Genomic DNA, 56425 nt, shown 5'->3' with positions numbered 1-56425 from the left:
AGCCTCGACAGCGACGGGCCGATCAGCAGCACCGTCACGCTGGAGATGCGCGTACCCCGCACTCTGCTCGGCATCCTGGTCGGCGCGGCGCTCGGGGTGGCCGGGGCGATCCTTCAGGGCGTCACCCGCAACCCGCTGGCGGACGCGGGGATCCTGGGCATCAACTCCGGCGCCGCCGCATTCGTGGTCTTCGCCATCACCGTGCTCGGTGTGCGCGGCGTCGGTGTCTACGTCTGGTTCGCCTTCGCGGGCGCGATCGCGGCGCTGGCCCTGGTGTACGCGATCGCCTCGCTCGGCCGGGAGGGCGCCACCCCGGTGAAGCTGGCCCTGGCGGGCGCGGCGGTCACCGCCGGCCTGACCTCGGTGACCAGCGGGATCGTGATGACGAACGTGGACGCCCTCAACGAGCTGCGGTTCTGGCAGGTGGGTTCACTCGCCGGCCGGTACACCCCGATCCTGACCGGGGTCGCGCCGTTCCTGCTGATCGGCCTCGCCGCGTCGCTGGGCTTCGGTCGGGCCATCAACGGTCTCGCGCTCGGCGAGGACGTCGCGCGTGGCCTCGGCCAGAACGTGACCCGTACCCGCGCGGCCGCCTTCGCCGTGGTCGCGATCCTCGCCGGCGCCGCCACCGCGGCCTGTGGACCGATCGTCTTCGTCGGGCTCGTCGTACCGCACCTGGCACGGTTCATCTGCGGCCCCGACTACCGCTGGATCCTGCCGTACTCGATGCTGCTGGCACCCATCGTCCTGCTCCTCGCCGACGTGCTCGGCCGGGTGGCCGCCGCGCCCGACGAGGTTCAGGTCGGCGTGATCCTCGGGCTGATCGGCGCGCCCGCGTTCATCGCGATCGTGCGCTACGGCCGGCTGTCGGAGGTGTGAGCATGGTGACGACAACGACAACGACAACGAGCGAGCGCCGCTCTGCTCCGTCCGGTACGGCAGCGGCGCTGCGCGCCAACCGCAGGCGTCGAGCCGGCCGGTCCGTCGTGGTGACCTGCGCCCTGGCCGCGACGGTCACCGCCCTGTTCGTACTCACCATGATGGTGGGCAGCTTCCGCATCGGCGCGGGCGAGGTCATCGCCTCGGTCCTGCACCTGTCCGACAATCCCAGCGTCGACTTCGTCGTCCGTGGCCTGCGGCTGCCGACCGCGGCCGCCGCCCTGACTGTCGGGCTCGCCCTCGGCGCGTCCGGCACGATCTTCCAACAGTTGCTGCGCAACCCCCTCGCGTCCCCGGACTTCATCGGGATCACCTCGGGGGCAGGGCTGGCTGCCGTCACCGGGATCGTGCTCCTGCAGGCCGGTGGGCTCGTCGTCAGCGGTCTCGCCCTCGGTGGCGCGGTCGCCGCCGCCCTGGCGATGTACCTGCTGGCCTGGCGCGACGGCGTCAGCGGCTACCGCTTCATCCTCATCGGCATCGGGGTGGCGGTCTTCTTCGAGGGCCTGATCGGCTACGTGCTCAGCCGGGCGCAGCTCTTCGAGGCCCGCCAGGCCATGCACTGGTTGATCGGGTCGGTCGGGCAGGCCAGCACCACGGAGCTGTGGGTGCTCACCGGCGCCCTGGTCGTCCTGCTGCCGGTCGCCACGTTGCTGCAACGGCCACTGAGCGCCCTCGCGCTCGGTGACGACGCCGCCCGGATGCTGGGCGTCCGGGCCGAGCTCAGCCGGGCCGGGCTGCTCGGCACCGCCGTCGTGCTGGTGGCCCTGGCGGTGTCGGTGGCGGGCCCGATCGCCTTCGTCGCCCTGGTGGCCGGGCCGATCGCCAACCGGCTCCTCGGCCCCGCGGCCCAGGGCGTCCTGCCCGCCGCCCTGGTCGGTGCCGCGCTGCTGCTCACCGCCGACCTCGTCGCCGTGCACCTGCTGCCCACACCGTTGCCCACCGGCGTGGTGACGGGTGCGGTCGGCGCGCCCTACCTGCTGTGGCTGCTGGCCACCACCAATCGACAAGGAGCGGGTGGATGACCCGACTACGCGCCGAGGGCCTCACCCTCGGCTACGACGACCGGACCATCGTCGACCACCTCGACGTCGCCGTGCTCGACGGCAAGGTCACCGCGATCGTCGGCGCCAACGCCTGCGGCAAGTCCACCCTGCTCCGCGGCCTGGCCCGACTGCTGACACCGCGCGACGGCGCCGTTCTTCTCGACGACAAGCCCCTCGCCGACCTGCGCAACGTCGACGTGGCAAAGGTGCTCGGGCTGCTCCCGCAGACTCCCGTCGCGCCCGACGGCATCACCGTCGCCGACCTCGTCGCCCGTGGTCGCTACCCCCACCAGGGGTGGTTTCGACGGTGGAGCAACGACGACCACGACGCCGTCGCCCGGGCCCTCGACGCCACCGGCACCGCGGATCTGATCGACCGTCCGATCCGGGAGCTGTCCGGTGGCCAACGCCAGCGGGTCTGGGTCGCCATGGCCCTGGCCCAGGACACCGACCTGCTGCTGCTCGACGAACCCACCACCTACCTGGACATCAACCACCAGGTCGAGTTGCTGCGGCTGCTGCGGAAACTGAACGCGGAGTCGGGCAAGACCATCGTCATCGTCATGCACGATCTCAACCTCGCCTGCCGCTACTGCGACCACCTCATCGCGATGTCCGGCGGTGCGATCGTCGCCGAGGGAGCGCCGGTGGACGTGGTCACCGGCGACCTCGTCGAGCAGGTATTCGGTCTCAGCTGCCTCGTCGTACCCGACCCGATCGCCGGCACGCCGATGGTCGTCCCCGCGTAGCCGGCCTCTGACGCGGATGAGGGACGGCCGCCACGGCCGTCCCTCATCCGCGTCGCGCCGGTATCAGCGCGGCTCGTACGTCTGACAGTCCGCGATGTCCTGACCCGGACCCACCCGGATGGACGGCGCGTGGCACTCCAGCTCGGCGTTGTGCTGGCAGTCGTCCCGCTTGCAGGCGCCGACCTGGGCGATGACGCGGTCCAGCCCGCCCTTCGCCGAGGTGTCGATGAACGTGGCGCAGCTGGCGTTCTGTTGCCCGATGGTGATGGCGAACGCGTGGCAGCCGTCGTGGTTGTAGCCGCAGTCGGTGACAGTGCACTCGTGTACCCGCGGCATCTCCAGCATGTCGGTCATGGCGATCTCGCTTCCGTCGGTGGTGCCGGGTCACCTTCATACCCGGCCTCGACGGGACAACTCCCTATCAGCCGCCCCTTTTAGGGGTATTTGCGTAGGCCAGCCTTGCCTAACCGCGGGCGAGGGCGGCGGTCGTCAGCGGGCGTGTCGGGCTCGGCAGCCGCCCGAGTGCCGAAGCAGTGCCTCGATCTGCGCGCCGAGTTCGGCCGGATGCCGCAGTGGCGTCCGGAAGTTCAGCCGGACGTCCCGGTCACCAGTGCTCAGCTCCAACCGGAGTACGACACCGTGGCGGTCCAGGCGTACCGGCCGGACCTGGCGAACACCCTGAAGGTGGCGGGCGGGTATCAGCCGGCTCAACCCCTCGACGGTGCGTGGGTGGTGGTGGTCGAGGTGGCACAACAGATCGGCCTCGACGGCGGCCAGCGGGTCGGGTTGGGCGGCCGCGAAGTCGTCCGCGTCGACGCAGGTGATGCGACCGTCGACGGTCAGTTCAGCGGTGGCGAGGTCGAGGACCGTCACCAGCTCCTGATCGATCCCGGTCGTGTCGGTCTCGGTCACCAACCAACCGGTGAGCGTGGCGCGCCCGCGCACCCGGTCGCGTACCGGGGTGGGCGCCAGGTCGGTCACCTCGACCATCGCGACGGTCTCCCGCTGGTGCGCGAGGTGTTCGGCCAGGTGGCAGCCGGCCGGTAGGTCGACCCGCAGCCGACCGTCGCTCGTCACGACGTGCCGTCCGACGACGTACGCCTCGACGCCCGGGATGTGCAGGGTGAGGGAGTCGGCGGCGACGATCATCGATCGGATTCGGACACCCGCGTCGTCCGTGGAGTCCGCCGTGCTGGTCGAGGGCTTGCTCAAGGCGATCATCTCCTACTAGGTTAGGTTAGCCTTACCTTACTTGAGAGGTGACTGATGAATCAGACCCGTCCCAAGGTCAAGCGCTCCCGTGCCCTCGGCATCGCGTTGACCCCGAAGTGCGTGCGCTACTTCGAACGCCGCCCGTTCCCGCCGGGGCAGCACGGCCGGGCCCGACGCACCACCAGCGACTACAAGGTCCGGCTGCTGGAGAAGCAGCGGCTCAAGGCGCAGTACGACCTGCACGAGGGGCAGCTCCGGCGCGCGTTCGACCGGGCCGTACGTCGGCCCGGCAAGACCGGTGAGGAGCTGATCGTCGAGCTGGAGAGTCGGCTGGACGCGCTGGTACTGCGAGCGGGTTTCGCCCGCACCATCTACCAGGCCCGCCAGGTCGTCACGCATCAGCACGTCACGGTGAACGGCCGTCGCGTGGACCGGCCGTCCGCGCGGCTGCAACCCGGTGACGTCATCGAGGTGGCGGAGCGCAGTCGGGGCAAGGCGCCGTTCGTCGTCGCGGCGGCCGGGGCGCACGCCCCGGAACGTCTCGCCCCCTACCTTGAGGTCAGCCTGCCCGGCCTGACCGCTCGGCTGATCCGGCTCCCGCTCCGCTCGGAGGTCCCGGTGGTCTGCGACGAGCAACTCGTCGTCGAGTACTACTCACGCTGACCGACGGTTGGAAGGGCCCCGAGTGCAGGCACCTGCGCCGGGGCCCTCCGCAGGTGGATCGTGGCCCGAAAACCGTTATCCGATCTCACTCCGCACGGTCGCCGTTGACCTGCGGAGATAACGCTCTCACGGATGGTGGGAGAGTGCTTGACGCGCCCGTGATCCGGACGCAACGATGCATTTACATGTCTCGTCCCACCACCGCCAGGCGTGATCGGCGCACGCCGTCCCTCGCACCGCGAAAGGACCCCACTGTGCGCAGATCCCTGAGATCGTGGCTCGGCCTCGCGCTGAGCGCGATCCTCGTGGCGGGCGGCATCGTCGCCTCGCCACCCACGGCCAGCGCCGCACCGTTCACCGTGCTGGTCTTCAGCAAGACCGCCGGGTTCCGGCACGGATCCATCACCCCGGGCATCGCCGCGATCCAGCAGCTCGGTGCGGCAAACGGCTTCACCGTCGAGGCCACCGAGGACGCCGCGCAGTTCACCGGCGCCAACCTGGACCGGTTCGCCGCGGTGATCTGGCTCTCCACCACCGGCGACGTGCTCAACGCCGCCCAGCAGGCCGCGTTCGAGCGCTACATCACCGGCGGCGGTGGGTACGTGGGCGTGCACTCCGCCTCGGACACCGAGTACGACTGGCCCTGGTACGGGGGACTGGTCGGGGCGTACTTCGCCTCGCACCCGGCCGAGCAGAACGTCACAGTGAAGGTCGCCGACCAGGTGCACCCGTCCACCGCGACGCTCCCGCAGCGGTGGAGCCGGTTCGACGAGCTGTACAACTACCGCACCAACCCCCGCGGCAACGCGCACGTGCTCGCCACCCTGGACGAGAGCACCTACACCGGGGGGAGCATGGGCGCCGACCACCCGATCTCCTGGTGCCAGAACTACTCCGGCGGCCGAGCCTGGTACACCGGCCTGGGGCACACCGACGCGTCGTACACCGAGGCGAACTTCCGTCAGCACCTGCTCGGCGGCATCCGGACGGCCGCCGGCGCGGTCGACGCCGACTGTGGCCCCACCGTCACCAGCAGCTTCCAGCAGGTGGAGCTGGCCAAGGGTGCGGCCGAGACCGGTGAGCCGATGAGCCTCACCGTCCTACCGGACCGGGGCGTGCTGCACACCTCCCGCAACGGCGTGATCCGGCACACCGACGCGGCCGGCAACACCAAGATCGCCGCCACCCTGCCGGTCTACACCGGCGACGAGGAGGGTTTGCAGGGCATCAAGGCCGACCCGAACTTCGCCACCAACCGCTGGGTGTACGCGTACTTCGCCCCACCACTGAGCACCCCCGGCGGCGGTGCGCCGGCCACCGGCACCCCGGCCGAATTCGCCGTCTGGGAGGGCGTCAACCGGCTGGCCCGGTTCACAGTGAACGCGGACAACACCATCAACCTGGCCAGTGAGACGTTGATCCTCAACGTGCCGACCAGCCGGGGCATGTGCTGCCACGTCGGCGGTGACATGGACTTCGACGCGGCCGGCAACCTCTACCTGTCCACCGGTGACGACACCAACCCGTTCGACTCGGCCGGCTTCACCCCGATCGACGAGCGGGCCGGGCGTAACCCGGCCTTCGACGCGCAGCGCACCTCGGCGAACAGCAACGACCTGCGCGGCAAGGTCCTCCGGATCAAGCCCAGCGCGGCCGGCGGCTACACCATCCCGGCCGGCAACATGTTCGCCCCGGGCACCGCGCGGACCCGCCCGGAGGTCTACGCGATGGGGTTCCGCAACCCGTTCCGGATGAGCGTGGACAAGGCCACCGGCATCGTCTACCTCGGTGACTACGGCCCCGATGCGGGCACCGCCGACCCGAACCGGGGGCCGGCGGGCAACGTCGAGTTCGCCCGCATCGACCGGCCCGGCTTCTACGGCTGGCCGTACTGCACCGCCCGCAACGACGCCTACAACGACTACACCTTCCCGTCCGGGCCGTCCGGGGCGAAGTTCAACTGCGCGGGTGGGCCGGTGAACAACTCGCCCAACAACACCGGCATCACCCAGCTGCCGCCGGCCATCTCGGCCTGGTTGCCGTACGGCGGCTCCGGCTCGCCGCCGGAGTTCACCGGCGGTGGCCTCTCGCCGATGGGCGGGCCGGTCTACCGGTACGACCCGAACAACACCTCGCCCGTGGCGTTCCCCGAGTACTACGACGGGACCTACTTCGCCGGTGAGTTCGGTCGCCGCTGGATCAAGAACATCAAGCTCGACGCGTCCGGCCAACCACTGAAGATCAACCCATTCCCGTGGACCGGCACCCAGGTCATGGACATGGAGTTCGGCCCGGACGGCGCGCTCTACGTGCTCGACTACGGCACCGGCTGGTTCAACGGCGACGCCAACTCGGCGCTCTACCGCATCGAGTACGCCCGCGAGGGCCGAGCACCCGTCGCCAAGGTCTCCGCCACCCCGACCAGTGGCACCGCGCCGCTGACGGTGGCCTTCTCCTCGGCCGGCACCCTCGACCCGGACGGCGACCCGTTCACCTACGCCTGGGACTTCGACAACAACGGCACCACCGACTCGACAGCGGCGAACCCGAGCTTCACGTACACCACCAACGGGACCCGCAGCCCGACGCTGACGGTCCGGGACACCACCGGCAAGACGGCCACCGCGAGCGTGGTCGTCACGGTCGGCAACAGCGCCCCGGTGGTCACCGTCAACACCCCGTTGAACGGGCAGACCTTCAACTTCGGGGACGCGGTGCCGTTCTCCGTCACCGTCACCGACGCCCAGGACGGCGCGATCAACTGCGCCCGGGTCAAGGTGAACTACGTCCTCGGCCACGACTCGCACGGCCACCAGCTCGGCAGCGTGCAGGGCTGCACGGGGGTCATCCAGACCTCGGCCGACGGCGAGCACGACACGGCGGCGAACATCTTCGGCATCATCGACGCCGAGTACACCGACCTGGGTGGGGGCGGCCAGCCGGCGCTGACCACGCACACCCAGGCGGTGCTGCAACCTCGGGTACGCCAGGCCGAGCACTTCGGTGACTCGTCCGGCATCCAGATCGTCGCCGGGGCGGCGGGGCACGGCGGCGCGGCGGTCGGCTACGTCGACAACAACGACTGGATCTCGTTCCGCCCGTACAACCTGACCGGCGTCCAGTCGTTCAGTGCCCGGGTCGGCGCCCCGGCCGGCGGTGGCGGCACGTTGGAGTTGCGGGTCGACTCGCCAACCGGGCAACTGGTCGGTTCGGCCACCGTCGTGCCCACCGGCGGGTACGCCAACTTCGCCACTGTCACCGGTGGGGTCACCGCCCCGACCGGCACCCGAACCCTGTTCCTGGTCTTCAAGGGCACCGGCCCGTACTTCGACATCGACGAGTTCACCCTCTCCACCAGCCCCGGTGGTCCCGGGCCGGATCCCGACCCGGACCCGGACCCGGATCCCGAGCCGGGTGCCAACCTGGCCCGGGGCAAGCCGGCGCGCGCGTCCAGCTTCGAGGGCGGGTTCGGCGCGGCCAACGCGTTCGACGGCGTGGCCGGTACCCGGTGGGGCAGCGCCTTCGGTGACCCACAGTGGATCGACGTGGACCTCGGCGCCACGTACGCCATCAACCGGGTCAAGCTGACCTGGGAGGCGGCGTACGGCAGCGGATACCAGATCCAGACCTCGCCGGACGGGGTCAACTTCACCACGATCCGTACGGTGACCGGTGGCGACGGCGGGGTGGACGACCTGACCGGGCTCAGCGGGTCCGGCCGGTACATCCGACTGCTCGGCACCACCCGGGGAACCGCCTGGGGCTACTCGCTGTTCGAGTTCGAGGTGTACGGCGGCACCGGAAGCCCGACCGGCGGCAACCTGCTGCTGAACAAGCCCACGTCGACGTCCAGCAACGAGGGGGCCGACGTGTCCGGCGCCCAGGCGGTCGACGGCAGCCTCACCACCCGCTGGTCGAGCACGTTCTCCGACCCGCAGTGGATTCGGGTGGACCTCGGCAGCGCCACCGCGATCGGCCGGGTCAAGCTGAGCTGGGAGGCGGCTTACAGCAGCGCGTACCAGATCCAGACCTCAAGTGACGGCACCACCTGGACCACAGTGAAGACGGTGACCGGGGCCGACGGTGGCGTGGACGAGCACACCGCCCTCGGTGCCAACGGCCGCTACCTGCGGATCTACGGCACGGCCCGGGGCACCGGGTATGGCCACTCGCTCTGGGAGTTGGAGGCGTACTCCAGCTGAACCACCACCGACGACGTGGCCGGCACGGTGATCCGTGCCGGCCACGTCCGTCGCTGTGCTCCCGCTGTCCTTGCATATACCGTCTGTCGGTATATGCTTCCTGGCATGACTGAGGCTCCGCTGCGGGAACCGACGTTCCTGGTGCTCACCGCGCTGGCGGAGGCGCCCATGCATGGGTACGCCGTCATCGAGGACGTGCTGCGCATCTCCGACGGCCGGGTGCGCCTGCGCGCCGGCACCCTCTACGCCGTCCTCGACCGGCTCCGCGCCGACGGTCTCATCGAGGTCGAGCGCGAAGAGGTGGTGCAGTCCCGGCTGCGCCGCTACTACCGCCTCACCGCCCTGGGCGCGCGGCGGCTCACCGAAGAGGCGTCCCGCCTGCGACACAACGCGGACGCCGCTCGGGTGCGGCTGCGCCGCAGCGGCCTACTGACCGACGGGGGTGCGGCGTGAGCAGCGACGGTCTGGAACGCCGCTACCGACGGCTGCTGGCCGTCTATCCGTGGGAACACCGTCGGGTGTACGAGGACGAGATGCTGGCCGTGCTCCTCGCCGGCGCGCGGCCGGGCCAGCGGCGACCCGGCGCCGCCGACGTGCGGAATCTGGTCGGCGCCGGGTTGCGGGCGCGGCTTCGGGTGGGCGCACGGGGGTTCACCGAGCCGAGCTGGGCGGACGCGGCAACGGTGACCGGCCTGCTGGTCGCGGCCGTCCTACTGGCCCTCGCCAGCAGGGCGCTGCTCGACCAGCTCGTCCGTGCGCCGAGCCTGCCACCAGGGTTCGCGCCGAGCGGCCCGGATCTCGTCGACTGGCTGCGCGTCGCCGGCTGGGCGGGCGTCTGCGCTGCGGTGCTGCTCGGGTGGCGTTGGCTCGCCGCCGCTCTGGCCTGGGCTGGCGTGCTCGGCTGGGGTGCGCTCGTCGCCCCGCAGACGAATGAGAACCCGACGTACGTGGTGGACACGTTGCCGCAGTTCGCCCTCGCCGTGGTGGCTGCCGCCGCGCTCACAGTGCCGGCGCCGCGTCGCCGGGCGATCGCGCTGCTGGGCGTACGCCGACTGCTGGCGCTGGTGCTCGCGCCGGCCGCGATGGTCGCGCTCCTGGTGACGAACCGGGTGACCAGTCCCACGTTCGACTTCGTCGGTGAGGTGTCCTTCCAGGTCTTCTATGGCCTTGAGGCGAGCAGTGGGCTGGTTCTCTGGCTCTACGTCGCGGGCCTGGCGGTCGCCGCGTCGGCCATGGTGATCACGGTTGCCACGCTCACTCCGGAGGTGCGCCGACGGATCGTCGTCATGCTCCTGCCGGTGGCAGCCCTCGACCTCCTGATCGACAGCGCCCTCGCCGGTTGGGCCACCTCGACCATGCACATGGGACACACCATCCCCCTGGTGCCAACGCAGTGGGCGATGCTGGTGCTGGTCGCGCCGGTGACCTTCCTGGCTGGGGCGCTGCTCGTGCGGCGTCGAGAGGAGACCCTGCGCATGGTTGCCCTCGGCCGGAACGCAGACCGCGAGCAGCCAATGGGTCAGTGAAGCGCGGACTGCTCACCCGACCGTGGGTCTCCCGTGACCGTCCCGGAACACCGCTCGGCTGAGATAGTGCCGGGACTGCCGATCGAAGCGCCGGAGCAGAGCACGGGCAGCGGGCGGGACAACGGAGGTTGACGGATCGCCGCCGGTGAAGGCCGACACCGCGGCGAAGTCGGTGAATGTCATAGCGGTGAGAAATTCGCTGCCCTTGGCGGGATCCAGCTCCTGCGGGGAACGACGCAGAACCCGAAGCTCCTGTAGCCCGTCCACGCCCCGGGCAAGGATCGCGGGCGCGATGTCCTGCGTCAACAACCGTTCGTAGGCGTCAGCGAGAGTGGGCTCCGTCCACCCGCTCCACAGTCGGAGAATCATGACAGCATGCTGTCATTTTGGTATTAGGCTGTCAATGTGCGGTAACGTGCTGCCGATGACGGAACGGAAGCAGGACCGGGTCGACGCCTATCGGCTGCTGATGGCAGACGTGTACGAGCTGGCAGGCGAATCTCGGCGCTCAAGTGAGGAGCTCGCCCGAGGAGAGGGACAAACTGCCGCCCGATGGCACGTGATGAGCGTGCTCTCCGACGGCTCCCGCACCGTCGCGAGCGCGGCGCGCAGACTTGGCCTCGCTCGACAGAGCGTGCAGCGAGTGGTCGACGACCTGGCCCGAGCCGGGATGGTGGAGTTGCACGACAATCCCGATCACCGCCGCGCGCCACTCGTGACTCTCACGGAAGCGGGTCTCGTCACGCTCACCGGTCTACTGGAACGCTCGGACGCTGACCGCCGGGACGCCGTGGACCGAGCCGGTCTCAGCCTTAGCGATCTTGAAAATGCTCGCGCGACACTCCGGAGGTTGGTGGACGCTCTACAGAGCCGGTGAACCCACCGCGACACTCACCGCACTTGATCCCGGATCGTCAGTCGTCGGCGACGGCCACCGGCTCCGAGCCGATGCAGCGCAGCTTCAACTCGTACTCCCGGGCCGCCCCCTGGAACGTGACCTCGACATCGTCGTCCGGGCCCCGGTCCACGTCGCGGACCCGGTAACCCTGCGCGGGCGCCCAGGAGACGAGGCGTACGCCGCCAACGCCGCACTCGGCGACGGCCGTGCCGCCGTCGGTGGCGAACCCCCGGCGGGCCCCGGAGCTGGCGCCCTGTGCGGGGCCTGTCGTGCCCGGCGCGGCCGAGGTGGTGGTGCCGGTGGGCGCCGGCTCCGGTGCGGCGAGCGCCCGCTCGATCTCGGCCTCGCTGCGCACCCCGCCCGGGGTGCCGGTGAGGCTCTCGCCCACCAACCGGATCGCGCCCAGGCCGATCAGGGTGGCGATGGCGGCGGTGGCCACCCACCCGGTGGCGACGAGGATCGAACGACGGCCCATCCCCTGACTATCCCCGATCCGTCCTTGTCGTTGGCACATCCGAACGCTAAGGCGTGGTTAACGTGCGCCGCACTGCCGGCGGCAGCGGTTAGCCTGCCAGCTGTGGCCCGCCTGTTGCTCATCGAGGACGACCTCACGATCCGTACCCCGCTGATCCGGGCCCTGCGCGAACGCGGCCACGCGGTGGCGGCGGCCTCGACCGCGATGGCCGGGCTCCGCGACGCGCTGGAGGACCGACCCGACCTCGTCGTGCTCGACCTGGGCCTGCCCGACCTGGACGGCCGCGAGCTGCTGCGGATGCTGCGCGCGGTCAGCTCGGTGCCGGTCATCGTGGCCACGGCGCGCGACGAAGAGACCGAGATCGTCCGGGTGCTCGACGCGGGCGCCGACGACTACGTGGTCAAACCGTTCACCGCGGCGCAGCTCGACGCCCGCGTCCGGGCGGTGCTGCGGCGGGGCCCCTCCGGCGCCGACGAGCAGGACCCGGCGCTCGTCGTCGGCGGGCTCCGCGTCGACCCCCGGGCCCGGCAGGTGACCCTCGACGGGGTCGCGGTCGAGCTGACACCCCGCGAGTTCGATCTGCTGCACCACCTCGCCGGCCGACCGGGTCAGGTGGTCACCAAACGTGAGCTGCTCACGGAGGTGTGGCAGATCCCCTACGGCGGTGCCGACAAGACCGTCGACGTGCACCTGTCCTGGTTGCGTCGCAAGTTGGGGGAGAACGCCCAACAGCCCCGCTACCTGCACACCGTGCGGGGTGTCGGGGTGCGTCTCGAAGCCCCGGCGGCGCAGTCGTGAGGGCGCGTCTTGCGCTGCTGGTCGCCGCGGTCAGCGTCCTCACCCTCATCGCGTTCCTGGTGCCGTTGGCGCTGCTGGTCCGCACTGTCGCCGAGGACCGGGCCACAGTTCGGGCCACCGCCGACGCGCAGAGCCTGGTCCCGGTTGTCGGCACCGCCGACGCGGCGACCATCCGGCTCACCGTCGAGCAACTCGCCGCGGAGTCCGGTCGACCGGTGAGCGTCTTCCTGCCGGACGGCACGGTGCTCGGCGCCCAGACACCGCGTACGCCCGCGGTGGCCCTCGCCGCGCGCGGACAGAGCCTCACCGGTGAGTCGGCGGCCGGCCGGGAGGTGGTCATCGCCGTGCAGGGTCGATCAGACGGCACCGGGGTGATCCGGATCGCGGTGCCGCAGCACGAGCTGACCGCCGGGGTCACCCGGGCCTGGCTGGTACTGGCGCTGCTCGGCGTGATCCTCGTGCTGATCGGGCTGCTGGTCGCCGACCGGCTGGCACGCACCCTGGTCCGGCCGATCAGCGACCTCTCGGCCGTCTCACACCGGCTGGCCAACGCCGAGTTGGACGCCCGGGTCACGCCGGCCGGCCCGCCCGAACTGCGCGAGGTGGCCGGCGCGCTCAACCATCTCGCCACCCGGATCCAGGTGCTCCTGGTGCAGGAGCGCGAACAGGTCGCCGACCTGTCCCACCAGCTGCGTACGCCGCTGACCGCGTTGCGGTTGGAAGCGGAGTCGTTGCGTGACCCGGACGACGCCGCCCGGATCACCGCCGCCGCCGACGGGCTCGAACGCGCGGTGACCGGGTTGATCCGGCAGGCCCGGTGGCGGCACGCACCGGCGCAGCCGACCTCCTCGGATGCGGCGGCGATAGTCTCCGACCGGGTCGCGTTCTGGTCGGTGCTGGCGGAGGACACCGGCCGGGTCGTCACCCTCGACCTGACGCCCGGCCCCCTTCCGGTCGGTGTCGCCGCCGACAACCTGACGGCGGCCGTGGACGCCCTGCTCGGCAACGTCTTCGCGCACACCCCCGACGGGACGCCGTTCGCCGTCCGGCTCGCCCGGGAGGCGGGCGAGGTGGTCCTCACGGTCGCCGACGAGGGGCCGGGAATGCCCGCCGGGGCGATCCGGCGGGGCGCCAGCGCGGCCGGTTCCACCGGCCTCGGCCTGGACATCGCCCGGCGTGCCGCGCAGGCCGCCGGCGGTCGACTGGAGTTGCGGGCCGGCCCGGGAGGCGGTGCGGAGGTGCTGCTCCGGCTCGGGCCTCCGACGTCACCGCAGGACGCATAGCCGCTGCGGTGCCGGGTAGCTGCCAGTCATGGCACGGTATACGAAACCCGAGCTCAGAGAGCAGATCAAGGAAGAGATCAAGGCTTCCGACAAGGGCGGCCGGCCCGGGCAGTGGTCGGCGCGCAAGTCACAGCTGGTCACTCAGGAGTACAAGAAGCGCGGTGGCGGATTCCTGGGCGAAAAGGACGAGCGGCAGAAGTCTCTCCAGCGCTGGGGCAACGAGAAATGGCAGACGAAGGAGGGCGACACCCGTGCGCGCAAGGGCGCCACGACGAGTCGTTACCTGCCCAAGAAGGCCTGGGAGGAGATGTCGGAGAGCCAGAAACGCGCGACCGATACGAAGAAGCGCGAAGCGTCCCGATCCGGCAAGCAGTACGTCGCCAACACCGGGCCGGCCAAACGGGCGCGTCGGGACGCCACCACGGCCGGACGGATGACGGAGATGTCGGTCGCGGAGGCGGCCAAGCTGGTCCGTGGCCTCGACACGCGACAGCTCAAGACCGCCCTGCGTAACGAGCGTGCCAGCAAGGACCGCAAGACCCTAGTCCAGCGGCTGGAAGCGGAGCTCAACCGGCGCGGCTGACCCAGCCCCCGACCGTCTTAACCCGCCCTTAGCCTCCGGACAGCGCGGTGCTATCCCGATCTGGCCGATCCTCGGAATCGACAACCGAGGAAAGGTGGACACCACGATGAAGCGCACCAATCTGCTGCTGGCGTCGGTCGGCGGGTCGGCGGTGCTGGCGGTGGCCGGGGTCGCGCTCGGCGTCAACGCCGCGAACGACTCGCGGACCGGCGGCACGGCACTCGCCGCGGCAACCGTCGCACCGACGGCCACCGACGCGCCGGCAATCACCGGTTCGCCGTCGGCCGGCACCCCGTCGGGTACGCCGTCGAGCGGCACGCCGTCCGGTACGCCGTCGACCGGCAGCGCGCCCGCGGGCAGCGCGGTCGACGAGAAGCGCGCCGGTGAGATCGCGCTCGCCAAGGCCGGTGGCGGTCAGATCGTCGAGGTCGAAGCCGAGCAGGAGAACGGCCGGCCGGTGTGGAGCGTCGAGATCGTCGCGGGCGACACCGAGCACGAGGTGGACGTCGACCGGGACAACGGCTCGGTGGTCAAGGCCGACCAGGAGCCGGTCGACGACGACGACGACGACGACGACGCCGACGACGACGCCGACGACAAGGACGACGACGACAAGGACGACGACGACAAGGACGACGACGACAACGACAACGACTGACCGCCGTCGCCGACCACCCCGGGTGATTCCATCGGGGTGGGCGGCGGCGCGTTGTGACGCGGTGGTCGACCGTCCTTCGCGGGCGGACCGACCACCGCGTGCGTTATATGGCGACGCGTTGCTCCTGGACCGTCGGCTGGTCCTGGGCGAACTGGGTGCGGTACAACTCGTGGTAGCGGCCACCAGCCGCGAGCAGGTCACTGTGTCGCCCGCGTTCGACGATGCGTCCCGCCTCCACGACGAGGATCTGGTCGGCCGCCCGGATGGTGGAGAGCCGGTGCGCGATAACCACGCTCGTCCGGCCGGTCAGCGCCTCGGCGAGGGCGTCCTGGACCGCCGCCTCCGAGGTGGAGTCGAGATGCGCTGTGGCTTCGTCGAGGATGACCACGCGCGGCCGAGCCAGCAGCAGTCGCGCGATGGTGAGCCGTTGCCGTTCCCCGCCGGACAGGCGGTATCCGCGCTCGCCGACGACGGTGTCCAGCCCATCGGGCAGTGAGCGGATCAGGTCGTCGAGGCGGGCTCGCCGGAGCACATCCCACATCTCGTCCTCGGTCGCGTCCGGCTGGGCGAACGCCAGGTTGGCGCGGATGCTCTCGTGGAAAAGGTGCCCGTCCTGGGTCACCACGCCCAACGCCGTCCGGATCGACTCGGCCGACAGCTCACGTACGTCGACGTCGGCCAGCTTCACCGTGCCGTCCTCGACGTCGTACAGGCGAGGCACGAGCTGAGCGATCGTCGACTTGCCCGCCCCGGAGGAGCCGACGAGCGCTACCATCTGCCCCGCTTCGGCGCGGAACGACACCCCGTGCAGCACTTCCTCGCCGCCGCGCGTATCGAGCTTCGCCACGTCCTCGAGGGACGCGAGCGACACCTTGTCCGCTGAGGGGTAGCCGAACCGGACCCCGTCGAACTCGACAGCGACCGGCCCTTCCGGAAGAGGCCGGGCGTCCGACCTGTCGAGGATCAGCGGCTTGAGGTCGAGGACCTCGAACACCCGCTCGAAGCTCACCAGCGCGCTCATCACCTCGACCCGAGCACTGGCCAGCGAGGTCAACGGTGCGTAGAGCCGCGACAGGAGCAGCGCGAGGGCGACCACCGTCCCGGCGTCGAGGCTGCCCCGTAGGGCGTAGAGACCACCGAGCCCGTAGACCAGGGCCAACGCCAGCGAGCCAACGACGGTGAGCGCGGTGATGAAGACCCACTGGAGCATCGCGGCGCGGATGCCGATGTCCCGGACTCGACGTGCCCGCGCCGCGAACTCGGCGGACTCCTCGGCCGGCCGCCCGTACAGCTTGACCAGCGTGGCACCGGGTGCGGAGAAGCGTTCCGTCATCCGGGTACTCATGGCCGCGTTGTGCTCGGCCGCTTCACGCTGCAACTGAGCGAGCCTCGAACCCATCCGGCGGGCCGGGAGAACGAAGATCGGCAACAGGACCAGCGCCAGCAGCGTGATCTGCCAGGAGAAGGTGAGCATCACGGCCAACGTCAGCATCAGCGTGACGGCGTTGCCGACCACACTCGACAGGGTGTCGCTGAAGGCCCGCTGCGCGCCGATCACGTCGTTGTTCAGGCGGCTGACCAGCGCACCCGTGCGGGTCCGCGTGAAGAACGCCACCGGCATGCGCTGAACGTGGTCGAAGACAGCCGTCCGCAGTTGGACGATCAGCCCCTCACCGATGCTGGCGGAGAGAAATCGCGTCACCAGACCCAGCCCGGCTTCGGCGAGGGCGATCACGGCGATCAGCACGGCCAACCGGATCACCACGCCGCTGTCGGCGCCGTCGACGATCGCGTCGACGACCCGACCGGCGAGAACGGGCGCCGCCACCGTGAGAACCGCCGTCACCACACTCAACAGCAGGAACCTGATGATCAAGGCGCGGTGCGGCCGTGCGAACTGTGCGATCCGCTTCAAGGTGGCGCGGGACAGCGGCCGCTCATCCTGCGCGTTCATCGCGTGGTGCAGGGACATCCACGCGGTAACTTCCATACTCATTCCGTACCTCCGATACCGGAGGTTAGGACCTCACCCGAGCTTGAGGTCAAGTCGCCACGCTGGGCGCTCCAGTTCGGCGCCCGATCGGCGGTGACGGTCAGAGGCCGGCGTGCATGGTCAGGCTCTGCCGCAGGTGGAGTTTCGGTCTGGACCCGACGACCGAGCCGACGACCTCGCCCCCACGGAACACCAGTAGCGTCGGCAGGGACATGACCCCGTAGCGTCGCGTGGCCTGCGGGTTGTCGTCGGAGTTGAGCTTGGCGATGACCATTTGGTCGCTGAACTCCTGTGCCAGCTCGACGAGGCTCTTCTCGATCATCTTGCACGGCGGGCACCACTCCGCCCAGAAGTCGACCACGACGGGGCGGTCGTTGGCCAGCACCAGCTCGGCGAACGTGCCGTCGGTGACGGTGATCAGGGAGCTGACGCTCGTTTCCTGGGGCATGTTTCCTCCCGGTGCGCGATGGCGTGGGTGAGCTGGGTGTGCAACTGCCGACGGACCGCTCCGAGCCGATCGAGGTAGTCGTCGACCTCGGCGAGCTTGCGTCGCAGCACCAGGACGGAAGCCGGACAGACGTCGCCGGACGAGTTGCCCGCTCGCAGACAGGCGACGAACGGACGGACGTCCTCGAGGCCGAAGCCGACGTCGAGCAGCGCCCGGATCTCCCGGACGACCCGCAGCTCCGCCTCGTCGTAGATGCGGTAGCCGTTCGCCGAGCGCTGCGGGTGTACCAACCCGTGGGCTTCGTAGTAGCGCAGCGTGCGGGTGCTCGTGCCGGCCCGTTCCGCCAGCTCGCCGATCAGCATCAGACCTCCTCGACCAGCCTGTCGCGACCAGGCTAAACCTTGTCGTCAGCGTCAAGGCAAGGCTGCTCCCGTGCCACGAGCACGGCTCAGGGCGCCGCGAGGCGGCGCCCTGAGCGTCTGCGGGCTGCCGGACTAGCCGATGCGGAACTGGTCGCCGTAGACGGCGAACACCAGTGGCGTGTTCAGGTTGAAGTTGCCGTTGTTGAGGAACACCCGCTGGGCGGTGTCGACGCGGGAGGTGTCCGAGTGGGCCTCCTCCTTCTTCATCTCGATGACCCGCTCGTCGAGGAACGCGTTGAGCCAGGTCCGCTCGTCGCCGCCCTGGGCTGGCGGCTTGGCCCGGTTGAGGGCGCGGCTGCGGATCTGGCGCATGCCCTCGTACCCGTGCATGACCGCAGCGTCGTAGTAGGCGAACTGACCGAGCGCCCGGACCTGGTCGTTCTTGCCGTCGCGTACCGATGGGTTGAAGTAGACCCGGTCGCGTTCGGCCTCCTGGGCGGCCTGGAACACCGAGTCGGTGGCCGCGGTCCGCCAGTCGCGGGGGAAGTTGGGGTCGAGACCGGCGTGCGACGGGGTGCCGTTGACGTTGCGCAGCGCCGGCAGGTAGCCGGCGAGCACGTTGCCCGGCTTGGTGCGGGTGTACGCCTCGACCAGTTCGAGCATGTCGCCGGTGCCGGAGCAGAAGCCGATGATGCCGGCGGTGTAGCCCCGCCCGTCGCCGATGTCCTCGATGTAGGAGAACTGCGCGCGCCAGTCGAGCGAGGAGTTCTCGGCGGCCGAGACGAGCTGCATGGCGACGTTCTTCTTCGCCGGGTCGTCGAGGTTGGTGCCGGTCGGGGTGGTGGGCGTGGGGGTGGGGGTGCCGCCGCCCGGCAGGGTCCACCGCTGGTTCGTGGTGCCGCCGCAGGTCCAGATCTGCAACCGGGCGCCGTTTGCGGTGCTCCGGTCGGTGACGTCGAGGCACTTGCCGGAGCCGGAGTTGACGAGCGCGCCGTTGCTGGCGGTCCATTTCTGCGCGCCGGTGTTGTTGCAGTCGTACAGCTGCACCTTGGCGCCGTCGGCGGTCGACGCGGCGGTGACGTCGAGGCACTTGCCGAGTGCCCGGATCGAGCTGTCGGTGTTGCCGACGGTCCACGTCTGGGCCGCGCTGCCGTTGCAGTCGTAGAGCTGGACGGGCGTGCCGTTGGCCGAGCTGGCGCCGGCCACGTCGATGCACTTACCGCCGAGGCCGGTGATCGGGCCGGCGGTCGCGGCGCTCGCCGACGGCAGGCCGTAGCCGACGGCGGCGACGCCGACCAGCAGGGTGCCCACGACGTAGGCGGCTGTTCTCTTGTGAACCATGGTGTTCCTCGGGGAAGGGGCGGCGTGCCGCCAGCCGGTCGGTGGCCCGGCGCGGCGGTTCGGCCCCGGCGGGCACCGCGAGCATCAGGAAACTGTATTAACAGATACCAGTACGTCGATTCCTCGTCAATCGACGACCGCGAGGCGTGACGGCACCTGTTCATCCCGTCGTTCGCGGGACGTACCTGCCGGTGGCTATCGTCGGGCCGTAACTGATCTACGGGCCGGTCCATCGGAACCAGCACCGTCCGACGGACAGAAGATGGTCATGGAGTCGAGTCTGCGCGCTCGGGTGCGAGCCGGTGACCCCGGCGCGTTCGCCGAGCTGTTCGACACGTACGCGCGCTCGGTGTACAACCACGCGTTCCGGCTGACCGCCGACTGGGCCACGGCGGAGGACGTCATGGCCGCCACGTACCTCCAGGCCTGGCGATCCCGGGAGCGGGTCACCGAGGAGGGCGGGTCGCTGCGTCCCTGGTTGCTCGGCATCGCCACCAACGAGGCCCGCAACCACACCCGCAGCAACCGCCGCTACCGCAGGGTGGCCGCCGCGCTGCTCGCCTCCGACTTCACCCTCCCCGACCACGCCGACGAGGTCGCCGGCCGACTTGACGACAGCCGACGCATCGCCGCCGCGATCGACGCGTTGGCCCGGTTGCGCCGGCCCGAGCGTGAGGTGCTGACCCTGTGCCTGTGGGAGGGCCTCGACTACGAGTCCGCGGCGGAGGCGCTGGGTGTTCCGGTCGGCACGGTGCGCTCCCGGCTGTCACGGGCTCGCGCCCGGCTCCGTACCCTCGTCGACGCCCCGCCGCGTGCCGCACGGCCGCCGGTCGTGGACGCCTCGCTCGTGCGGGAGGGCAGCCAGTGAGCGCGCCGGACCCGGCCGAGTGGGCGAAGATCGCCCCCCACCCCGGTGATCACGACCTGCCGGCGGGCCGGCACGAGCTGCACCGTAGCCGCCTGCTGACGGCGATCGCGCAGCAGCCGCGTACCCGACGAAGGGCCTTCGTCCCGCTGCGGCCCGCGCTTGCGGCGGCCGCGTTGGTCCTGGTCGCGGCGGGGATCGGCGGAGGGCTCGCGGCCCGGTCCGGCGACTCGCCCCCGGCCGCGCTCCCGTCACCCGAGGCGAGCCGCTCGGCCGCGCGGCCGGCGCCGCCGGGCACGGCCGCCAAGAATCGTGGCTACGGCACGGTGCGCCAACTCACCGACACGGCCGACCTGGTGGTCCGCGGCGAGGTGGTGTCGGTGGCGGACGGGCGGGCGGTCTACCGGGTAGCGGAGGTGCTCTACCGCGTCCCGGGTGCTCCGGTGCCCAGCGAGATCATGGTGGTCGCGGAGCCAGCCGGGGCGGCCGGCCGGCCCACAGTCCTCTACCTGGGCCTCGCTGACCCGGGTGCGCGCGTCTACCGCCCGCTCGGCGGCGAATTCGGGATCTTCGACCTCTCAGGGGAGACGGCCACCAGCCGGTCACCGGCGATGTCGGTGACCGGTCTGCGCACCGAGGACGTCACCGGGGCGGGTCGCGCGTTCGTCACCACGGTGACCGAGCTTCGTCAGCTCGCGCGCGAGCGGCGCTGAGCCCCGGAAAAGCTGAGCCGGAAAGCTGAGCCCGGAGGAAAAAAATGGAACTCGGTGCCCGGGGCGCACAGATAAAAGGCGTAAGCAGTGCCGCGTCCCGAGCGAGACGACCCGGGACGGCACCGAGACGCGAGGAGCGTTCCATGGCAGTCGACCTTCGCCGTATCCGGCCGCTGTGGGCCACGGCCGCCGCCGTGCTGGCCGCCGCGGCCCTGTCCGCCTGCGGCAGCGGCGGCGGCGCCGACCCGGGCGCCGCGCTCGCCCCGAGCAGCGTGGCCCCGAGCAGCGCGGCCACGCCGACCGACGTCGCGCCCCCGCCGATCAAGGGCAAGCTGCGCGGGTACGGCACCGTGCGGCAGCTCAGCGACACGGCGGACCTGGTCGTACGCGGTGAGGTCGAGGCGGCCGGGTTCCGGGTCGACGAGGTGCTGCGCGCGGCGACCGGATCGACAGTGCGGGCCGGGGCGCGGATCACGCTCGCCCCGCTGCCCGCCGGCGTGCCGGACATGGCGCACATGTCGAAGCTCGAGGCGGGCCAGGTCGTGGTGCTCTACCTCGCCCAGGACCCGGCGGCCCCGACGTTCCGGACGCTCAGCGGCGACTTCGGTGTGTTCGACCTGAACGGATCCGGCGCGGAAGCCGTCGCCACGACCCGGTCGCAGACCATGGCCGTCAGCGGCCTGAACGCCGAGGACCCGGCCGCGTCCGGCCGCGGCTTCCGCACCACCCTCGGCCAACTGCGGGCCGTCGCCGGCCAGGCCAGGTAGGACGAGTGGGAACGCGGACGGCACCCGCCGAGTGCCGTCCGCGTGGTCACTGCTCCCGGTAGGTGGCCAGGTCGAAGTCGGCGTGCACGCCGTCGCCGCCCAGGTCCTGCACCCACAGGCCGAGGAACGCCCCGGTGAAGCCCCACGCCGCCGGCTCACCGTCGATGATCAGCGCGGCGTGCTCGTCGGACAGGATGGTCGCGTCCAGCTCGACCGGTAGCCGCTGCCAACCGGCGCCTAGGTCGTAGTCGAAGCGCACCGCCGGCCCGTCGAAGACGGCTCGCAGGCCGACCCGGGTGACGCCGGCGACATCGACGGTCAGATCGGGGTACGCGGTGCGCCGCCCGTTGTCGGAGCTGAGCAGCTCCAGCACCGTCCGGCCGTCGTCGGCCCGGGTCAGGTAGAGGTGGTGCCAGTTGAGGGTGTTGTAGTACGCGGTGATCCCGGCGAGCTGACGGTGGTCGGCCGGTTCGAACTCCACCACGGTCTCCAGCGAGCATTCCATCGCGCCGACGCGTCGCCCGACCAGGCTGGGTGCCTGGCGGCCGACCGGCGACTGCCCACCGTGGACCCGCAGGTACGACGGGCGGGTGTGCAGGTCGATCCAGCCGAGGGTGGCCGGCCGACGCAGCGTCGACCAGCACCGGCCCAGCTCGGGGGCGTCGAAGTGGTCCGTCTCGGGCTCCGCCGGCCAGGGGTGCGCGGGCAGGTCGGGTGCGACGACGTCGTCCGCGGGCACCCCTCCGGCGATCCGCGGCCAGCCGCCCGACGGCCACTCGACCCGCTGGATCGCGGTCTCCCGACCCAGCACGCAGTTGCCCAGCGGGGAGTACGGGCGGCCAACCAGGTGGGCCAGGTACCACTCGCCGTTCTGCGTGTGGACCAGGCTGCCGTGACCCGCCTTCTGCAACCGCAGGTCGGGCCGCCCGAAGGAGGTGAGCAGCGGGCCGTCCGGTTCCACCTCGTACGGCCCGAACAGCTCCCGGGACCGCGCCACGGTGACCTGGTGCTCCCAGCTGGTGCCGCCCTCGGCGGTGATCAGCCAGTACCAGCCGTCGTGGCGGTACAGGTGCGGGCCCTCGGTGAGCCCGACCGGTGAGCCGGTGAACAGGATGCGGGGGCTGCCGACCAGGCGGCGTGCGGTCCGGTCGTACTGCTGGATCTCGATGCCGCCGAAGCGGTCGCGGCCGGGTCGCCAGTCCGCGCTCATGCCCAGCAGCCACGTGGTGCCGTCGTCGTCGTGGAACAGCGACGCGTCGAACCCGCGCCCGTGCAGTTTCACCGGATCGGACCAGGGGCCGGTGATGTCCTCGGCGGTGACCAGGAAGTTCTGCGGATCCCAGTAGCCGCTGGCGAAGCTGGCCACGTCGCTGTAAACGAGGTGGAACTGACCGTCGTGGTACGTCAGGTCGGGCGCCCACACACCGTTGGAGTCGCCGCATCCGCGCAGATCGAGCAGGCGCCGGTCGGTGATGATCCCACCCAGGCTGCGCCAGTTCACCAGATCACGCGAGTGGTGCACGAGCACGCCCGGATACCACTCGAAGGTCGAGGTGGCCAGGTAGTAGTCGTCGCCGACGCGCAGGATCGACGGGTCCGGGTGGAACCCGGCAAGGATGGGATTGCGGATCGACCGGGTAGCGGTCGCCACGGTAGCGATGTCGGTCGACAAGAGCACTCCTCTGGGCGGGCTGACTGTAACTTCCGGAAACTCGCGGTCCCCGGCCATTGAAGGTTGTGCCTACGCTAGCCGGTCTTTTCGCAATAGGACAGAGGTCTTGACCGTTGCGACAACAGCTCGTAGCGTGCCGGCCATCGATCGGTACTACCGGCGAAACATTGAAAGTTTCGGAGATCCGAAAACCCCCACCCGCCGGCTCAGCCGGATGACGACGCACCACCGCGAGCAGACCTGAAGTTTCCAGCAGGACGCAGGGGGGACCGTGGGCACGGAGAACGGCCGAAACGTCACCATCGCCATGATCGCGCGGTTGGCCGGAGTCTCCGTGCCCACCGTCTCCCGGGTCATCAACGGCCGCTCCGACGTCGCCCCCGACACCCGGGAACGCGTCGAGGCGCTACTCAACCGGCATGGCTACCGCCGCCGGTCGCCGGCCCGGCGCACCGACGCCGCCCTCATCGACCTGGTCTTCAACGACCTGGACAGCCCGTGGGCCGTGGAGATCATCCGTGGGGTGGAGGACGTCGGCCAGACCAGCGGTGTCGGCACCGTCGTGTCGGCCATCCACTGGCGCATCTCCTCGGCCAAGCAGTGGCTCGACAACATGCGGACGCGCTCCACCGAGGGAATCATCTTCGTGACGTCGATGGTGAATCCGCCGTTGCAGGCCGAGCTGCGCCGGCTCCACCTGCCGGTCGTCATCATCGACCCGGCCGGGGTCGACCCGCAGGAGTCACCCACCATCGGCGCCACCAACTGGGCGGGCAGCCTCAGCGCCAACCAGTACCTGATCAGCCTCGGCCACCGGCGCATCGGCTTCATCGCCGGCCCGCCGCATCTGATGTGCAGCCGGGCCCGGATGGACGGCTACCGGGCCGCCCTCGGCGCCGCCGGGATCCCCATCGACGACGCTCTGATCCGCCCCGGCAACTTCTACCACGAGGCCGGCTTCACCGCGGGCACGCAGTTGCTGGCCCTGCCCGACCCACCCACCGCCATCTGCGCCTCCAGCGATCAGATGGCCCTCGGCGTCTACGAGGCGGTCCGCAAACGGGGCCTGCGGGTGCCCGACGACGTCAGCGTGGTCGGCTTCGACGACCTGCCGGAGGTGCGATGGTGCTCGCCACCGCTGACCACCGTCCGGCAACCCCTCGCCGAGATGGGCATGCTGGCCGCGCGGACCGTGCTGCGCCTCGCCGGCGGCGAGCGGACCGAGAGTCCTCGAGTCGAACTCGCCACCGAGCTGATCGTCCGCGACAGCGCCGCACCACCACGCTCGTGACCTCCCTCAGCCGACGCGCAACGCGTCGTCGACGCCCGTCTCCCGGCGGCCGAGGTGCGCCGGGTCCCGACCGGAGAGCAGATCCAGCGCGGCCTTCAGGCAGGCGCCGTTCTCCCGGGACGAACTGAACCACCACGTCTGGGCGTACCGCTTCGCGCTGTCGTCGCCCACGCCGTTGGCGTCGATGCCGAGGCGCCGGCACAGCGCCACGGCGCGCGGAAGGTGGAAGGACTGGGTCACCACAGTGGCGCGCCGTACCCCGAAGATCCGCTCAGCCCGCGCACACGAGTCGTACGTGTCGAAGCCGGCATAGTCCGGCACCACCTTGTGCGCTGGTACACCCCGATCCACCAGCCAGCTCCGCATCGCGGCGGGCTCGTTGTAGTCGGCGTTCATGTTGTCGCCCGACACGAGGATCGCCCGAACCTTGCCGACCTCGAACAGTCGCCGCGCGATCTCCAACCGGGCCGCGAGGACGGGTGAGGGTGTGCCGTCGGCGTTCACCTTGGTGCCCAGCACCAGGGCGACCGGCGCGTCCGGCACCTCGGCCTCGCCGTAGAGGTGGCCCTCCGCGGTGTCGCGGATCCACGTCACGCTTGCCACCGTGCCGCCGGTCAGCGCCACCGCTCCCACCGCGAGCGCGAGGACCGTACGGCGAACCAACCGCCGGTGCTCCCCGTACCACCGCCTGGCCGCGCCGAATCGTCCCCGCATGCCGCAAGGCTATTCGGCCCGCGCTCACGACTGTCGTCGGCATACACGCGAACCATCCCGAGCAGCGAACGAAGATCGTTGTCTATGGACAATCGCTCACTGTTAGCGCTAACGTGACGGACAGTCGTCGATACTCGAACGACCTCGGGCCGCTGTGACGGAGCTGTCGCCATTGGCCCGAGGCGTGCTGGACGACGATCGTGGCGTGGGGCGGGTGGCACGTGGCCGGCGCGAGACGGCCCGAGACCACCACCGGGCGACCCGCGCGCCACGCGGCCGAGGCATAAACGGCCACCGGATTTCCAGGGCACCGCAGCAGCCGGGACAGTCGTGCGACGACAACCGGTCCGCTCACCTGCTTGGCGCACGCCGCTGAGCAGGAGCCCGCACCTGGGCCGCCCTGATGGCGACCGTCGGCCCCAGCCCTGGCCGCCGGGTCGCGTCCCGCTGTTCGGAGTCCGGGCCCGAGCAGCGGGACGCCACCCGGTCCAAGCAGGGGCGCCCGTCATCCTCGGCGGCGACATCGCCGCCGCCGGTCACCGCGTCAGCTTCGGGTCCACCGCTGGCTGTTCGTGCCGTTGCAGCTCGACAGAACCGCAGGGGTGCCGTTGGCGGTTCCGGCGGCGTTGGGCGTCAGGCACAGGCCGGACTGCACGCCGGTGACCGTGCCATCGGTGTTGACGTTCCACTGCTGGTTGGTGCCGCCGTTGCAGTCCCAGATGATCACGCGGGTTCCCGGCGAGGTTCCGGCGCCCTCGGCGTCCAGGCACTTCGTGCCGTACACCTGGAGTTGTTTCGTGGCGGTCGTCGTCCACTGCTGGTTGGTGCCGCCGTTGCAGTCCCACAACGTCAACTGGGTGCCGTTGGTCTGCGACCGGGACGGGACGTCCAGGCAGCGGTTGGCGCCGGTGTTGCGCAGCGGCGCGGACGTGCCGCCCTGTGGTGGGGTGGTGGGACTCGTGGTGTCGAAGCCGAGGAACCGGATGGCCTGCGCGGCGTCGAACGGGATGGAGTGGCCGTACCCCTGGAAGCTGATCGCCTCGACGGGCGCCGTGCCGCCGGTGCCCCCGTACCGGGTGCGGGTGGCGCTGGTCTGCGGAGAGTCCGTGAAGCTGGGGGTCTGCGACACGCCCTGCACGTTGGTCCACTGCTTGATCTGCTCGCCAAAGTTGACGTAGCTCAGCGTAGTGTCCGTGGTGCCGTGCCAGATCTGGAACCGGGGACGCTTGCCGGAGTAACCGGGATAGGCGTTGCGGACCAGGTCACCCCACTGCTGCCCGGTCCTGACGATCCGTCCGCCGGAGCACTCGCTGTTCCACTCCGCGCCGTTGGTGGTGGCGAAGCACCCGAACGGGACCCCGGAGGAGCTGAACCCGGCGTGGAACAGGTCCGGGTAGAGGCCGACCATGACGTTGGTCATCATGGCGCCGGAGGAGAACCCACCCACGCCGATCCGGCTGGCATCAACGGGGTAGCGGCTCCGGACGTAGTCGACCATGGACTTGAGGCCGACCGGGTCGCTGCCGCCGTCGCGCCGCAGGGCCTGCGGCGACGAGACGTCCCAACACTTGCTGCTCCGGGTCACCGACGGGTAGATCACGATGAAGCCGTAGCGGTCGGCGAGGGTGCTCAGCCCGAAGCCGCTGTGCACCGCCGGACCACTGCCGGTGCAGTAGTGCAGAGCGAGGAGCAGGGCCGGCTGGGCCGCGACCCGATCCGGCACGTACAGGTGCATCTGGAGGTTCGTCGGGTTGGTGCCGAAGTTGGTCACCTGGGTGAGCGTCGCGGCCGACGCCGGGGTGGCGACCGTGACCACGGCCGTCATCGTCGCCAGGGCCGTCGCCAGCGCGGCGGCCAGCAGTGCGATCCTTGATCTCATCGGCGGTTCCTCTTGTCGTGAGTCGGGGACCCGGCGGCAGCACGGCGGTCCGGCGCAGGCGGTCGACGACGGCGCGCCCGGGCGGTCCCGAGGCGCGCGACGTCCGCCGCGCGTCACCGGCGGCTGCTGACGAATCCTGATGCGACGCCCACCTGCCCAGGGACGTCCTGACCACCGAGGTCAGACCAGCGAGGGGGCCTCCCGGTGAGCCACGGACGCTGATCGCCTCGCATCGACTGTGAGCGATAACATGCCGTTCGTCAAGCCGTAACGTATGACGTCTGTCGATCGCTGTCGGGCGTTGACGTCTTCCGCGCGGTGGAGAGTGGGTGCCACAATGAGGGCGGCGCTCAAGCGGTCACCGCTGGGCCCGGGGGAGGGCCTTCCGCAGGAAGCGGACGGTGGGCACGAACCCGGAGGCCGCCTCATGACCCATCTGCCAGACGCTACTGCCATCTCCGGCGCGGTCGATCTGCTCGTTGGCGTGCTGCAACTGGCCGCCGCGGTCGTCACTCTGTTGGCTGCCGTGAGCGTCCGTGGGCGTCGTTCAGGGCGCGGCGAGCGCGGCGAAGACGACGCCTGACGCACCTTGAGATTGTCGAACCGACAGTGCCATTGTGGTACGTCGATGAAGAGCCGCGCGCGGGGCTGACGTCCGTCCACTGGGCAGCCGGGATCCAGATGTGATCTCCGGGGGACGGTGACACGAGCGATGGACCAACCAGAGTCTGCCGTCCACGAGATCGCCCGTCACCGGGTCGCACCCTGACCGGTCGGGCGGCTCATCTGCGCGAAGGAACCCCGCCCATGCGTGAACCGAAGACCCGAGCAGCCCTCCTGGCGGGCCTGCTGCTCGCCACGAGCGCACTCGCCGGCGTCAACCCACCAACCGCCAGTGCGGCGGCCGACCCGGTCACCGTGACCGTCAACACCCGTGCCGGTCTGGCGACCGTGCCGGACACCGCTCTCGGCGTCAACCACGCCATCTGGGACTCGAACCTCGGCACCGCCGAGACGTCGGACCTGCTCAGAGATGCCGGCGTGCAGATGATGCGTTACCCCGGCGGCTCGTACGCCGACATCTACCACTGGAAGGACCACACAGCGCCCGGCGGTTACGTCGCGCCGGGGACCGACTTCGACACGTTCATGGCGGCGGTCCGGCGCGTTGGCGCGCAGCCGATGATCATCGCGAACTATGGCACCGGCACGCCCGCCGAGGCCGCCGAGTGGGTGCGATACGCCAACGTGACCAAGGGCTACGACGCGCGGTACTGGACCGTCGGCAACGAGAACTACGGCAACGGTCACTACGGGTCCGCGTGGGAGGCCGACGACCACCCGGACAAGAGCGCGACACAGTACGCGAGGCTGGTCGTCGAGTACGCCGACGCGATGAAGGCGGTCGATCCGAGCATCAAGGTCGGGGCGGTGCTGACCATGCCGGGCAACTGGCCGGACGGGATCACCGCCGGCAGCGATCCGGGCCCGTGGAACCAGACCGTGCTCTCCATCGCCGGCCCGAAGATCGACTTCGTGGACGTGCACTGGTACCCGGGCGGCACCGCCGCCGAGTCGCTGGCCCGGGTCAACCACCTCCCCGACGCCACCTACCTGCTGCGGCAGCAGCTCGCTCGATACGCCGGCCCGAACGCCGACCGCATCGGCATCAGCTTCACCGAGCTGAACGTCGACGCCGGCCGGAACACCCAGCCGGCCGCGCTCTTCCTTGCCGACGTCTACAGCGGTCTGCTGGAGAACGGCGTCTTCACCGCCCACTGGTGGAACGTGCACAACGGCATGGGCACCGTGACACAGGTGGCCGGCCAGACCGACTACGGCGACTTCGGGATGCTCTCCAGCGGGGCCTGCACCGAGGACGGCTCGGTCTGCCAACCGCCGCTGAACACACCGTTCGCGCCGTACCACGGGCTGAGCATGATGAAGCTCTTCGCGAAGACCGGCGACCAGTTCGTTCGCGCCGGCACCGACGAACCCCTGGTCACCGCCCACGCCGTCCGCCGGAGCAACGGTGACCTCGCCGTGCTGCTGGTGAACAAGGACCCGGACAACGACCGCCCGGTCACCATCGACTACGCCGGGTTCACCCCGTCGGCCGTCGCGCCCACGGTCTCCACCCTCACCAACGGCGCCACCGGCATCGCCACCAGCCAGTCCGGCTCGGCGACCAGCCGGACGCTACCGGCGTACTCGTTGACCACGCTCGTGCTGCGCCCCGCCGACGCGACCGCCGGACGGCCGGTCGCACCCGGCCAGCCGACCGCGAGCGGTGTCACCGACCGCGCCGCGACGATCACCTGGCCGGCGGCCACCCCGGGCGGAAGCCCGATCGCCAAGTACGAGGTGCACCGACAACACGGCGCGGTCAGCGAGCAGCTCGGCGAGACGACGACCACCTCGTTCACTGTCGACAACCTCGTGCCGGGCAGCAGGTACACCATCAACGTGCTGGCCCGCGACACCGCCGGACGGGTCTCCTGGGCCTCACCGCCGCTCACGTTCGCCACCGGCAGCCCCGCGGCCAGCACGTGCACCGTCCGCTTCAGCGCCAACAACGACTGGGGCAACGGTTACATCGGTGGCGTCGACATCATCAACAACGGGACCAGCCCGATCGACGGCTGGACGCTCACCTGGACCTGGCCCACCGGCTGGCAGCAGGTGAGCAGTGGTTGGAGCGCCACCTGGGAGCAGGTCGGCACCGCGGTGCGGGTCACGCCCACCGCCGACAACCGACAGATCGCCGCTGGCGGCACCGTGAGCGCCGGCTTCGTCGGCGCGTACGGCGGCCCGAACGTGCTGCCCACGGCGTTCACCCTCAACGGCACCGTCTGCGCCACCGGCTGACGCCACGGCCGGCTGGCCCGTTCGTCGGGTCAGCCGGCCGCCCGGTCAACCGACCTGACGGACGGTGACCGTCGCCGACCCGGTCTCGTCCGCCCAGGGGTCGAGCACCAGGGCGTACGTGCCGCCCGTGGGCAGCGGGCCCACCTCGAACCGCCCGGCACCACCGATGACGCAGCCACTGCCCACCGCCTCACCGCCCGGGCCGGTGACGGTCAGAATCGCGCACCGGTCGGGAAGGCTGGCGGCGCTCACCTCGACGGTGAGGCGCTTACCGCTGTCGACGGGAAACCGTAGCCGGCTCACCGCACCGGGCCGGCTGACCGACAGGGTGATCGCCCGTCCATCCGCGACGCTGTCCCGCTGCTCGTCGGTGGCGTCGCGCAACCGCACGTCGGCCGAGCCGGTGTCGGTGGAGGTCCCGTCGACCTCCAGCACATACCGGCCGGTGGCCGGCAGGACGAACCCGTCGACGTGGCCCTGGCCGCCGATCACGCAGCCGCTGGCCACCTGTTCACCCGCCGGGTCGCGCAGGCGCAGCAGGTTGCACCGGTCCGGCACTGTGGCGTCGGTGACCTGGAGGAAGACCTTCTGACGGGCGCGCCCGTCGAAGGCCAGGCGGCTGACCGCGCCCGGTTGGGCGAGCGTTGCCCGGACCGCGGGCCCGTCCAGCGTGAGCGTCCTCTCCTCGTCGGTCACCGCAACGACCCGTACCGTCGCCCGACCGAGGTCGGCATCCCACGGGTCGAGCACCACCTGGTGGTCCCCGGTGGCGGTCAACGTGGTCGTGTCGATGAAGCCGACGCCGGAGATGACGCAGCCGGTGGCCAACTGACGGCCCTGCGGGTCGAGCAGCAGCAACACGCCGCAGCGATCCGGCACGGTGGCGGCGGGCACCTCCACGAAGATCTTCTGACCGGCCCGGCCCGGTACCTTCATCGCGGCCGTGGCGCCGGCCCGGGTCACCGCCAGGTCGACGTCACCGGCAGCGGGCGCGTCGCGCTGCGCGCGGGCGGCGTCCTCGGCGAACGCCACCTGCCCGGTGAGGCCGACGTCGAGCACACAGTCGGCGAAGATCTGCGGATCGGTGACACCGGCTCGCCGGCAGACCAGTTCGGCGGTGGCCCGGTTGGGCAGGTCCCCGACGGTGAGCAGCCGGTCCGGGAAGCGCCGGTCGGTGAACGTGCCGGTGTTCTGCCCCGGCTCGTAGTCGAACAGCGACCGCTGTGCCTCGACGCGCCAACTGTCGGCGAAGCCGGGGTACAGCGCCTCGAACGTGGGCGGCTGCGCCACCCGCTTCCCCCCACGCACGGTCAGGTCGTCGCCGGGGTCACCGTCATGGTCGCCGAGCAGGCCCTCCAGCGTCCCGGCCCGGGCGGTGGGCGCGCCGACGCTCACGCTCAACCCCCACACCCCGATCGGCTGCGCGATCACTCGGGCGGCGTCCGGCCACTCCACTGTCACCGTGCCGTCTCCCCAGGTGGTGACGGTGCCACCGCGTGGCAGCTTCACCCCGTCGGGCGCGGACACCGGCGCGGCGCCGTTCACCCGGACCGCCGGGCCGTCCGGTGTGACGTACACGCCGACCCGGTCACCGGCCACCCGAACCGCGACGGCTGAGTTGACGGCCACCACCGAGCTGGCCGGGAACATCGTCTGTCGTACCTGGACCTCGAAGTCGTCGGCAGTCGAGCGGGTCAGCACGAACTCCCCGGCGGCCTGGAAGTCGTACCGCAGACCGTCGTAGGTGAGCAGGTGCGGGTCGCCGTTGCTGTTGGCGCACCGGTAGCCCTTGCCGATCACCGAGATCGAACAACCACCACCACCGGGTGGTCGGGGCTTGGGCTGGTCGCAGTCCTTGCCGTTCGACGGCAGCTTCTGACCGCTGTACGACGGGCGGAGCGGCACACCGACCGCCTTGCGGTACGCGTTCTCCGCCAACACCGCGTGCACCTCGGCGGGGTCCACCGTGCTCGCCTGTTGGCCGCCCTGCGTGCAGAACTGGCCCCGGTCGGTGTCATTCACCTCGTCGAGGGCATGGTTCATCTCGTGGATCAGGGTGGCGCACTGGTCCTCGGTGAAGCCGAAACCCTCGTCGTCCAGCTTCCGCCCGTCGTTCTCCGGCACCCAGTTGATCTGCACATCACTGCCCGGGACGTACGTCGTGGTGCTGCTCTCCGAGCCGAAGATGGGTCTACGCACCTTGATCTGCTTGCCGGAGCGTTCCAGCTCGTCGAGCACGGCGCCATTGCCGGAGCCGCGGATCTGTCCGACGCAGCCTGCGTACTCCGCTTGCAGGTCGCTGTTGACGCTGACCACGGCGGACGCCGCCTGTGGGGCGAGCAGCACCAGGACGCCCGCCAGCACGACACCCAGTCGCATTCGGCTCCGCAACCCGGTCATCCGCCCTTCACCTCGAACGCGACAGTGCCCTGCTCGGCCGTCGCGGCGCAGGCATCCGCCGGCACACCGCGCAGTGGCGCTCGCAGGTAGCCCAGCACCAGCCGGTACGCCCCCGGTTGGTCGACCGGCCACCAGGTGACGGCGGCCCCACCCCGTCCGTCGGGCGCGGAGGTGGTCAGCGCCGCGCCGACCGGGCTCTGCGGGTCGCTGCCCAACGTCAGCTCCACCGACCCGCGCGGCGGCACCCGCACCAGGTTCTCGACCAGGTACGCGGTGAAGTCCCGGTAGTAGGCGCCGCCGCCGACCGCGGGTGCCACCGCCGTGCCGTCGCGGGTCAACGACATGACCGTCACAGCCCCGTCCGGCACCCGACTGAGTTGGCACTCGGCGTCGCGGTTGTTGACCAGCTTCAGCCGCAGGCTGATCTGCTCGCCCACCCGGTACGACGGCTGCGCGGCGCTGACGGTCAGGCCGACCGTCGCCGTGCCGGCGCTCGGGGCCGGTGACGGACGCGACCGTCTGCACCCGACAGTGGTCGCCATCAGCAGCAGGGCGAGACCGCCGACGAGCGCCGCCGTCCCTGCGCGGGGTACGCCCATGGGCCGCGAGCCTCCTCCGGGTGCCGAGGGTCGGCACAGATCCCGGCCAGCCTGCGCCGCGGGGTGCCGGGAGCGCTGTCGTGATCCGGCCCGGTGGATGTCCGCTAGCCGACCCGCGGGGTCCTGGGGAGGGCGGCGGCCGTCCGTGCTAGCGGCGCTCGTGTCTGCCCGGGGTGTGCCCGAAGGCCCGGCGGAAGACGTCGATGAACGCGCTGGCGGAGGACCATCCACACCGATGCGCCACGGCGGTGACCGGAACCTCCTCGGCCAGCATCACCAGAGCACGGTGCAACCGCAGTTGGGTACGCCACTGCGGGAAGGTCATGCCGAGGTCGGCGCGGAACAGGCGGGACAGCGTACGGTCGCTCCCGCCGACCTGCCTGCCGAGCGCGGCCAGGGTGCGGTTGTCGGCCGGGTCGGCGTACAGGATCGCGCAGAGTGCCTTCAATCGAGGCTCGGTGGGCGTGGGCAGGCGCACGGGCTGCGTGGCCGAGGACCGCAACTGGTCGAGCAGAACGGCCCGCAGCCGTGCACGCGTGAGGCTGTCATCCTGGGGGGCGCGGGTGTAGGCGAGGATCAGCTCGCGCAGCAGCGGCCCGACGGCCAGCACTGTCGGTTCCGTCAGATTCAGCGGGTCCTCGGTCGCGGGCAGGCCGATCAGGTGCAGTTCGAGTGCGCCGTGGGCCTGGTGCGCGTGCGCGGTTCCGGCGGGCACCCAGATGGCGCGGCTGGCGGGGACGACCCAGGCACCCGCGTCGGCGGTGACGGCCAGCACGCCACGGGCGGCGTAGACGATCTGGTGGTCGTCGTGGCGGTGCACGTCGATGACGGACCCGGACGCCAGCCGCTGGGCGCGAGTCGGTGCCACCGGCCGGTGGCGGATTCTCGTCATTGGTTGGCAGGTTATCGGAAGCCCGACAGGCCGGGAAGCGGCGAGCATGGCGGCGTGCCGAGAAACAGAACGATCATCTTGCTGTCCGTCGGGCATGGTTGCGTGGACGTCTACCAGGGCGCTGTCGCCGCGCTCGTACCGTTCTTCATCGCCGAGCGTGCCTACACCTACGCGGCGGCCTCCGGCGTGGTGCTCGCCGCTTCGCTGCTCTCCTCGGTGGCGCAACCGCTGTTCGGTGCGCTGACGGACCGGTGGGCAATGCCCTGGCTGTTGCCAGTGAGCACGATCCTGGGCGGACTGGGAATCGCGTGCAGCGGGATCACCGGTTCGTACCCGTTGACGCTGGCGTTCGTGGCCGTCTCCGGGATCGGAGTCGCGGCGTACCATCCCGAGTCCGCACGGGTCGCGCGGATCGCCAGCGGCGGAAGCCACGCCGGGATGGGTTGGTTCTCCCTCGGCGGCAATCTCGGCTTCGCCGTCGCGCCCATTCTGGTCGCTGTCGTCGTCGCCAGCGGCGGTCTGCGACTCACTCCGCTGCTCGTGGTGCCGGCCCTCGCGGGCAGCGTACTGTGCCTGCCCGTGCTTCGCGCGCTGCGCCCGACGACGGAGGCCGGTTACGGTACCCCGCAGTGGATCGGGACCGACGACAGGGCCTCATTCGGCCGGCTGTCGCTGGCCGTGGTCTGCCGCTCCATCGCGTTCGCCGGTCTGAGCACGTTCCTGGCGCTCTACGCGCCGCAGCGCACCGGCGGGGGAACCTCGGCTGGAACGGCGGCGCTGGTGGTGCTCTACCTCGGCGGAGCGGTGGGTACGGTGCTGGGAGGCAACCTGGCCGGCCGCTGGGACCGGGTCACCGTCGTGCGCTGGTCGTACCTGGTGAGCATCGCCGCCGTCGCGGGGGTCGTGCTCGTCCCCGGGCCGGCGTTCTATCTGTTCGTGGCGCTCACCTCGGCCGGGCTCTACATCCCGTTCTCGCTCCAGATCACCCTTGGCCAGGACTATCTTCCGACCCGCGTCGGTACCGCGAGTGGCATCACACTGGGCCTGACCGTCAGCGTCGGCGGCCTGGTCAGCCCACTCATCGGCGGTGTCGCCGACGCGATCTCCCTCCAGGTTGCCCTCGCCCCACTGATTCTGATGCCCGCGCTGAGTTGGCTGCTGTTCCGCACGCTCCCCGAGCCGGCCGTGCCGAGGCGCTGAAGCATGGCTCGACGGGCCACGGGGACCTGACCTCGTTGTCCTCCCACCAGCCGCGTCGCTGCTGACACTCCGCTGTGGAGATAACTACGCTAAGGCAATGCTCGCCGGATCGGATCGAGCTGGCGAGAATTCGACGCCGGGTAGCGGCGTGAGTAGTTGATCCTCCGGTTTGGGAGCATTGCATGGCCGACCTGCCGCACCCGCTCGCCGCGTTCATCGTCGCCGAGATTCGCCGCGCCCGAGGGGTCTCCGGGATGACCCAGGATGCCTTCGGCCGGGGTGCCGGCTTCAGCGCCTCCCATGTCAGCGCCGTGGAGAGCGAGACGCGGGCGCTGACGTTGGACTTCATCAAGGGTGCCGACCGGGCGTTCAAGAACGGCGGGCTGTTCGAGCGCATGGTGGGCAAGCTCGGCGCCCCGTCCTGGTTTCTGCCGTGGTTGGACGCCGAGCGCACCGCGACGCAGCTCAGGTGCTTCCAGCCGAGCCTCGTTCCGGGCCTGCTCCAGACGGAGAGCTACGGCCGCGCCGTCATCCGCTGCGACGACACGTTGAGCGACGACGAGGTCGAGAAGCGGCTCGCCCACCGGATGGACCGGCAGGCGGTCCTCACGAAGGCGAACGCCCCGCAGTTCATCGCTGTCATCGCCGAGGCGGTGCTCCGCCGCGCCGGCGCGGACTTCCGCGACGTCATGGCGGGGCAGATCAAGCAGTTGACCACCCTCGCGGAGCGGCCAAACATCAGCGTTCACCTGTTGCCGGACGAGGTCAGCATGCACGTCGGCCTGACCGGGCCGTTCAGCCTGGCCCGGCTGCCCGACCACAAGTGGGTGGGGCAGATGGAGAACCAGCTCGGCGGCGTCGTCATCGACCACGACGACGATGTGGATACTCTGATGTCGAGGTGGGAGACCGTTCGAAACGAGGCGCTACCCCGCCGGCAGTCACTGGATCTGATGAAGGAAGTGGTGACGTCATGGACCTGATCGGCGCTACGTGGCGCAAGTCCACCCGCAGCGGCTCCGGCGGCGGCGACTGCGTCGAGGTCGCGGCCAACCTGCCCGGCATCGTCGGTGTGCGGGACTCGAAGGACCCCGAGGGGCCGGCGCTGGTCTTCGGGCCGGTGGCCTGGCGGGCCTTCGTTGCCGAGGTCGCCCAGCGGTCGTAACCGATCCCCGAACGCGCCGAAGCGCCCGCCCCCAACCGAGGGGACGGGCGCTTCGCTGTGCGGGGCTGCGTCAGCCCACCACCGACCGCAGTGGCACCTTGGCGGCATTCAGTGCGCGTACCAGATCTCTTGCGAACGGGTGTTCGTCCGTCTGGAGTCCCTGCGGGTTCGGGATCACGACGTACGCGGAGCCGTTCTTCTCGGACGCCTGCGCGTCGGTGGTGAAGCGTTCGACGATCGCCCGGGTGCGGGGTAGGTCGCCGGCCGCCACCTGGATGGTGATCGGCCGCCACCCGCCGCCCAGGTCCGGCGACACCGGCGCGGCGGCGGCGCTGGCGCGCGCCGCGTCGACGCCGGCCGGGCGCCGCGCGTCCGGCGAGGCGGTCGCCGGGTAGAGCAGCGCGTTGGCGACCAGGTGCAGACCATTCTCGTTGTACGCGCGGAAGAGCGGATTGAACGCGAAGAGCACCGCCCGACCGGCGCCGGTCGGCTCGTCGACGACGGCCGCCGTGCCCTTCAGTGTCTCCGCCCCGACGGTGTAACCGTTGGCCCAGAAGGTGTCACCCGTCGGGTAGGTGAGCACGTTCGTCCCGGTGGTGCTCGGGGTGAGGATCGGGTCGCTGTTGTTGAACTCGAAGTCCTCCGCCGGGCGACCCAGCGCCACCGGGCTGTCCTGGTCGACATCGACGCGCAGGTGCGAGCCGATCACCAGGTAGTCCGCCGGCTTGGTCTTCTCCGTGGTCGAGGTGAGCCCGGCGGCGCGGGCGACCCGGGTGCCCTCGTTGCGCAGGCCGAGGTAGGTGTGGCCCTGGCCGATCCAGTCGCGCAGGTTGGCCTGCCCGACCGCGGTCAGACCGCCGGTGGCGCTGCTGCCGTCCGGCACCAGCAGCACGGTGCGCCCGGTGAACGCCTCGGTGTTGTCGTTGATGTCGGCCGTGGTGACCGGTTTCAGGTCGAGCCCCCACCGCTTGCCGAGCACGTAGCGGGCCTCGCCGTGCGAGCCGGAGGTGGTGGAGATGCCGGTGCCCTGGAACAACCCCACGTCGGGCAGGTCGAGGCGGGTGCCGGCGGGCCGACCCCCCGGGGTGAGGGTGACCCCGAGGGATTGGGCCAGCCCGTCGACGGTCCGGCTCACCTTGGCTGCCGGGATGGCGACCCTGCTGGTAGTGAGGTCGCGGACCAGGGGTACGCCACGGCCGAGCAGGCTGAAGGTGAACTCCGCGGCGGCGGCCGAGTCGAGCGGGTACGTGTACGAGCCCCAGGGCCACGCCGCGCCGGTGCGACCGCCGGAGACCTTGCGGACCAGTTCGACCCTCGGCCGGACGGTGTCTCCGGTGTAGATGGCGTTGATGCCCATCAGCAGCGGGTTGCTCCAGGACGACACGTCGTAGAAGTACGGGAACGGCACGTACGGGTCCTCGCCCATGATGGCCTGGATCCAGTGCTTCTGCGGCTGGTCCATCGGAATCCAGTACGCGCCCTTGGGCACTGTCACGTTGGTGGCGCTGCGCCCGCCGAAGACCCGCGCGGTGGGCACCCGGGTCGCCTTCTGCACCTCGTACACCTCGACGTCCATCCGGCGCAGCCGCTCGACGAGTTGGCGGACGTCGGCGAGCTGCCGGTCGGGCAGCAGGAAGTACGAGCGGATGGTGAGGTCCGGCACCGGGAACTGGACCTCGTTGGTGGGCTGCACCACCTCGTTCGGCTCCAGCGTGCCCGCCCTGCCCTGGGCGAGTGCGTCGGTCCAGATGTCGAAGTAGCCGTCCAGCACCTCGCGCTTGTTCGCGGCGGCCCAGCCGAGCGTCGACCACTGGGTGTGGAACTGCTGCTGGACCCGGTCGGCCACTGCCGACGCGCTGCCCTTCTCGTACGTCATGCCGGCCGCGCCGAAGCCGGTGGTCGGCACCGTGTCGCCGTAGCCCATGAAGAACATGTCGTACGTGTCGTAGTTGAAGTAGCACTCGGTGAAGGCGGTGTCGTCGCAGGCGCCGTTGAAGCCGAAACCGGCCTTGTTGGCCTCGCCGATGCGGTTGATCCAGTCCACCGCCTCACCGGCGATCTCGTGATGGATCGGGTCGGCGTTGGGTGGGAAGAAGTACTGCCGGCCGCCCATCTCGTGCGCGTCGATGAAGACCTGCGGCGGGTAGCGGCGCAGCAGTTCGAGCTTACCGTCGGTCTCCTGCTGGGTGCGGGCGAACCAGTCCCGGTTCAGGTCGAAGCCGAACTCGTTCTGCCGGCGGGTCGCGTCGCGGCCGTCCGGGTTCTGGGTGGGGACGATGATGGTGACCAGGTTGTCGTTGCGCTGGGCGACCTCGCAGGACAGGCCCGCCGCCAACTCGTACAGCGTCTTGAGCGCCGCGTCGGCGCCGCTCTTCTCACCGCCGTGCACGTTCGCGGTGACCCAGACGATGGCCGGGCTGTCCTTCGCCGTCCGGGCGGCCGTTCGCGCGCTGGTCCGGCGCGGGTCGCGCAGGTCCCGGATGTCGTCGGCGATCTCGCGTAGCGCGGTGGGCCGCACGTGGCGTTCGTTGGACACCACCGCGTACGGCAGCGGCTGGCCGAGCACGCTGGTGGTCATCACGCCGGTGACGACCCGGTTGGAGGCGCGATCGACGGCCCCGAGGTAGGTCCGGACCTCGTCGTTGGTGACGACCCGCTCCTGCCCCACGCCGAGCGGGAAGCCGAGCACGTTCTCGGGAGTGGGCACCGTGCCCAGTCGGGCGGTCGGGTCGTCGCTACAGCGGGAGGGCTGGGCGGCGCTCGCGGCCGGCGTGCCGCCGAGCAGGGGAGTCATGCCGAGCAGGAGCGCGATGGTGGCGGCACTTGCCAGCCGCCTGGCGGGGACCATCCGGAACGGGCGCATCGATGGGGCCATGAGTCGTGTTTCCCCTCTCGGGAACAACCTCGCAGTGGCCGGAGCCTATGAACCGCCGATACGACGGTCAAGGGTTGATCGATATTGCCGACTACTCGGCGTGCCGGTCCCGACGCGGAGTGGCAGGATGGTGGCGTGGGCTTGTCGTCGTCTGGGAGGAGGAGACGTGCCGGAGATGATCACGCTCTCGGTCCATCCGGATCTTCCGTCCGCCGATGCTCGGCGTTCGCTGGCGTCCTGGCTGCGCGCTGAGGATCGGCTGCGGGAGGGGGTGACCACAACGTCCCCCGACGAAATGTCGGCGGACCGCGCGGACGTCCTGCGGGTGGCGGCCAGCGACGCGGGCACCGCCATGGTGCTGGTGCAGGCGATCGCCGGCTGGCTGACCCACCGCCGCGACGATGTGACGGTGAAGCTCACCCGGCCGGACGGATGGTCGGCCGAGGTGGACGTGCACCGGGCTCGGGACATGGACCAGGTGACAGCGCTCATCGAGGCAGCGGTGCGCGCGGTGACACCCGCGCAGCGCTAACCGGCCCGCCGCCAGCCGAGAGGTCGGCCGGCGACGGGCCGGGTGGCACACGTACGGCTACCAGGTGGTCAGGCCGAGGCCGATCGTCTTGGTCAGCGTGGCGTTGTCGTCGTCGCCGTCGAGCGACCAGATCATCGCTCCGCCCAGGCCGGTCCGCCGGATGTAGAGCATCTTCTGCAGCACGACCGCCGGATCGTCGTACGTCCACAACGTCGTACCGTCGAACAACCAGGCGTGCCCGGCGCGCAGGTCGCGGTGCACGGTGTAGCCGTTACCGGCCAGGGTCTTGAGCTGCTTGTAGTCCTCGTACCCGGCCTCGAAGGTGGCCGGCGCGGGCCCGGTGGCCGGCTGGAACAGGCCGTTCCCGCCGCCGGTGATGCCGGTCCAACCGCGACCGTAGTAGGGGATGCCGAGCACGAGCTTGTCGCGCGGCGCGCCACGGGCGATCCACCCGTCGACGGCCACCTCGACGGAGAAGTCCGGGTTGTCCGGGGCGCCCGCCGGGACGCGCAGCGCCGACTGCTGGTTGGCCCGCGCGTCCCAGCCGCCGTGGAAGTCGTACCCCTGCACGGTGGCGAAGTCCAGGTACTTGAAGATCTTGCGGCCCTCGTAGCCGGCGTCCATGGTGGCCGGGCTGGCTGGCAGGAACGCGGTCAGCGGGTGGTGCGCCCGGGTCGTGCGCCCGTACGCGTCGAGCTGCCGGCGGAACTCGGCGAGCAGTTTGGTGAAGTTCTCCCGGTCCTCCGGGCGGATGACGTTGCCGGGCTCACCCTCCCAGTTGGGCCACTCCCAGTCGAGGTCGATGCCGTCGAAGACGCCGGCCGCGGCACCCGGGCCGCCGGCGGCGCCGTCCCCGCCGGGCAGGTTGCCCTTGAGGTAGAGGTCGATGCAGGACGTGACGAACGCCTTGCGGGAGGCGTCGGTGCGGGCGGCGTTCGAGAAGTACGTCGACCAACTCCAGCCGCCCAGCGAGATCAGCACCTTCAGCTTGGGGTGCTTGGCCTTGAGCTTGGCGAGCTGGCCGAAGTTGCCGTTGAGCGCCTGGCCCGGTGCGTCCGCGACGCCGTCGACGCTCTCCTCGGCCGGGACGGGGCGCTGGTAGTCGGCCCAGGCGTCGCCCTCACCAGGCCCACCGTCCACGTAGCAGCGGCCGTCCTCGCTGACGTTGCCGAAGGCGTAGTTGAGGTGGGTGAGGCGGCTCGCCGCCCCGGAGGTTTCGAGCTTCTTGACCGGGAAGGCCCGGCCGTAGATGCCCCACTGGGTGAAGTAGCCGACCCGGTGGTAACCGGTGCGACGCTGGTGGTTGTCACCGGCGCTGGCGGCGGTGGGCGGAGCGGCGGTGACCAGCAGGGTCGCCAGGGCGACGACGGCGGTGAGACGGCGGTGGCGGAATGGTCGCATCGGCACACTCCCACGAGACATCAAGCAGAATTAGTAAAGAGACTTATCTGATTGATGAAGTTAAGCCGATCACCCTCCGGGGTCAAGAGCCGTCCAGCCACATGGGGGATTGTGACGGCGTTACCGGGTGGTAACGATGTTGTGCCATGGACTCCGCGGTGACTCTGATCGGACTACCCATCGCCCTCGGCATCATCATGCTCGGTCTGGGTCTCGGACTGACCATGGCGGACTTCCGCCGGGTGGCCCACCATCCACGAGCCGCCGTCATCGCCCTGGTCTGCCAGGTGCTGGTGCTGCCGGCGCTCTGCTTCTGCCTCGTCCTCGCGTTCGACCTGGCACCCGAGCTGGCCGTCGGCATGATGCTGCTGGCCGCATCACCGGGCGGCACCACGGCCAACCTCTACAGCCACCTGTTCGGCGGGCACGTGGCCCTGAACATCACCCTGACCGCCATCAACTCGGTGCTCGCCGTGTTCACCCTGCCGATCCTGGTCAACCTGTCGGCGGCGTACTTCCTGCCCGAGGGCAGGAGCATCGGCCTCCAGTTCGACAAGGTGCTCCAGGTCTTCGCCATCGTGCTCGTCCCGGTCGCGATCGGCATGCTCATCCGGGCACGGATGCCGCAGGTGGCCGAGCGACTGAACCGCCCGGTCCGGATCCTCTCCGTCGTCGTGCTCGTCGCGGTGATCGCCGGCGCGGTGCTCGGCGAGCGGGAGAACATCGCCGACTACTTCGTCTCGGTCGGCCTGGCCGTGCTCGCCTTCAACCTGCTCAGCCTCGCCATCGGGTACGGGGTGCCGCGCCTCGCCGGTGTCGACCGGAGCGCCGCGACGGCCGCCGGGTTCGAGATCGGCATCCACAACAGCACCCTGGCCATCACGATTGCGCTCAGCCCGGCGCTGCTCAACAGCACCCAGATGGCGATCCCGGGCGCCGTCTACGGCATCGTCATGTTCTTCACCGCGGCGGCCTTCGGCTACCTGGTGACCCGCGTCGGCGCCCGGTCCTCCGCCGCTCTGACTCCCTGACAGCTGACGCCCTGACGGCTGTCGCCCTTGTCGTCCTGACGGCAGCCGTCAGGGCGACAAGGGCGGGCGGCAGCGTTCAGCCGACCTGGTTGTTGTCCTTCTGCGCGCCCCAACCGTGCCAGCGGTCGATCTCGATCAGGGCAGTGACCCGGGCACGCTCCCGGCGTGGGTACGCGTTGCCCGTGTAGTGCTTCGACAACCGGTCGATGTCCGCGAGACCCTCGTCGGCGCGCAGCTCGGCGACGTGCCCGATGATGCTGACGTGGGTGTACCAGCCAGCCTCGTCGAGCACTGTGAGGGACACCCGGGGGTCGTTGCGGACGTGCTCCAGTCGGCGGCGGCTCTCGTCCATGTTCACCAGGATCCGGCCGTCCTCCCACAGGTACCAGGTGGCGGCGGACACCGGCTGGCCACCGTTGCGAAGGGTGGTCATGACGGCGGGGTTCGGCTTCTGGAGCATGACGACCGCGGCCTCGGGAAGCGGTGGCTTGGACATGAAGTCTCCTCTTCGCGTCAGGGGGTTACCCCTGCACGTTACGCACCCGCCGGTCCGCTCCGGTCCGAATGGGGCGCACGCTCAAACCCCTGTCGATTACTCGGCTCGAGGTTCGCATTCCGGGAACCCAGCGCGGGGCAGCCACGTCGTAGGGGGCATGACGCGTAGCAGCGCCCACGTACCCCAGCCAACGGCCGCCAACGGCGCCCTCCGAGTCATGACTCCAGCTCGCCTCATGGGACTGGCCCTGGTCGCGGGGCTGGCGCTGGTCACCGGCTGTACGGCGAAGCCGGCCCCCGCGCCGCCACCTGACCGGGGAGTGCCGGCCGGCGGGTTCCGGCTCGTCGCGTTCGATTCCTGCCCGGAGGCGCTGCGGCAGCTGAAGACGGCTGCCAGCGCGTACGTCGGGCCCTGGGGGTTCGGGTTGGACGGGGACGCGCGTGCCTTTCGCATCCTCGAACGGGCTGCGGCGCCCGCCGCGGCGGGGGCTGCGGATGCGGCGTCCAAGGCCGCCGCCCCCGGCTACTCGGGCACCAACAGCCACGAGGCCGGGGCCGATGAACCGGACCTGGTCAAGACCGACGGCAGGCGGATCGTCACAGTGCAGCACGGCACGCTGTACGTGGTCGACCCGGCCACCCGCCGGCTGACCGGAGAGCTGGAACTGGCACCGGGCGCTGATCAGTTCGGCGGGGCCGAGGACGCCCTGCTGCTGCACGGTGACCGGGCGCTGGTGCTGCGCCGCGACGGGTGGGCCGGGAGGTTCAAACCGGCCGCTTCCGAGGGAGGCGGGCGGGTCGTGGACGCCCCGACGCCGGATGGCATCGTCGGCCCTCAGCTGATCATGGTCGACCTGTCCGGCCAGCCGAAGATCATCGGCGAATACCGGATCGACGGCAATCTGGTGGACGCCCGCCAGGTCGGCACAACGGTCCGGGTCGTGGTCCGCTCCGCGCCCCGGTTGAACTTCCCGCATCGGGAACGGGCCACCGATGAGCAGCGCACCACCGCCAACCGCGAGATCATCGACAACGCCACCGCCGACGACTGGCTGCCCCGGTACGAGGTCACCTCCGGCGGGCGAACCAGCGCCGGACGGGTCGGCTGCGAACGGGTGAGCCGGCCGGCCGTCTACTCCGGCACGTCGCTGGTGACAGTGCTCAGCTTCGACCTCGGTGCGGCCGCGCTCGGTGCTGGCGACCCGGTCACCGTGATCGCCGACGGCGACACCGTCTACAGCAACGGACCCCGGCTGTACGTCGCCAACGATCAGCGCTGGCGGGTGCTGCCGAGTCTGACCGCGCGGAACGTCGCACCGGATCCCAGGGACGAGACCACCGAGATCTACCAGTTCGACGTCACTGGCACCGGTGCCCCGCGATACGTCGCCGCCGCGTCCGTACCGGGCTGGCTCGTGAACCAGTACGCCATGTCCGAGTGGGACGGGCATCTGAGAGTGGCCACCACCAGTGGCCGTACATGGGGCGACAGGCCGAACTCGACGTCCAGCGTGTATGTCCTGCGTGCCGACGGCACGGCGCTGACCCAGGTCGGGAAGGTCACCGGGCTGGGCAAGGGGGAACGGATATACGCGGTACGGTTCCTCGGCGGCACCGGCTACGTTGTCACCTTCCGGCAGACCGACCCGCTCTACACAGTCGATCTGCGTGATCCGGGGGCGCCGAAGGTGACCGGCGAACTGAAGATCAACGGGTATTCGGCGTACCTGCATCCGGCCGGCGAAGGACGGCTGCTCGGTGTCGGGCAGGAGGCGTCCGGCCAGGGCCGTATCCAGGGCACCCAGCTCTCGCTCTTCGACGTCTCCTCCCCGGCCAAGCCGACCCGGGTCGCCCAGTATCACGTCAAGCAGGGGCACTCCGAGGCGGAGTTCGACCCGCACGCGTTCCTGTACTGGCCGGCAGAACGCCTGGTCGTGGTCCCACTGACCGCTTACGGCGCGGGTCGGCCGAGCAACGTGGCCGTGGCCCTGCGAGCCGGCGACGGCGGGTTCACCGAGGTCGGCACGGTCGACCACACGCCGGACACGACAGATCCCGAGGGTCTGACGCAGATCCGCCGGTCACTGGTGGTCGACGGAGTGCTCTGGACCGTCTCCGCCGGTGGCCTCAAGGCGACCAGCCTCTCCACGATGAGGACCCTCGGCTGGCTGCCTACGGCGTGAACGGCGTGGTGGTGTCCGGCGTCGGGTCGTGCCGCTGTTCGGAGGGGTCGGTCCGCACCCGCGTCCGGGGCGTCGCGCCTCGCCGGAGAAGATGTCAGCATGAGCGATTCCGTACTGCCCAGGCGTGTCGTCGTCACCGGTGCCACCGGCAAGCTCGGCCGTGCCGTGGTCGCCCACCTGCGCGCCGTGGGCGTCGACGTGCTGGCGGTGGACCGCGTCGGTGGCCGAGACCCACGCGACGTGAACGGCGAGTTCCTGCTGGTCGACCTGACCGACTACGGGCAGGTGGTGGAGGCGTTCACCGGGGGCGCCGACGAGCACGCGGGCGGCGTCGACGCGGTCGTGCACCTCGCCGCGATCCCGGCCCCCGGGCTGATGTCGAACGCGACGACGTTCGCGAACAACTCGGCCGCGACGTACAACGTGTTCGCCGCGGCCCGGGCGGCCGGGATCAAGCGGGTTGTGTGGGCGTCGAGCGAGACGGTGCTCGGGCTGCCGTTCGACACCCCGCCGCCGTACGCGCCGGTGGACGAGGAGTACGCGCCACGGCCCGAGTCGACGTACTCGTTGAACAAGGCCCTGGAGGAGGAGATGGCCCGGCACTTCTGCCGGTGGGACCCGGAGTTGGTCATGGTGGGGCTGCGCTTCTCCAACGTGATGGACGTCGAGGACTACGCGCCGTTCCCCTCGTTCGACGCCGACCCGCAGCTGCGCCGGTGGAACCTGTGGGGCTACATCGACGCCCGCGACGGGGCCCAGGCGGTCGAGCGCGCGCTCGCGCACGACCAGCCCGGTGCCGACGTCTTCGTCATCGCCAACGCCGACACCGTCATGACCAGGTCCAGCGCCAGCCTGATGGCCGAGGTCTACCCGGGTGTCGAGATCCGTAAGGAGCTGGGTGAGCACGAGACGCTGCTCAGCATCGACAAGGCCCGTCGGGTGCTGGGGTACGAGCCGCAGCACTCCTGGCGGAACCACGTCGACCCGAGGTAGATCAGCGTGCCGCCTGGTAGGCGCGGCCGACGGCGGTCGCCGTGCTGCCGGTGCGAAACAGGCCGGTCTGGTCCTTGTCGGTGGCGGGCAGGCCGAACCACGCGTACCGCTGTAGCCAGGACAGCCCACCCAGCATCCGGGTCGCCGCGGTGAGGAACGCGGCCTGCTGTGCCTGGGTGGGGAAGCGGACGCCGTTGGAGAAGTCGATCAGGGCGAACTCGGTGAGCCAGACCGGCAGCTTGTACCGGTCGTGCACCGCCTGGAGGTACGACCTGAGCTGGTTGACCGCGTTGGCGGTGGTGAAGTCGCCGCCGTACCAGTGCAGGGCGATGAAGTCGACGCGGTAGCCGCGCTGCTTCGCCCCGGCCATGAACCGGTCGAGCCATTCTCCTGGCCGGTCGCCGCCCCAGGCCACCGCCGGGCTGCCCAGCGGAAGGCCGGTGGCCTGCAACTGCGGCCACAGCTCCAACGCCTGCTCGACGGTCATCTCCGCCTGACCCTTCAGGTCCGGCTCGTTGAACCCGAGGAGGTAGCTGCCGTTCTTCTTGGCCTGTTGCAGGTTTGTGGCGGTGACGCTCTTCGCCCCCCAGATCATCGGGACGAACTCGGCGCCCTTCGGGCTGGTGACGCCCGAGTGGGCCACGTCCCAGGTGTAGTACCAACTCGCCCCGGAGTTCGCCAGCGCCTGGCTGACGCCGTCGAAGGTCCACACCCCGACGCCCTTGCGCTTCGAGGTCGCCGCCGGGGCCGCCGGAGCGACCGGCCGCCCGGTTGTCGGCTTCGCCGTCGGCGTCGGGGTCGGGGTCGCCCGCGCGGGGCTCGTGGTGGCGGCGGGCGTGGTCGCGCTGGGCGCGCCGGGCTGCGGGCTCGCGGGCGGCGGCGCGTCGAGCGCCTGCGTCGCCGCCGGGGCGGGCGTTGGCCCGGTCGGCTGCACCACGACGATCACACCCGTCACCAGTACGGCGACCACGGCGGCCACGAGGAGCGGCCACAGCAGCCGCCTCGCGCCGATCGGGAGGCGGCCGAGCAGACCGCGCCGGGGTTCCGCGTGGGCGCCCCGGGTAACCCCTGGTGTGACGGCTCCATCCGGACCGGATCCGCGCATCGTCTCGACTCCTTCATGTGGTCGTACCGCTACCTGTCGTGGGGACTGGCGGAAGATCCGCTACAGCCTCCCCTCAGGAGACTGACCGGTCGTACCGGGATAACAGTTTCCACCGCTGGTGTCGGTCGTCGATCACCACACGTCCGGCGGGATCGGATTCATCGCCGTCAACGTCTTCACTTGACCATGACGAGCGCCTAGGCTATCTGAAACGATTCATTAACCGGAGGCCGACCGCTGCCGCCACGCCGTGCAGAGAAGGATGAGGGCCAAGAATGATGCGCACCTCGCGGCGTCACGCCGCACTTTCCGCACTTCTCGTGCTGCTGACTGGCCTGACGCCGATGGTGGCACCGCACTCGGCGACCGCCGCGCCGGCCGCCGCAGCGTTGACGGCGACCGACCTGACCGCCGAACGGGCCACCGCGCCGATCGGCCTGGACGTGGCGCGCCCCCGCCTCGGCTGGCGGATCGACGCCACCACCCGGGGCGTGGTCCAGGAGTCCTACCAGGTGCGTGTCGCCACCGGCGCGGACCGCCTCGGCGCCCCCGACGTCTGGGACAGCGGCCGGGTCCGGTCGCGGCAGAGCGCCCTCGTCCCGTACGCCGGGCCGGCCCTGCGGCCACGGACCCGCTACGCCTGGCAGGTCCAGGTCTGGGACACCGCCGGCAACGCCTCCGGGTGGAGCACGCCGACGTTCTGGGAAACCGGCGTGCAGGGTGGGGCCGGCTGGCAGGCCAACTGGATCGGGTTGCCGTCGCCCACCGAATCCTGGACCGACTACACGGTGCAGACGACGGTCCGGCTGGAACGCGACGCGGCCGGGATCTTCCTGCGCGCCCGTGGCGCGGGCAACGCGTACATGTGGCAGTTCTCCATCACCGGCGGCAGCGCCAAGCTGCGCCCGCACGCCCGGGTCAACGGTGCCTGGACCGTGCTCAAGGAGGTGCCGCTCGGCGGTGTCGTACCGGCCGACAGGCTGACGACGCCGCACACCCTGCGCATCACGGCGGCCGGGAACACCATCACCACCTGGGTCGACGGCACCCAGGTCGACGTCACCACCAGCACCGCCCACCAGACCGGTTCGGTCGGCCTGCGGACCAACGGGCTGGAGTCCGGCGTCTTCTCCGCCTTCTCGGTGACCAGCGGCGGTCAGACACTCTTCGCGGCTCCGCTCACCGACGGGGTGAACCCGTTCGGGGCCGGCACGGCCACCGCGGCCGGCCTGCGGGTCGGCGGCGACACCGAGGCCATGCTCGTCGCGCTGGACGCGAACCCGTTGCTGCGACGGGGCTTCCGGGTCGACGGTACGGTCGCCCGCGCCCGGATCTACGCCACCGCGCTCGGTGTCTACCAACTCTCCCTCAACGGTCAGCGGGTCGGCGACCACGAGCTGGCACCCGGCTGGACCGACTACCACAAGCGGGTGCAGTACCAGACGTACGACGTGACCGGCCAGCTCCGCCCGGGTGACAACGCCCTCGGCGCCCTGCTCGGCGACGGTTGGTACGCGGGCAGCATCGCCTGGTTCGGCACCGACAACTACGGCTCCCGGCCGCACCTGAGCGCGCAACTGCGCATCGACTACACCGACGGTCGCAGCGCGACGGTCAACACCGACGGTTCGTGGCGCGCCACGGCCGGGCCGTTCCTGCAGAGCGACCTGATCCACGGTGAGACGTACGACGCGCGGCGATTGCCGGCCGGCTGGAACCAGCCCGGCTTCAACGACGCGGCCTGGAAGCCCGCCACCGTCGACGACGTCGACGCCACCGACAAGATCGTCGCCCAGGTCGACCCGCCGGTGCGGGTCACGCAGGAGCTGCCGGCCCGGGTGCTGACCCAGCCCACCCCCGGCACCTGGATCTTCGACCTCGGCCAGAACATGGTGGGCAAGGTGCGGCTGAGGGTCAACGGCCCGGCCGGTTCGACGGTCCGTATCCGGCACGCCGAGGTGCTCAACCCGAACGGCACCGCGTACACCGCCAACCTGCGGTCGGCCCGGGCCACCGACCTCTACACCCTGCGGGGTGGTGGCGCCGAGGTCTACGAGCCGACCTTCACCTTCCACGGCTTCCGCTACGTCGAGCTGACCGGCTATCCGGGCACCCCCGACCTGTCCTCGGTCACCGGCCTGGTGATGCACACCGACGGGGAGCTGACCAGCGAGTTCCAGACCTCCAACGCCATGGTGAACCGGCTACACAGCAACATCACCTGGGGGCAGCGCGGCAACTTCTTGTCCATCCCGACCGACACCCCGGCCCGCGACGAGCGGCTCGGCTGGACCGGCGACATCAACGTCTTCGCCGACACCGCGACGTTCAACATGGACAGCCTGACGTTCCTCAGCAAGTGGTTGCAGGACCTGCGCGACGCGCAGTCGGCCAACGGCGCGTACCCCGACGTCGCGCCGCGCGCCTGCTGTGGGGACGGCGCGACGGGCTGGGCGGACGCCGGGATCACAGTGCCGTACGCGCTGTGGCAGCGCTACGGCGACACCCGGGTGATCGAGGAGCACTACTCGTCGATGGTGCGGTACGCGTCCTGGCTGGAGAGCACCAGCTCGGGCAACCTGCGGACCAATGCCGGCCCGTACCTGGACTGGCTCAACCTCGACGACCCGACGCCGGCAGGGGTGGTCGGCACCGCCTACTACGCGTACAGCATCCGGCTGCTGGGGGAGTTGGCCGCGGCCATCGGGCGCGACGCCGACGCGACCCGCTACGCCGCGCTGTCCAGGGCCATCACCCAGGCGTTCGTCAACACCTACGTCGCGGCCGACGGGACAGTGCAGGGCGACAGCCAGACCGGGTACGTGCTGGCCATCGGCATGGGCCTGCTGACCGACCCGCTGCGGGCCAGGGCCGCCGACCGGCTGGTCGCCAACGTGCAACGGCACGACTGGCACCTCTCCACCGGCTTCCTCGGCACACCGGACCTGCTGCCGACGTTGAGTGACACCGGGCATCTCGACGTCGCCTACCGGCTGTTGCTCAACGACACCTACCCGTCGTGGGGTTACGAGATCGCCAAGGGCGCGACCACGATCTGGGAGCGCTGGGACTCGATCAAACCCGACGGCAGCTTCGGCGACGTGGGGATGAACTCCTTCAACCACTACGCGTACGGAGCGGTGGGCGACTGGATGTACCGGACCGTCGCGGGCATCCAGCACGACGCCACCAACCCCGGGTACGCGCACGTCACGTTCGCCCCCCAGTCGGGCGGCAACCTCACCTCGGCCAAGGCGTCGTACCGTTCGGCGTACGGGACGATCGGCAGCGACTGGGACCTCGACGCGCGCGGCGACATGCGGCTGCGCCTCACCCTGCCGGCGAACACCACGGCGACGGTGCGCTTCCCGGCACCCGGACGCGAGGCGGTCACCGAGGGCGACCGGCCGGCCGAGCAGGCCGACGGGGTGCGGTTCGTCCGGATGGACGGCGCGGTCGCCGTGTACGAGATCGGGTCCGGCTCCTACTCCTTCGCGGTCGTCCCACCGACGGACGCCTACGACCACGTCGACCTCGGCGTCGCGGCGTCCGAGCAGGCCCACCGCCTCACCGCCTCCACCTACTCGGGCACCAGCACCGAGGCCGGGCTGACCCGCCGGTACACCGACGTGACCCGCCCCGGCGGTTGGTTCGAGTTCGATCTCGCGGTCCGGCCCGGTGAACCGTTCGCGCTGCGCTCTGTCGAGACGTACGACGGGCCTCAGCTCAAGGACTACCAGGTGGTCGTGGACGGGGTGGTGGCGCACACGCGCTCGTGGCAGCGCACGGCGGGCGGGCCCGGCACGGTCAGCTACCAGTTCGTCGTCAACCTGCCGGACGCGACCCGGGACGGTGTCGTGCGGGTGCGGTACGAGGACACCGGGACCGGCTACGACCCGTCGATCGCCGACGTCTGGGCGATGCCCGGCCCGGCGGCCTGACCCCGGCCGGGCGACCCGCGCCGGCCGGCCCGCGGGTTCGTGAATCAGCGTCGGGTGCGTCGGGGCTGGTCGCTGGATCGGCGGACGACCAGCTCGGGCTGGAACACCACGTGCCGGTGCCGGTGCGTGTCGCCGGAATCGGCCTCGTCCAGCAATAGCTCCGCCGCGGTGCGTCCGAGTTGGTCGCGGGGCTGGCGTACCGACGACAGCGGCACCGCCGCCGCGTCGGCGAACTCGATGTCGTCGTAGCCGACGATGGCCACGTCGGCCGGCACCCGCAGCCCACGCGCGGTCAGTTCCTGGAGTACGCCGAGAGCGAGCAGGTCGTTGGCGCAGAACACGGCGGTGGGGCGCTGCCGGGCCGGTAGGGCCAGCAGATCCTCGGCGGCACGTCGGCCGGCGGCGACGGTCAGGCTGCTGGTGACCGCCACCCGGAGTTCGGCGGTGCCGCCGGTTTCCTTCAGCGCTGCGGCGGCTCCGGCGTGCCGGTCGGCGACCTGGGCGATGGAGACCGGGCCACCGAGGTAGGCGATGCGCTGATGGCCCTGGTCCAGCAGGTGGTCCATGGCGAGTCGGCCACCGAGGACGTCGTCGACCGCCACCGAGCAGCGGTTCGCGCGGCCAGTGCCCCGGTCCACCAGCACCACCGGGATGCCCCGGTCGATGAGCTTGTCCAGGTTGGGCTGGGGGCCGTGACCGACCGGGGTGATGAGGACGCCGCGGACCCGCTGCTCCTCCAGCAACTCCAGGTGGCGGCGCTCCCGGGCGCTGTCCTCGCCACTGTTGCAGACGACGAGCATGGCGCCGGCTTCCTCGATCACCTGTTCGGCGCCCCGCACGACGTCGGTGAAGAACGGGTTGGCCACGTCCAGCACCACGATGGCGACGGTGCGACTGTGCCCGGCACGGAGTTGACGCGCGGAGTCGTTGCGGACGTAACCGAGGGTGGTGATTGCGTCGAGTACCCGCTGGCGGGTGGCGGGGGCGACCGTGTCGGGCCGGTTGAGCACGTTGCTCACGGTGCCGAGGGAGACGCCGGCGTGCCGGGCGACCTCTTTGATGTTCGCCGTGCCCATGACTCCCTCAATGCCTGGTGCGGTGGTCGCGGCCCGAGCTGACCGGGTTCGCCCGGCAGTCTATAGCGGCTAAAACGTTTCATCTATTCGACGCGGTGTGGCAACAGGGGAGAAATGGCAGTGAAACTCTTGACGCTCTCGAAGGCCGCCCCATACGGTCCATGTCGATGCGTGAAACGATTCAGGAGGAGGTCGGATGACCGCCGAAGCACCGGACACGGACCGCGGTCCGCTGCTGGTACTCGACGGCGTGACGAAGTCCTTCGGGGCCGTCGCCGCGCTGCGCGGGGTGCGCCTGGCGCTGCACTCCGGCGAGGCGCACGCCCTGGTCGGCGAGAACGGCGCCGGCAAGTCCACACTGGTGAAGATCCTGGCCGGGGCACACGATCCGGACTCCGGCGAGATGACCCTCGGCGGGCAGCCGCTGCGCCTTCGCGGCCCCGGTGACGCCCGGGCCGCCGGCATCGCCGTCATCTACCAGGAACCGACGCTCTTCCCGGACCTGTCGGTGGCGGAGAACATCTTCATGGGCCGGCAACCACTTCGCCGTCTGCGCCGCATCGACACCGCGACGATGAACCGCGACGCGGCGACACTGTTCCAACGGCTGGGCGTCCGGATCGACCCGACCCGCCCCGCTCGGGGGCTCTCGATCGCCGACCAGCAACTCGTCGAGATCGCCAAGGCGATCTCCTTCGACGCCCGGGTCCTGGTCATGGACGAGCCCACGGCCGCACTGTCCGGTGTGGAGGTCGAACGCCTGTTCGCGGTCACCCGGTCGCTCTGCGAGCGCGGAGCCGCGGTGCTGTTCATCTCGCACCGGTTCGACGAGGTGTTCGACCTGTGCCACCGCATCACCGTGCTCCGCGACGGTGCCTGGGTCTCCAGCGACCCCGCCGCGGACCTCAGCGTCGACGAGGTGGTGCGGCGCATGGTCGGTCGGGACGTCTCCTCGCTCTACCCGAAGCAGGACGCCGAACTGCGGGACACGCTCCTCGAAGTCCGTGGGCTGACCCGGGCCGGAGTCTTCGCCGACGTGTCGTTCTCCGTCCGGGGTGGGGAGATCGTCGCCCTCGCCGGGCTGGTCGGGGCCGGGCGCAGCGAGGTCGCCCGCGCCATCTTCGGCGTCGACCGGTACGACACGGGTGAGGTGCTGGTGGCCGGCCGGGCCGTCCCGGCCGGGAACCCGGGCCGGGCGATCACCGCCGGCATGGCGCTGGTCCCCGAGGACCGTCGACAGCAGGGCCTGGTGATGGAGTTGTCGGTGGAGCGCAACGCCACCCTGGCCCGCCGCCGGGCATTGAGCCAAATGGGCCTCCTGTTCGGGAGCGCCGAGCGGTCCGAGGCCCACCGCTGGACACGGCGGCTACAGGTGAAGGGCGCCCGGCTCGGGGCGCCCGTGGCGACCCTCTCCGGGGGCAACCAGCAGAAGGTCGTGCTCGCCAAGTGGCTGGCCACCGAACCACGGGTTCTGATCATCGACGAACCCACCCGTGGCATCGACGTCGGGACCAAGTCCGAGGTGCACCGCCTGCTCTCCGAGCTGGCCGGCGAGGGGCTGGCCATCCTGATGATCAGCAGTGAACTGCCCGAGGTGCTCGGCATGGCCGACCGGGTTCTCGTCATGCACGAGGGGCGACTGGTCCGCGAGCTGCCCCGGGCCGAGGCGGACGAGACCTCCATCATGTTCGCCGCCACCGGTCAAGGAGCGAGCGCATGAGCCGCACCGGCGCTGTTGCGCCCGACCAGACCGCCGAGCACGCCCCGACCGACCCCGGCCGGCAGCGCCGTGGTTTCACCGAGCGGCTGCTGGCCGTACGCGAGCTGAGCCTGCTGATCGCGCTCGGCCTGCTGGTCCTGGTCACGACCCTGCGCAACGACCGATTCCTGAGCGGCCAGAGCGTCAAGGACCTCCTGCTGGGCTGCGCGATCCTGGTGATCCTGGCGGTCGGTCAGACCCTGGTCATCGTCACCCGCAACGTCGACCTCTCCGTCGGCTCGATCCTGGGCCTGGTCGCCTTCGCCACCGGCACGCTGTTCGTCTCCGCCCCCGGCACCCCGTGGCCGGTGGCGCTCGTCCTCGGTGTCGCGTTGGGCGCGCTGTGCGGGGTTGTCAACGGCGGCCTGATCGCGGTGGCCCGGGTGCCCGCCCTGGTCATCACCCTCGGCACCCTCTACGTCTTCCGGGGCGTCGACTACTACTGGGCGTCCGGGCGGCAGATCAACGCCGCCGACATGCCACAGTCGTTCCTGCGGCTGGGCAACCAGACGGTGTTCGGCGTACCCGTGCTCTTCCTCGTCGCGCTGGTCGTCGTCGTCGCCGTCGGCTTCTACCTGCGCTCCTACCGCAGCGGCCGGGAGCTGTACGCGATCGGCTCCGAACCGGCCGCCGCCCGGCTCTCCGGCATCCCGGTGGGGCGGCGGGTGTTCACCGTCTTCGTGGCCAGCGGAGCGCTCGCCGGGCTCGCCGGCGTGCTGTACGCGGCCCGGTTCGGCACCCTCGACGCGGCCGCCGGCACCGGCCTGGAGCTCCAGGTCGTCGCCGCGGCCGTGGTTGGCGGAGTGGCGATCTTCGGCGGCAGTGGCAGTGCCTACGGCGCGGCGCTCGGCGCCGTGCTGCTGACCACGATCGGTAGCTCGCTCGCCGTTCTGCGCATCGACCCGTTCTGGCAGCAGGCCGTGGTCGGCGCACTCATCCTTGCCGCCATCGGGCTGGACCGGCTCCTGGCCCTGCGGGTGGCGGCCCGGCTCCGAGGGAGAAGCGCCCATGGCGCATGACAGCCTGTACGCGGCACCGCCCACCGCCGAGGCCGAGCCCGCCGCGGGCCGTGTCGCCAGCCTGCGCGGGCTGCTCGGTTCCTGGGACGCGGTGATCGTGGCCGCGCTCGTGGTGGTCGTGCTGCTCGCCGGCCTGACCGTGGAGAATTTCGCCACCGGTCGCAATGCCCAGTTCCTGCTGCTCGATCTGGTGCCGCTGGCGCTCATCGCGCTACCGATGACCCTGATCGTGATCACTGGCGAGATCGACCTCTCCGTCGCCAGCATGGTGGGCCTGTGCAGCACCCTGATGGGCCAGCTCTGGCTCTCCAGCGGGTTGTCCCTGGAATTGATCTGCGTCCTCGTGGTGCTGCTCGGCGCCGTGCTCGGCGCGGTGAACGGGCTCTTCGTCACCGGCTTCGGCCTGCCGTCGCTGGCGGTCACCATCGGCACGCTCGCCCTCTACCGCGGGCTGTCCTTCGTCGTGCTCGGCGACCAGGCCGTCGCGGACTTCCCAGCCGACTGGACGGCCGCCGTCGTGCGCAACATCCCCGGCACCTCCGTTCCGGTAGTGGTCGTGCCGCTGCTGCTGCTCGCGGTGGTCTTCGCGGTCGTGCTGCACGCCACACCGGCCGGCCGGGCGCTCTACGCCATGGGCAACAACGACCAGGCCGCCACGTTCACCGGCGTCTCGGTCGCCCGGACGAAGTTCTGGCTCTTCGTGGTCTCGGGTGCCGTCTGCGGGCTGGTCGGCATCTTCTGGACCCTGCGCTATGCCAGCGCCCGCGGCGACAACGCCACCGGCCTGGAGTTGACAGTGGTGACCGCTGTCCTGCTCGGCGGTGTCTCGATCTTCGGCGGCCGAGGTGCTCTGCTCGGTGTGCTGGCCGGCGTCCTGCTCCTCGGAGTCCTGCGCAACGCGCTGCAACTCGCCGACGTCGACGCCAACGCGCTGACGATCGTCACCGGCACCCTGCTCGTCGCATCCGTCGTACTGCCCAACGCCGTCGCGGACGTCCGCGCCCGGCTGCACCGTCGACGACAGCGGCAGCCCGCCGCGTCGTGACGTCCCCCGCGCACCAACCACCCCTGGAAGGATGACGATGTCCGCGTACCGCAGAGGGCTCCGCGTCGGGGCCACCAGCCTCACTATCGCCGCACTGCTCCTCAGCGCCACGGCCTGTGGCGGCACCACCCGGGACGACACCGACAACGACGCCGGCGCCGGCAACCAGGCGAGCGGCGCCGCCAATCCCAACGCCGCTCTCCGCGAAGGTCTCAAGATCGCCTTCCTGCCGAAGCAGCTCAACAACCCGTACTTCACGGTCTCGGACAACGGCGGCAAGGACGCGGTCACCGAGATCAAGGGTGAGTTCAAGGAGGTCGGCCCCTCCGAGGCCAGCGCCTCGTCCCAGGTCAGCTACATCAACACCCTGTCTCAGCAGGGCATGGACGTGATCGTCACCTCGGCCAACGACCCGAACGCGATCTGCGGGGCGCTGAACCAGGCGAAGGCGGCCGGCGCGAAGATCGTCACCTTCGACTCGGACACCAAGCCGGAGTGCCGCCAGGTCTTCGTCAACCAGGTCACCGCCGAGGGCATCGCGGAGAACCAGGTCAAACTCATCTCGGAGCAGATCGGCGGTGCCGGCGAGGTCGCGATCCTCTCCGCCACCGCCAACGCGACCAACCAGAACGCCTGGATCGCGTTGATGAAGACCGAGCTGGCGAAGCCCGAGTACAGCAAGATCAAGCTGGTCACCGTGGCGTACGGCAACGACGACGATCAGAAGTCCTTCCAGGAGACCCAGGGTCTGCTGCAGTCGTACCCGAACCTC

49 protein-coding genes (2 of these 49 only partly in view) are annotated in these 56425 nt (G+C 70.7%); 30 read left to right on the top strand and 19 right to left on the bottom strand.

The annotated features are described in order from the left end of the window. The 3 genes in view from ACQRWP_RS14075 to ACQRWP_RS14065 are tightly spaced (at most 2 nt apart) and all read left to right on the top strand, a layout consistent with a single transcriptional unit that may run on beyond the window. Window positions 1–879, top strand: the 3' portion of a protein-coding gene (locus ACQRWP_RS14075; protein ID WP_430502677.1) for a FecCD family ABC transporter permease. Its footprint begins 129 nt before the window's first position; only the last 879 of its 1008 coding nucleotides appear in the window; its start codon lies beyond the left edge, outside the window; its stop codon occupies window positions 877–879. 2 nt (window positions 880–881) lie between these two features. Next, complete coding sequence (locus tag ACQRWP_RS14070; RefSeq protein WP_430502676.1) at window positions 882–1961, top strand: FecCD family ABC transporter permease; 1080 nt, start codon at window positions 882–884, stop codon at window positions 1959–1961. Beyond that, the gene (locus ACQRWP_RS14065) at window positions 1958–2731 is read left to right on the top strand and encodes an ABC transporter ATP-binding protein (protein ID WP_430502675.1); all 774 of its coding nucleotides are present in this window, start codon (window positions 1958–1960) and stop codon (window positions 2729–2731) included. Before ACQRWP_RS14070 ends, ACQRWP_RS14065 begins: the two co-directional genes overlap by 4 nt. A 63-nt stretch (window positions 2732–2794) precedes the next feature. Here ACQRWP_RS14065 and ACQRWP_RS14060 read toward each other — a convergent pair whose 3' ends face one another. Continuing rightward, window positions 2795–3085, bottom strand: a complete 291-nt coding sequence (locus ACQRWP_RS14060; RefSeq protein ID WP_112678265.1) for a DUF1540 domain-containing protein — start codon at window positions 3083–3085, stop codon at window positions 2795–2797. A 135-nt stretch (window positions 3086–3220) separates the two neighbouring features. Then, the gene (locus ACQRWP_RS14055) at window positions 3221–3952 is read right to left on the bottom strand and encodes a DUF2470 domain-containing protein (RefSeq protein ID WP_430502674.1); all 732 of its coding nucleotides are present in this window, start codon (window positions 3950–3952) and stop codon (window positions 3221–3223) included. Between the two features lie 45 nt (window positions 3953–3997). On the opposite strand from ACQRWP_RS14055, the gene rpsD reads away from it, so the two are divergent. From rpsD to ACQRWP_RS14035, 4 genes are all read left to right on the top strand, one after another. After that, the gene (gene rpsD, locus ACQRWP_RS14050; RefSeq protein ID WP_430502673.1) at window positions 3998–4606 is read left to right on the top strand and encodes a 30S ribosomal protein S4; all 609 of its coding nucleotides are present in this window, start codon (window positions 3998–4000) and stop codon (window positions 4604–4606) included. 254 nt (window positions 4607–4860) lie between these two features. After that, on the top strand, window positions 4861–8808 hold the full coding sequence (locus tag ACQRWP_RS14045; protein ID WP_430502672.1) for a ThuA domain-containing protein: 3948 nt from the start codon (window positions 4861–4863) through the stop codon (window positions 8806–8808). 105 nt (window positions 8809–8913) lie between these two features. Next, window positions 8914–9261 carry a PadR family transcriptional regulator gene (locus tag ACQRWP_RS14040; protein WP_430502671.1) on the top strand — a complete coding sequence of 116 codons (348 nt, stop codon included), beginning with the start codon at window positions 8914–8916 and terminating at the stop codon, window positions 9259–9261. Further along, window positions 9258–10334, top strand: a complete 1077-nt coding sequence (locus ACQRWP_RS14035; RefSeq protein WP_430502670.1) for a hypothetical protein — start codon at window positions 9258–9260, stop codon at window positions 10332–10334. Before ACQRWP_RS14040 ends, ACQRWP_RS14035 begins: the two co-directional genes overlap by 4 nt. Window positions 10335–10346: 12 nt before the next feature. Here ACQRWP_RS14035 and ACQRWP_RS14030 read toward each other — a convergent pair whose 3' ends face one another. Next, on the bottom strand, window positions 10347–10703 hold the full coding sequence (locus ACQRWP_RS14030) for a hypothetical protein (protein ID WP_430502669.1): 357 nt from the start codon (window positions 10701–10703) through the stop codon (window positions 10347–10349). 55 nt (window positions 10704–10758) lie between these two features. Here ACQRWP_RS14030 and ACQRWP_RS14025 point away from each other — a divergent pair, with 55 nt between their 5' ends. After that, on the top strand, window positions 10759–11211 hold the full coding sequence (locus ACQRWP_RS14025; protein ID WP_430502668.1) for a MarR family winged helix-turn-helix transcriptional regulator: 453 nt from the start codon (window positions 10759–10761) through the stop codon (window positions 11209–11211). Window positions 11212–11248: 37 nt separating this feature from the next. Here ACQRWP_RS14025 and ACQRWP_RS14020 read toward each other — a convergent pair whose 3' ends face one another. Continuing rightward, window positions 11249–11707, bottom strand: coding sequence for a septum formation initiator (locus ACQRWP_RS14020; RefSeq protein WP_430502667.1), 459 nt, complete (start codon window positions 11705–11707; stop codon window positions 11249–11251). A 102-nt stretch (window positions 11708–11809) separates the two neighbouring features. Between ACQRWP_RS14020 and ACQRWP_RS14015 the strand changes: the two genes are divergently transcribed. From ACQRWP_RS14015 to ACQRWP_RS14000, 4 genes are all read left to right on the top strand, one after another. Continuing rightward, the gene (locus tag ACQRWP_RS14015; RefSeq protein ID WP_430502666.1) at window positions 11810–12505 is read left to right on the top strand and encodes a response regulator transcription factor; all 696 of its coding nucleotides are present in this window, start codon (window positions 11810–11812) and stop codon (window positions 12503–12505) included. Continuing rightward, window positions 12502–13788: an ATP-binding protein gene (locus ACQRWP_RS14010; protein WP_430502665.1), complete on the top strand. Its 1287-nt coding sequence runs from the start codon at window positions 12502–12504 to the stop codon at window positions 13786–13788. Before ACQRWP_RS14015 ends, ACQRWP_RS14010 begins: the two co-directional genes overlap by 4 nt. A 28-nt stretch (window positions 13789–13816) precedes the next feature. Then, window positions 13817–14371 carry a DUF5872 domain-containing protein gene (locus ACQRWP_RS14005; protein ID WP_430502664.1) on the top strand — a complete coding sequence of 185 codons (555 nt, stop codon included), beginning with the start codon at window positions 13817–13819 and terminating at the stop codon, window positions 14369–14371. A 106-nt stretch (window positions 14372–14477) separates the two neighbouring features. Continuing rightward, the gene (locus ACQRWP_RS14000; protein ID WP_430502663.1) at window positions 14478–15029 is read left to right on the top strand and encodes a PepSY domain-containing protein; all 552 of its coding nucleotides are present in this window, start codon (window positions 14478–14480) and stop codon (window positions 15027–15029) included. Between the two features lie 103 nt (window positions 15030–15132). Here ACQRWP_RS14000 and ACQRWP_RS13995 read toward each other — a convergent pair whose 3' ends face one another. From ACQRWP_RS13995 to ACQRWP_RS13980, 4 genes are all read right to left on the bottom strand, one after another. After that, window positions 15133–17025: an ABC transporter ATP-binding protein gene (locus ACQRWP_RS13995; protein ID WP_430502662.1), complete on the bottom strand. Its 1893-nt coding sequence runs from the start codon at window positions 17023–17025 to the stop codon at window positions 15133–15135. Window positions 17026–17122: 97 nt separating this feature from the next. Then, the gene (gene trxA, locus ACQRWP_RS13990) at window positions 17123–17470 is read right to left on the bottom strand and encodes a thioredoxin (RefSeq protein WP_430502661.1); all 348 of its coding nucleotides are present in this window, start codon (window positions 17468–17470) and stop codon (window positions 17123–17125) included. Next, complete coding sequence (locus ACQRWP_RS13985) at window positions 17440–17832, bottom strand: MerR family transcriptional regulator (RefSeq protein ID WP_430502660.1); 393 nt, start codon at window positions 17830–17832, stop codon at window positions 17440–17442. The genes trxA and ACQRWP_RS13985 overlap by 31 nt, the downstream gene beginning before the upstream one ends. A gap of 132 nt (window positions 17833–17964) precedes the next feature. Continuing rightward, a complete protein-coding gene (locus tag ACQRWP_RS13980) occupies window positions 17965–19173 on the bottom strand; it encodes a chitosanase (protein WP_430502659.1) in 1209 nt (402 codons plus the stop codon). A 268-nt stretch (window positions 19174–19441) separates the two neighbouring features. Between ACQRWP_RS13980 and ACQRWP_RS13975 the strand changes: the two genes are divergently transcribed. From ACQRWP_RS13975 to ACQRWP_RS13965, 3 genes are all read left to right on the top strand, one after another. Continuing rightward, window positions 19442–20041, top strand: a complete 600-nt coding sequence (locus tag ACQRWP_RS13975; protein WP_430502658.1) for an RNA polymerase sigma factor — start codon at window positions 19442–19444, stop codon at window positions 20039–20041. Next, window positions 20038–20751, top strand: a complete 714-nt coding sequence (locus tag ACQRWP_RS13970) for a hypothetical protein (protein ID WP_430502657.1) — start codon at window positions 20038–20040, stop codon at window positions 20749–20751. The genes ACQRWP_RS13975 and ACQRWP_RS13970 overlap by 4 nt, the downstream gene beginning before the upstream one ends. A gap of 143 nt (window positions 20752–20894) precedes the next feature. Then, window positions 20895–21518: a hypothetical protein gene (locus ACQRWP_RS13965; RefSeq protein ID WP_430502656.1), complete on the top strand. Its 624-nt coding sequence runs from the start codon at window positions 20895–20897 to the stop codon at window positions 21516–21518. A 46-nt stretch (window positions 21519–21564) separates the two neighbouring features. Here ACQRWP_RS13965 and ACQRWP_RS13960 read toward each other — a convergent pair whose 3' ends face one another. Further along, on the bottom strand, window positions 21565–23190 hold the full coding sequence (locus tag ACQRWP_RS13960) for a glycoside hydrolase family 43 protein (protein WP_430502655.1): 1626 nt from the start codon (window positions 23188–23190) through the stop codon (window positions 21565–21567). 307 nt (window positions 23191–23497) lie between these two features. On the opposite strand from ACQRWP_RS13960, the gene ACQRWP_RS13955 reads away from it, so the two are divergent. After that, window positions 23498–24481 (top strand): LacI family DNA-binding transcriptional regulator, encoded by a 984-nt coding sequence (locus tag ACQRWP_RS13955; RefSeq protein WP_238411570.1) that lies wholly within the window; start codon window positions 23498–23500, stop codon window positions 24479–24481. A gap of 6 nt (window positions 24482–24487) precedes the next feature. On the opposite strand, the gene ACQRWP_RS13950 is transcribed toward ACQRWP_RS13955, so the two are convergent. Further along, window positions 24488–25195, bottom strand: a complete 708-nt coding sequence (locus ACQRWP_RS13950; RefSeq protein WP_430502654.1) for a SanA/YdcF family protein — start codon at window positions 25193–25195, stop codon at window positions 24488–24490. A gap of 544 nt (window positions 25196–25739) precedes the next feature. After that, complete coding sequence (locus ACQRWP_RS13945; protein ID WP_430502653.1) at window positions 25740–27074, bottom strand: extracellular catalytic domain type 1 short-chain-length polyhydroxyalkanoate depolymerase; 1335 nt, start codon at window positions 27072–27074, stop codon at window positions 25740–25742. Between the two features lie 427 nt (window positions 27075–27501). Between ACQRWP_RS13945 and ACQRWP_RS13940 the strand changes: the two genes are divergently transcribed. Both ACQRWP_RS13940 and ACQRWP_RS13935 read left to right on the top strand, forming a co-directional pair. Further along, window positions 27502–27657, top strand: a complete 156-nt coding sequence (locus ACQRWP_RS13940) for a hypothetical protein (RefSeq protein WP_430502652.1) — start codon at window positions 27502–27504, stop codon at window positions 27655–27657. 224 nt (window positions 27658–27881) lie between these two features. After that, window positions 27882–29942, top strand: a complete 2061-nt coding sequence (locus ACQRWP_RS13935; protein WP_430502651.1) for a cellulose binding domain-containing protein — start codon at window positions 27882–27884, stop codon at window positions 29940–29942. Between the two features lie 45 nt (window positions 29943–29987). On the opposite strand, the gene ACQRWP_RS13930 is transcribed toward ACQRWP_RS13935, so the two are convergent. The 3 genes from ACQRWP_RS13930 to ACQRWP_RS13920 form a co-directional block, all read right to left on the bottom strand. Continuing rightward, window positions 29988–32342, bottom strand: a complete 2355-nt coding sequence (locus ACQRWP_RS13930) for a VWD domain-containing protein (RefSeq protein ID WP_430502650.1) — start codon at window positions 32340–32342, stop codon at window positions 29988–29990. Further along, window positions 32339–32941, bottom strand: a complete 603-nt coding sequence (locus tag ACQRWP_RS13925; protein ID WP_430502649.1) for a hypothetical protein — start codon at window positions 32939–32941, stop codon at window positions 32339–32341. The genes ACQRWP_RS13930 and ACQRWP_RS13925 overlap by 4 nt, the downstream gene beginning before the upstream one ends. A gap of 148 nt (window positions 32942–33089) precedes the next feature. Beyond that, window positions 33090–33833 carry an AraC family transcriptional regulator gene (locus tag ACQRWP_RS13920; RefSeq protein WP_430502648.1) on the bottom strand — a complete coding sequence of 248 codons (744 nt, stop codon included), beginning with the start codon at window positions 33831–33833 and terminating at the stop codon, window positions 33090–33092. A 54-nt stretch (window positions 33834–33887) separates the two neighbouring features. Here ACQRWP_RS13920 and ACQRWP_RS13915 point away from each other — a divergent pair, with 54 nt between their 5' ends. From ACQRWP_RS13915 to ACQRWP_RS13905, 3 genes are all read left to right on the top strand, one after another. Further along, entirely contained in the window at window positions 33888–35033 is a 1146-nt protein-coding gene (locus ACQRWP_RS13915) for an MFS transporter (RefSeq protein ID WP_430502647.1), read from the top strand. A 182-nt stretch (window positions 35034–35215) separates the two neighbouring features. Further along, entirely contained in the window at window positions 35216–36016 is an 801-nt protein-coding gene (locus tag ACQRWP_RS13910) for a helix-turn-helix domain-containing protein (RefSeq protein WP_430502646.1), read from the top strand. After that, window positions 36007–36198 (top strand): DUF397 domain-containing protein, encoded by a 192-nt coding sequence (locus tag ACQRWP_RS13905; protein WP_430502645.1) that lies wholly within the window; start codon window positions 36007–36009, stop codon window positions 36196–36198. The genes ACQRWP_RS13910 and ACQRWP_RS13905 overlap by 10 nt, the downstream gene beginning before the upstream one ends. 70 nt (window positions 36199–36268) lie before the next feature. On the opposite strand, the gene ACQRWP_RS13900 is transcribed toward ACQRWP_RS13905, so the two are convergent. Then, entirely contained in the window at window positions 36269–39073 is a 2805-nt protein-coding gene (locus ACQRWP_RS13900) for a M14 family zinc carboxypeptidase (RefSeq protein WP_430502644.1), read from the bottom strand. Window positions 39074–39248: 175 nt separating this feature from the next. Between ACQRWP_RS13900 and ACQRWP_RS13895 the strand changes: the two genes are divergently transcribed. Beyond that, window positions 39249–39605, top strand: a complete 357-nt coding sequence (locus ACQRWP_RS13895; RefSeq protein WP_430503199.1) for an effector-associated constant component EACC1 — start codon at window positions 39249–39251, stop codon at window positions 39603–39605. A 57-nt stretch (window positions 39606–39662) separates the two neighbouring features. Here ACQRWP_RS13895 and ACQRWP_RS13890 read toward each other — a convergent pair whose 3' ends face one another. After that, window positions 39663–41006 carry a glycoside hydrolase family 18 protein gene (locus tag ACQRWP_RS13890; protein WP_430502643.1) on the bottom strand — a complete coding sequence of 448 codons (1344 nt, stop codon included), beginning with the start codon at window positions 41004–41006 and terminating at the stop codon, window positions 39663–39665. 146 nt (window positions 41007–41152) lie between these two features. Between ACQRWP_RS13890 and ACQRWP_RS13885 the strand changes: the two genes are divergently transcribed. Further along, entirely contained in the window at window positions 41153–42037 is an 885-nt protein-coding gene (locus ACQRWP_RS13885) for a bile acid:sodium symporter family protein (RefSeq protein WP_430502642.1), read from the top strand. 76 nt (window positions 42038–42113) lie between these two features. Here ACQRWP_RS13885 and ACQRWP_RS13880 read toward each other — a convergent pair whose 3' ends face one another. After that, on the bottom strand, window positions 42114–42533 hold the full coding sequence (locus tag ACQRWP_RS13880) for a PPOX class F420-dependent oxidoreductase (RefSeq protein WP_430502641.1): 420 nt from the start codon (window positions 42531–42533) through the stop codon (window positions 42114–42116). Between the two features lie 217 nt (window positions 42534–42750). On the opposite strand from ACQRWP_RS13880, the gene ACQRWP_RS13875 reads away from it, so the two are divergent. Together ACQRWP_RS13875 and ACQRWP_RS13870 are read left to right on the top strand one after the other, a co-directional pair. Beyond that, window positions 42751–44715, top strand: a complete 1965-nt coding sequence (locus ACQRWP_RS13875; RefSeq protein WP_430502640.1) for a beta-propeller domain-containing protein — start codon at window positions 42751–42753, stop codon at window positions 44713–44715. A gap of 99 nt (window positions 44716–44814) precedes the next feature. Beyond that, window positions 44815–45708, top strand: coding sequence for an NAD-dependent epimerase/dehydratase family protein (locus tag ACQRWP_RS13870; RefSeq protein ID WP_430502639.1), 894 nt, complete (start codon window positions 44815–44817; stop codon window positions 45706–45708). 1 nt (window position 45709) lies between these two features. Here ACQRWP_RS13870 and ACQRWP_RS13865 read toward each other — a convergent pair whose 3' ends face one another. Next, window positions 45710–46813, bottom strand: a complete 1104-nt coding sequence (locus tag ACQRWP_RS13865; RefSeq protein ID WP_430502638.1) for a glycoside hydrolase family protein — start codon at window positions 46811–46813, stop codon at window positions 45710–45712. Window positions 46814–47157: 344 nt separating this feature from the next. On the opposite strand from ACQRWP_RS13865, the gene ACQRWP_RS13860 reads away from it, so the two are divergent. Then, window positions 47158–50754: a family 78 glycoside hydrolase catalytic domain gene (locus tag ACQRWP_RS13860; RefSeq protein WP_430502637.1), complete on the top strand. Its 3597-nt coding sequence runs from the start codon at window positions 47158–47160 to the stop codon at window positions 50752–50754. 44 nt (window positions 50755–50798) lie between these two features. Here the strand turns inward: ACQRWP_RS13860 and ACQRWP_RS13855 are convergent, their stop codons facing one another. Beyond that, window positions 50799–51830 carry a LacI family DNA-binding transcriptional regulator gene (locus tag ACQRWP_RS13855; RefSeq protein ID WP_430502636.1) on the bottom strand — a complete coding sequence of 344 codons (1032 nt, stop codon included), beginning with the start codon at window positions 51828–51830 and terminating at the stop codon, window positions 50799–50801. 196 nt (window positions 51831–52026) lie between these two features. On the opposite strand from ACQRWP_RS13855, the gene ACQRWP_RS13850 reads away from it, so the two are divergent. The 4 genes in view from ACQRWP_RS13850 to rhaS are tightly spaced (at most 37 nt apart) and all read left to right on the top strand, a layout consistent with a single transcriptional unit that may run on beyond the window. After that, entirely contained in the window at window positions 52027–53550 is a 1524-nt protein-coding gene (locus ACQRWP_RS13850) for a sugar ABC transporter ATP-binding protein (RefSeq protein ID WP_430502635.1), read from the top strand. After that, entirely contained in the window at window positions 53547–54608 is a 1062-nt protein-coding gene (locus tag ACQRWP_RS13845; RefSeq protein WP_430502634.1) for an ABC transporter permease, read from the top strand. Before ACQRWP_RS13850 ends, ACQRWP_RS13845 begins: the two co-directional genes overlap by 4 nt. Then, a complete protein-coding gene (locus tag ACQRWP_RS13840) occupies window positions 54598–55653 on the top strand; it encodes an ABC transporter permease (RefSeq protein ID WP_430502633.1) in 1056 nt (351 codons plus the stop codon). The genes ACQRWP_RS13845 and ACQRWP_RS13840 overlap by 11 nt, the downstream gene beginning before the upstream one ends. A gap of 37 nt (window positions 55654–55690) precedes the next feature. Further along, window positions 55691–56425 carry the 5' portion of a rhamnose ABC transporter substrate-binding protein gene (rhaS, locus tag ACQRWP_RS13835; protein ID WP_430502632.1) on the top strand. 351 nt of this gene lie beyond the right edge of the window, so only the first 735 of its 1086 coding nucleotides appear in the window; the start codon lies at window positions 55691–55693; its stop codon lies beyond the right edge, outside the window.

Source organism: Micromonospora trifolii, assembly GCF_050516465.1.
In the GTDB taxonomy this organism is placed as follows: domain Bacteria; phylum Actinomycetota; class Actinomycetes; order Mycobacteriales; family Micromonosporaceae; genus Micromonospora; species Micromonospora trifolii.
This window is presented reverse-complemented; position numbering and strand designations above follow the sequence as displayed.

Excerpts from the sequence above, each read along its gene's own strand:
- ACQRWP_RS14070 (WP_430502676.1), top strand. The coding sequence starts at position 882 with ATGGTGACGACAACGACAACGACAACGAGCGAGCGCCGCTCTGCTCCG.
- ACQRWP_RS14065 (WP_430502675.1), top strand. The coding sequence starts at position 1,958 with ATGACCCGACTACGCGCCGAGGGCCTCACCCTCGGCTACGACGACCGG.
- ACQRWP_RS14060 (WP_112678265.1), bottom strand. The coding sequence starts at position 3,085 with ATGACCGACATGCTGGAGATGCCGCGGGTACACGAGTGCACTGTCACC.
- ACQRWP_RS14055 (WP_430502674.1), bottom strand. The coding sequence starts at position 3,952 with ATGATCGCCTTGAGCAAGCCCTCGACCAGCACGGCGGACTCCACGGAC.
- rpsD (WP_430502673.1), top strand. The coding sequence starts at position 3,998 with ATGAATCAGACCCGTCCCAAGGTCAAGCGCTCCCGTGCCCTCGGCATC.
- ACQRWP_RS14040 (WP_430502671.1), top strand. The coding sequence starts at position 8,914 with ATGACTGAGGCTCCGCTGCGGGAACCGACGTTCCTGGTGCTCACCGCG.
- ACQRWP_RS14030 (WP_430502669.1), bottom strand. The coding sequence starts at position 10,703 with ATGATTCTCCGACTGTGGAGCGGGTGGACGGAGCCCACTCTCGCTGAC.
- ACQRWP_RS14025 (WP_430502668.1), top strand. The coding sequence starts at position 10,759 with ATGACGGAACGGAAGCAGGACCGGGTCGACGCCTATCGGCTGCTGATG.
- ACQRWP_RS14020 (WP_430502667.1), bottom strand. The coding sequence starts at position 11,707 with ATGGGCCGTCGTTCGATCCTCGTCGCCACCGGGTGGGTGGCCACCGCC.
- ACQRWP_RS14005 (WP_430502664.1), top strand. The coding sequence starts at position 13,817 with ATGGCACGGTATACGAAACCCGAGCTCAGAGAGCAGATCAAGGAAGAG.
- ACQRWP_RS14000 (WP_430502663.1), top strand. The coding sequence starts at position 14,478 with ATGAAGCGCACCAATCTGCTGCTGGCGTCGGTCGGCGGGTCGGCGGTG.
- ACQRWP_RS13995 (WP_430502662.1), bottom strand. The coding sequence starts at position 17,025 with ATGAGTATGGAAGTTACCGCGTGGATGTCCCTGCACCACGCGATGAAC.
- trxA (WP_430502661.1), bottom strand. The coding sequence starts at position 17,470 with ATGCCCCAGGAAACGAGCGTCAGCTCCCTGATCACCGTCACCGACGGC.
- ACQRWP_RS13985 (WP_430502660.1), bottom strand. The coding sequence starts at position 17,832 with ATGCTGATCGGCGAGCTGGCGGAACGGGCCGGCACGAGCACCCGCACG.
- ACQRWP_RS13980 (WP_430502659.1), bottom strand. The coding sequence starts at position 19,173 with ATGGTTCACAAGAGAACAGCCGCCTACGTCGTGGGCACCCTGCTGGTC.
- ACQRWP_RS13975 (WP_430502658.1), top strand. The coding sequence starts at position 19,442 with ATGGAGTCGAGTCTGCGCGCTCGGGTGCGAGCCGGTGACCCCGGCGCG.
- ACQRWP_RS13965 (WP_430502656.1), top strand. The coding sequence starts at position 20,895 with ATGGCAGTCGACCTTCGCCGTATCCGGCCGCTGTGGGCCACGGCCGCC.
- ACQRWP_RS13955 (WP_238411570.1), top strand. The coding sequence starts at position 23,498 with ATGATCGCGCGGTTGGCCGGAGTCTCCGTGCCCACCGTCTCCCGGGTC.
- ACQRWP_RS13950 (WP_430502654.1), bottom strand. The coding sequence starts at position 25,195 with ATGCGGGGACGATTCGGCGCGGCCAGGCGGTGGTACGGGGAGCACCGG.
- ACQRWP_RS13945 (WP_430502653.1), bottom strand. The coding sequence starts at position 27,074 with ATGAGATCAAGGATCGCACTGCTGGCCGCCGCGCTGGCGACGGCCCTG.
- ACQRWP_RS13940 (WP_430502652.1), top strand. The coding sequence starts at position 27,502 with ATGACCCATCTGCCAGACGCTACTGCCATCTCCGGCGCGGTCGATCTG.
- ACQRWP_RS13935 (WP_430502651.1), top strand. The coding sequence starts at position 27,882 with ATGCGTGAACCGAAGACCCGAGCAGCCCTCCTGGCGGGCCTGCTGCTC.
- ACQRWP_RS13930 (WP_430502650.1), bottom strand. The coding sequence starts at position 32,342 with ATGACCGGGTTGCGGAGCCGAATGCGACTGGGTGTCGTGCTGGCGGGC.
- ACQRWP_RS13925 (WP_430502649.1), bottom strand. The coding sequence starts at position 32,941 with ATGGGCGTACCCCGCGCAGGGACGGCGGCGCTCGTCGGCGGTCTCGCC.
- ACQRWP_RS13920 (WP_430502648.1), bottom strand. The coding sequence starts at position 33,833 with ATGACGAGAATCCGCCACCGGCCGGTGGCACCGACTCGCGCCCAGCGG.
- ACQRWP_RS13910 (WP_430502646.1), top strand. The coding sequence starts at position 35,216 with ATGGCCGACCTGCCGCACCCGCTCGCCGCGTTCATCGTCGCCGAGATT.
- ACQRWP_RS13905 (WP_430502645.1), top strand. The coding sequence starts at position 36,007 with ATGGACCTGATCGGCGCTACGTGGCGCAAGTCCACCCGCAGCGGCTCC.
- ACQRWP_RS13900 (WP_430502644.1), bottom strand. The coding sequence starts at position 39,073 with ATGGCCCCATCGATGCGCCCGTTCCGGATGGTCCCCGCCAGGCGGCTG.
- ACQRWP_RS13895 (WP_430503199.1), top strand. The coding sequence starts at position 39,249 with ATGATCACGCTCTCGGTCCATCCGGATCTTCCGTCCGCCGATGCTCGG.
- ACQRWP_RS13890 (WP_430502643.1), bottom strand. The coding sequence starts at position 41,006 with ATGCGACCATTCCGCCACCGCCGTCTCACCGCCGTCGTCGCCCTGGCG.
- ACQRWP_RS13885 (WP_430502642.1), top strand. The coding sequence starts at position 41,153 with ATGGACTCCGCGGTGACTCTGATCGGACTACCCATCGCCCTCGGCATC.
- ACQRWP_RS13880 (WP_430502641.1), bottom strand. The coding sequence starts at position 42,533 with ATGTCCAAGCCACCGCTTCCCGAGGCCGCGGTCGTCATGCTCCAGAAG.
- ACQRWP_RS13875 (WP_430502640.1), top strand. The coding sequence starts at position 42,751 with ATGACTCCAGCTCGCCTCATGGGACTGGCCCTGGTCGCGGGGCTGGCG.
- ACQRWP_RS13870 (WP_430502639.1), top strand. The coding sequence starts at position 44,815 with ATGAGCGATTCCGTACTGCCCAGGCGTGTCGTCGTCACCGGTGCCACC.
- ACQRWP_RS13865 (WP_430502638.1), bottom strand. The coding sequence starts at position 46,813 with ATGCGCGGATCCGGTCCGGATGGAGCCGTCACACCAGGGGTTACCCGG.
- ACQRWP_RS13860 (WP_430502637.1), top strand. The coding sequence starts at position 47,158 with ATGGTGGCACCGCACTCGGCGACCGCCGCGCCGGCCGCCGCAGCGTTG.
- ACQRWP_RS13855 (WP_430502636.1), bottom strand. The coding sequence starts at position 51,830 with ATGGGCACGGCGAACATCAAAGAGGTCGCCCGGCACGCCGGCGTCTCC.
- ACQRWP_RS13850 (WP_430502635.1), top strand. The coding sequence starts at position 52,027 with ATGACCGCCGAAGCACCGGACACGGACCGCGGTCCGCTGCTGGTACTC.
- ACQRWP_RS13845 (WP_430502634.1), top strand. The coding sequence starts at position 53,547 with ATGAGCCGCACCGGCGCTGTTGCGCCCGACCAGACCGCCGAGCACGCC.
- ACQRWP_RS13840 (WP_430502633.1), top strand. The coding sequence starts at position 54,598 with ATGGCGCATGACAGCCTGTACGCGGCACCGCCCACCGCCGAGGCCGAG.